The organism is Phycisphaerae bacterium, assembly GCA_018003015.1.
Classification (GTDB): Bacteria; Planctomycetota; Phycisphaerae; order UBA1845; family PWPN01; genus JAGNEZ01.
The window spans coordinates 57,672-113,355 of the sequence record JAGNEZ010000016.1; the positions used below are offsets into that span (position 1 = coordinate 57,672).

Below are 55,684 nucleotides of genomic sequence, written 5' to 3' on the forward strand. Positions count from 1 at the left end.
GTCCAGCTGAACAACTGTGCCTTCTGGGGTCCCTGTGAAGTAGCCGCCATTCTTGACGGCACAGGCACCACCAGTCTCAGCCAGTGCAACTTCCTCAATGTCGTCGACAAGCCCACCGGCGTCTACCTGATCCAGGGCATCAACGGCGATTTGACTGTCCAGGCGTGCCGATTTGGTTTCGATCGGCCGGCGATCCAACTGGGCAAGGAGGTCAGGACCGCGGTTATCGCCGGGAACCGATTTGTTAGCCGGAAGAGCATCGAGAACAACAGCACCGGTGACGTTCAGGAAGGCCTGAACGTCGTCAGAAAACGGGCCAAGTGAACACCATGCCGACGCTCCGGCCGGCGACGTCATCTCCCGAAGATATGCCCGTCACTTGCCGGCGTACCAGAAGCCCCTGCGCCAGTAGTGGGTGTGCAGTTTGCCCTCCAGTTCGTCGCTCATCCGGGGCTGATCGCTGACTCCGCAATTCAGCTCGGCCTGCCGGACGCTGCGGATACCTGGAATGACCGTGGACACGGCCGTGGGGTGGAGTGCGAACTTCAGAGCGGCGGTGGACAGGTCGGGCTCGGATGAACCGATGACCGCGCGGATTCGCTCGGTCCGGTGGACGGCCCGCTCAAGTCGGTCGCCCGCGAAGTACTTGTTGCGGAAGTCCCCCTGCTCGAACCTGGAGGCGGCGGTATGCTTGCCGGTCAGCACGCTCTCATCGAAGGGTACGCGGACGATCACACCCACACGGTTGCGGGCGGCATCGGGAAGGAACTCGGCTCGCGGTTCCTGCTCGAAGATGTTGTAGATGACCTGAACGCTGTCGAGATGACCGGCGCGCATGAGATCGATGAGCGAGTTCTGGTCATGCTCGGGTGTAGAGATGCCGATGGCGCGGAGTTTGCCCTCCTTGCGGAGCTTGTTAAGTACTTCGAGGGCTGCAGGTTCGCGGTTCCATGCGCGGGTCCAGGTATGAAGCTGGACCACATCGAGGCAGTCGGTCCTCAGATTACCAAGACTGAACTCCACCCTTTCGCGGAGATAGGCTTCCGGGAAACGATCTTCCATGCGGTCGTATGGGCTAGGCGGCCAGTCGCCTGGTTGCCGAGGTGGGATTTTGGTCGCGACGTAGATCCGCTCGCCCTTCCGGCTCTGAAGCACCTGGGCGATGACTCGCTCACTGCGCCCGTCGCCGTACGCCTGGGCAGTGTCGATGAAATTGCAGCCCAGGTCGAGGGCACGGTGAAGTGCTCTGGTGGAATCCTCGTCGCTCTGTGTGCCCCAGTGCGATCCAATGGCCCACGCGCCGAAGCCGATCTCGGAAACCTGCCAGCCGAGCCGTCCGAACGTCCGGTACCTCATGTCCGTCCTCCGTGCCCCCCGGATCGGCGGTCATTGTGCACGTTTTGCCTTGGGATGGCAACCTGACGAGAGGCGCTGGCGGAGGCTCGCGCCCAGTCGATGGGGACGCGATGCGGGGACGGTCGTACGCCGAGTCGGTGTCCTGTGTACGGACGTAGAAGCACCCTGCTCCACGCATCGCTCCCCTCCCTCAGCCTTCTGTTGGGCTTGGTCACGATGGGCGAACGCAGGGTGCATGCTTGACAAGACAGCACGTGTGCCCAGGGCAACCCTGGTTCCAGCGCTGTTCATCAGTCCCGGAAGCCAGACGACTTCACGGCCTCCGTGCTCTTGGTCGACGGAACCGGCCAAGAGCACGGGGCGCTGTTGGAATCAGGTGCCAGGCAGCGTATCGCAGCCGGGGGTAGCCGGCGTTTCACCGCTGAAGCACCACTGGTAGATGCCCAGATCGACCTGATCGACATCCTTATCGCCGTCGAAGTCGGCGATGCTGCAGGCTTCGGTAACCGGCACGGCGGGTCCGCCTGCACAAGGGAAGAACAGGGCGAAGTCGAGCCCATTCACATATCCGTCGAGGTTGAGATCCGGCCGGATCTGGCCCAGCCCGCGAATTCCCAGCCGATAGTTGAAGTCAACCTCATCCGCGGTGAGTGCCCCGTCATGGACGCGGACGACGGCCAAGCTGAGGATACCCATCTCGGCGGTCGTAAACAGGTCCATCGGATTGGCGCTCAGGTTCTGCACGGCCAGGTTGATATGGCCAGGGTGGGTCAGCATAGCGCCGCTGACCTCGGAGTTGACGCGCACGCCGTTGTCGTAGAGGACGGTCGTTCCTCCCTCGAGGGCGGGATCGTAGGTGTAGACCAAGTGATGCCACTCACCGAGGGTGGGAGAACCGCCGGCGTCGTTCCAGCCGATGTCTCCGTTGTCGCACCATCCGGCGACGGCACCCCATGTCCCATGATCACCGTAGCCGAAGGCCAGGTTGGAGCCGCACGGATTGCCGCCGCGATGGCCCCACGCGACCATGGTTTCGATGCACGTGCTGCACTCAATGAGGGGGTTGTACGCCCACACCTCGATCGAACGGCTTTGCAGCCCGAGGAGTACTGCAGGTGCCAGCGGGCCCTGGTAAGCCGAAGTACCGTTAAACGTCACGGCCTGCTCATCGGCGATGGTTTCCAGAACCGGCTGGTCAATCGCGGCGAAGTCGCCGAGGGACCCCTTATTGAGCCACACCGCCTGACCGGCGGTGGCGTCAGTCGCACTCAGATCGACGAGGAGAATGCCGGAGCCAGCCACTTTGCATCTGGCCTTTCCGGGCTCTGCGACGACGACAGTGAACTGTGCGGTGGTCAGGCCGCCGTAGGAGGCGGTCAGGATGGCCGTACCCAGGCCCACCGCAGTGATCTGCCCGTCGGCACTCACATCCACCACCCCGGCCGGCGAGACGGCGTAGGTCGTGCCGTACGAGGCGGCGCTGACGTCGCGTGTCCCGACCGGACCGAAGTCGGCCGTGACGGTGGCCTGTTGGCTCTGTCCGACCTGCATGATGTCATAGGTTGCCTTCAGATCGACTGATCCGGCGGCATACACGGTGACGTGCATCGTCGACAGCAGGCCCGTGGGACAGGCGGTGTCGGCCGAGAGGGTGAAGTCGGCCTCGCCCGCGCTGACCAGGGCGATCTCGAACGTCTGGGTGGTCTCACCGCCTGCCGAGAAGGTCAGGACGGCGGACCCGTTGCCTCCGGCCGGCTTGGCCACAGCTGGATCGCTGCTGGTGACGGTGACGGCCACAGCCTGACTCGCGTTGCAGGTCGCCGGGATGGTGACAGCAGCGGTCAGACCCGTATCCACCACTGCGGCGTTCATGGTCTGGGGCAGGATGGTCATGTGATCCGGCACGTAGGTCTGGATGCCGGCATTGTAGTTATGTACGACTTGCTCAAGAGTGAGCGTGCCCCCGTGGACGCGGACATTGGCGAGGCTGAGCATGCCCCACTCATCCATAAAGAAGTCCGACGGCGGATCAACCAGGTTCTGAGCACAGAGGTTAATCGTACCAAGGTGCGGGATCAACTGGTAGTTGGTGACCTCCGAGTTCATCCGCACACCGTTGTCATACACGGCGATGGTGCTGCTGTTGGAGGCCGCGTCGTAGCTGTAGGTATAGACCAAGTGGAGCCATTGATTGGTGGGCGGGGCCCCGGTGGGCTCGCTACCCCAGCCGATATCCGGGTCGCCCCACGCTGCCACGGCGCCCCAGTTCACATCGTTGCCGCAACCGAAGGACACGTTGGTGCCATTGGGACCGTTGCGATGGCCCCAGGTCACCATGCTCTCCATGTCGAAATCAACGGTGGGATTGTACATCCAGACCTCGACCGACCAACCCGAACCGGTTCGCAGGGCGTCTGGTGCTAGCGGCCCTTGATAGGCGTCGCCCATGACGCTGAAGGTCACTGCGGGCACACCCGCCACGACCTCGGTTTTCGGATTGCCGACAATCGCGAAATCACCGAGCAGGCCGGTGTTGTTCCAGACGGCCGTTCCGGCGGTCGGGTCGGTCGCTTTCAGGTCGACCAGCAGGATGCCCGGGCCGGCCACGGCGATCGAGGGTGCGGCTCCGACTGTGATGCTGACCGGCGAGGAGGTCACGCCGTCGTTCATCGCCGTGACTGTGGCACTACCCACGCCCACGGCCGTGATGAGCCCGTCGGCGCCGACCGTGAGCACTCCCGCGGGGTCGACGGCGTAGGTTGTCCCCTTAGCAGCCGAGGTGATATCGCGGGTGCCGACGGTGCCGAAGCTGCCGATCACTCTTGCCTGCTGGGTGCCGCCGACGGCCATGGTGTCATAGGTCACCTGAATCTCGGCGGATTCGATGGCATGAACGGTCACCGTCAAGGCGGCTCCTGGACCCGCAGGGCAAAGGCCACCCGACAGGGTGAAGTTGGCCTGGCCGGCAACGCCGCCGAACTCGATTGCGACTGGCTTGGTGGGCCCGTCCCCGACGGCGTAACTCACCACGGTCGAACCTGTGCTACCCGCCGGCTTGGCGACTGAGGGATTGTCGCTGGTGACGGTCACGTCGACGGGCTCGCTCTCGTTGCATGACGTTGGGATCACCAGACTCACGCCGATTTGAGGATCATACGGTGCCGCGTCGATCGTATCGGGATTCATCACCATGTACGAGCCGGGCGGCAGAGTGAACAGAAACTGGCTGGGAGTGAGAGCCTCGTCGCTGATGCGCACTTCATCGATATAGCCGTAGAACCGGTCCGTGTGGCCGCCGGCATACAGCCCGCGAGCAACTGACCAGGTGCCCGCCGTCCAGTCGCCGCCCGATCCGATTCCAGCGGTCAAGGCCGTGTTTGGGCTGCCGCTTGCAGTCATATCGGTCTGGGCGACCACGCTGTATCCAGCGCCGGCCGCTGCATCGTTGAGGTACAGTGTTAGGGTGCTGCCATCGCTGACCGCGGCCATGTGGTACCAGCGTCCGGCGGTGATTGCCCCGCCCGCCGAGATCGCCTCGTGCCAGACACCAGAAACGTCGGCGTACTTGATGGCGACCCCATAACCGGGGACAAGCTGGAAATACAGAGCCGCCAAGTTGCCATCATTTGACGTTGCCCCCCGGCTGTCACGCCCGACAATAGTTCTATAGGTGTCGGTGCCGGTAAGCTTGAAGGATCCCTCAATCGTGAAGGCCGCGGGAGTCATCGTCCGCATGGCCTCCGACCCGGTGAACAGACCGGGATAGTCGCCCGTATTCTGATTGCTGTAGCTATTGGTGGCTCCCGTCTGGGGGATCGTGCTCGCCGCCACGTCGGTGCGGTACGCGGAGCCGGCCCATGCCGCCGCCGTCCATGCCGACAAGGCGTTACCGTTGCCTGAGCTGTCGGCGACACCCGGGTCGAATACTCCGTCGCCCGTGGTATGGAGGACCATGGCGTCCGCCGGTCCTTCCTCGAATCGCCAGTAGGCAACCGTCGCGCCCATGGCGAGGGCCGACTGCCACACCAACACTCCAACTACCGCGCCGACGACAGACTGTCTTAGTCTTGAGATTTGCATCCCTCACCTCGTTTTCCCAAAGACAACAACTGATCCACGCGAAACCGAATCCACATGCCGACGTGCTCCCATGACCCGCGCATCCGCCTGTCCGGCGGAAGTCGACGACCGTCTTCAGACGCTGACCGAAGCCATCAGCGGTGGCAACCGCCGTCGAGAAACGAGCGTCGATGCGGGCCGTGGCCCATCCCAGAATCCGGGGTTCTCGACCCGTTCCCAGGAGCAGACACCCGCGGTTGGGCGTCACGCAGCAGGTCACTACCCGCATCGACACGTGTGTATGAGCTCTCAGAATACCGCCCGGGGTCCTCGCACCCCCCGGGCCGGCGACAGAGGCCGTTACTTCGATGCTCGCCTTCGTCCGAAAGCGAGGGCGCCGAAGAGGGCCAGAGCGATGAGCGAGCCGGGCTCTGGGGCGTACAGGAATTCGTTGACGCCCAAGGCCGAATCCGAGATGCGGACCTCGTCGATGAAGCCATAGGCCCGATCGCCGTGGCCACCGGCATACATACCGCGACCGACCGTCCAGGTGCCAGCCACCCAGTCACCGCCTGATCCCAGTCCTGCGGTTAGGGCGGTGTTGGTGCTGCCGCTGGTGGTCATGTCGGTCGAAACGAGCAGTTTGTAGCCGCCGCCGGCATCGACATCGTTCAGATAGAGGGACAGCTTCTGGCCGTCGCTGACCGCGGCCATGTGATACCAATGCCCCGCAGCGCTGTCCGGATACGCAAAGCCGGCGACCGCGCCGGCGGCCGAGATGGCTTCGTGCCAGAAGCCCTGGACGTCGCAGAACTTGACCGCGACGGCGTTATCCGGAATGATCTGGAAGTACAAGGCAGCCAAGTCACCATTGATGGTTGCCGTCCCCCGGCTGTCGCGCCCGATGATGGTGCGGTAGCCGCCGTTCTCCGGCATAAAGGATGCCTCTACGGTGAAGGCCGAAGGGGTCATGGTCCGCATCGATTCCGATCCGGTGAACATTCCGGGGTAGCCGCCGGTGTTCTGAACACTGAAGTTGTTGGCAGCGCCCGTCAGGCGGACGGTACTGGCGGCCACGTCGGTGCGATATGCCTCGCCAGCCCAGCCCTCGGCCGTCCATGCCGACAGGTCGTTGCCGTTGCCGGAGTGATCCACCACCGTCGGTTCGAAGACGCCGTTGCCGAGGGTATGGGCGACCATCGCGTCCGCCGGCCCTTCCTCAAACCGCCAATACGCGACGGTCCCTCCCACTGCCATACCTACTTGGCAGACCAGGACCGCGACCATCGCGCCCAAGATAAAGCGCCCAGTTTTTGACACTTGCATCTCTCACCTCGCACCAAAGGAAATGACTCTGAACACCTGTGGAATAGACATCCACACACGCACTTCCATGATACCGGATCGCCCCGTCCTGTCAAGTGGGAACAGAACCGGAAACACGGAGCGGGTCCTTGCCTGCCAGCCGCTCGTGTCGCGCCCCCCGGTGAATCAGAGCACGCCGATTGTCCCGCCTGCAGGGGCCGCCACGGGGCACCAGGGCGTCATCTGAGGGTCTCTGGGGCCTTTTCACGGTCGCCTGGGTTCACCGGGGCAGGACTTCAATCGCTTGTATAGTGGCCTCTGCCTTGTCTGTACCTTTGAAGTGAATATCGATTGTACCGTGAGCCGGGCGCACCTGGGGTACCGAAATCGTGTGGGCCCGGAAGGTGCCCCCGGCGGCCTTGGCCACGCTGAGCTCGTGCGTCACCTCCCGACCATTCACGGTGGCGGTCACCGTGTTCCCAAGGTTGGTGTCAGCCAGATGCAGAACCACCTCGTATTCGCCCGGCCCCACGGTCAGGTTGAGCCAGTAGTCCTTGCCGTGCAGGCCGTATCGGTAGATTTCGGGGTCGGCCGTGCCCGCGATGTGGATGCTTCGTCGGTTGACGAAGGAAGCTTTGAGGAAGGCGTCCACTCCGTGACCCGACCGAATGACATATTCCAGTCCCGGCCGCCAAGCATTCCCCTTCGAGTCCAGGTAGTCCTTGCGCCCCGTGTAGCCGAAGATCATGCGTTGCGGTCCGGTGGGTCCCTCACCCTCACCGAACGGAGCGGCGCCCTCCGCGACAGTGGACTGGATGGCGTCGATTCCCACCTCGGCGCCCTTGGATTGGGGGTTGCCCTTGCCAAGGGCAACGACATGGAGTGCATGCCGCCCACTGGTCAAGCCTCCGCGGGCGTACAACTCCTGGCGGTTCCTTGGCTCTGGGGTCCAGCAATCAACGAAGGTCAGCTGCTTGACACCATCGAGGTACACTTCGGCGAGCCCTCCTTTCGGGCCGGTCGCCCCGGTCAGGCGCACCTGATTACCCACGAAGGAGCACGTGGCGGTCGCGCCGGCGGATGTGGCGACGTGCAAGGTGGCGCTCCGGGCCTGGTCGTGTTTGACGGGCGTCCAACTGCCGTGGTATACAAGGCCATCATCTTCGAGCACTTCCTGGGCGTCATCGCCGGTGATCACGAGTTTCCTCAAGCCGTCGTGGCGGACATTCACGAGGCAGTCGCCGCTGGGCAGGGTGGTCAGAGTGTATCCGTTCTCATTGAGGTCATTCCGCTGACGGAGGATCTTGCCATCAGCCGTGATCTGGGCGGGCTTGAACGCCAGACGGAGCATATCAACGCACTTCGCGGGAGCGTCGAAAGTCGTGTAGTTGACAAGGCCCTTGTCATACACCACCGAGGTCACCACGGATCCGCAACGGACGATGTGGCTCTCCCGGGCGGGGGCAAAGATATCCGGCCGGCAAGCCATGGCCTTGAAGATCTGGCACATCGGCCAGGGATGGGCCAGGTTCAGCCACTCGGCGGCTGCAACGACGTTGCCTGTCAAGCCATCCTTAACGACACCCTCAATGGTGCTGTCGTAGGTAGCCATGAGGAGCATTCGCCGGCCGACCTCGCGCGCCCAATCATCGTCAGCCATTTCCCCATAGGCCAGGAACGTCGGGGCATAGGTGTACTGGTTATAGGACAGTGATGTTCCACAGCAGACAAACGACTCGGGAAACGCCCATGCTCCGCTGTACATGTCGCCTCGCGAGACGGGATCGGCACAGTTGCGGCTGAAGACCAGCGACAGGACGTTCCGAACATCGGTTCGCCAATTGGGGAAAGCGTCCGGATGGCTCAGGAAGTAGTCACACATCCAGACCACGCCGCCTGAGTACCAATCGCCCTCAACATCCCAGTAGTGCCGTCCCCAGGCCTCGTTATCTGTCCAGTGAGGCAGGACGTGTTCTGTGAGGAAGCGCCGGGCCGCATCACGAGCCCTGACGATCGAGCCATCCTTGCCTGTGTGCCCGCCATCAATCACAGCATCCAGGAATTCGCCGATCAGGGCCGTGCCCCCGGTGAGCTCATCCGACCAAAGCATGTGCTCGGGGCTCATGTAGCGGCTCCACGGCGGCAGATCCGGCCGGGTGAGATTGCACTTTTGGGCCAGCACATCGCCCCAGTGTCGGGCGGCCTGGAGGTAGCGTTCGTTGCCGGTCAGCTTGTATGCCCGGATCACCTCGATGCCCAGATAGGCACAGAGGTCGAGCTGATTGGGGACGTTCGGATCGGCCCTCTGGTAGCCGACGCCCTTGGTCGGCGTGCTGATCGGGAAGTGCGGCCAGGGATGGTCCGGTCCGGTCAGGCAGTGATCGAGGATGTAGTCAACGGTGAGCGGAACGTACACGAACGCCATGGGGTCACCGTTGTACTGATAGTAGGCGGTCAGCCCTTGGATAATGCTGTAGGCTCGCTGACTCAGGTCGCCGCACATCCACGGATCCGTCGGTGGAATCGAGATGGTTCCGTCTTCGGCAATGCTCCAGTGGGTGTTGTATACGATGTGCGGAGCCGCGATGACTGCCTTCCCGGCATCGGTCCAGGGATAGCGCTTGTAGATGTCGGCGGCGATCCTCAGACGTGCGTCGAGCTGGCCGTTCCGCCCTTGGTGCCAGGGGGCGATGACGCCGTTGCCGTCTTCGACGACCGAGTGAGCATAGTACTGCTTCAGCGCCTCGGCCGCCGGAGCCACAGCAGCATCCGTTAGCATCATGAATGCGCCGGCCAGCAAACCGCCCGCCGCGGCCCAGCGACTCCGCATTCGATTGTCCCGGCGCACTCTGGGCTCGAGACCCAGCACCTGCTTGCGGCGCCCCCTCGTCCTGCGACCGTCCATAGCTTCTCCTGATCGGATCGTGTTCCAGGCCAGCGAAAACGCGAATCGTGCCGCCAGCGCTCCTGCCGGCTCCAGCGCAAGGGCACCTCGACCTTGTGAATCAGCTCATACAAGGCAAGGGCCTCCTTGTCCACCCCCGCCTGCAAGACCCTTGCGACGATCGTGAGACGAGTGGCCTTGACCCGATAGCCTCTCACTCAGATCGTGTCCTTTCAAGCGTGTCGGGATGGGATCTTCCTCCACTCGCCCTGGCCGGACAGAAACAGCGTCAACTGAGCGTAGGATTTGGCTGGTCGTGCCGGGAGATTGCCGGGGACAAACTGTTAACACGATTCGTGGAGCCAGCCGGATTGACGGCCGAGGAAGGAACTCGGGCGGCGATCAGGACTGAGCCAGGCAGGGAACCTGTCACCGATCCCTTCCTCCGATCGCCACAGCTTCTGACGAGACCGGGACGGCACGCGAGGACGTCGGCAGCGTGAAGGGCAGGCGAGGGCTCGAGGACTTCAGGAAACGAACTGCCCCGGCTCGGACAGTTGATCCGGCCGGGGCAGTGTCTCATGTTTGACTGACCACCTCTCGCTTCGCGCGAATTGCGGTCATGCCATCCGTCGCTTGACCCATCCGACGAGGCCGAGACCCAGCATGCCGAGTCCGAGGGCTGCCGGAGCAGGAACGGGGGCCAGGTAGATCTGATCCTGAGCCTTGTAGGCAACGTCGCCGACATGGCTCACCCAATTGCCCTGGCTGTCCTGGGTCATTCGCCAGGTGTTGAGGACGCGCACATTGCCAATCGTCATCCAGTTCGCGGTGGTTGCCTCATTCACCCACGCCTGAGCAAGGGCCTGCTGTGTCGCGTTGAGCGTCACGTTCTGGAACGACTGCGTGAAATCAGCCCCGCCTTCTTGCTCCAGGGCCCAGATGACGCGCTGCAGCGCACCTGCAGTCTGGGCGCGATTCAGACCGTTGACCAGCGTGTTTGTGTAGGCGTATCCGTTGAGCACGCCCTTGGCGAACTGGGTGTACAGGTAGGCGGTCCGGGTATCCAGGTTGTCACCGTACAGCTTCCCACCGTTAATGGCATGTGAGCCCGAGCCTTCGGCGCCGACGACACCGGTCAACTCGTCGATGCTTGTCGTGCTCATCACGATATCCATCGGCGACTTGATGGTCTCACCGGCTTCGAGGCAGAATGACTGGAAGGACGGAGCGGTGCCCGCCTGATCCTTGACCGCGGAAGCGTAGGCACTGGTGTCGAGCGACAAGCCGGGTGCTATAGCGGCCTTACTGATGGTGAACTCACCACCGTTGCCGACGTACTTGCCGCTGACCCGGGTCCACACTGCTCGCCCGACGTAAATATCCGCCGAGGCGACTGCGGCCGCCAAACCGAATGACAAGAAGACCATTGACCATTTGAGCTTGTTCACTGCTTCTTCCTCCCCAGCGATTACTCGCTGCAAACCCGCGTATCGATGGTTTGCCGACACGCCTTGTTCACCAACCCACCCTTCCTGACGGGACAAGAGTCCCCGACGAAGGGACCTCCACACAATACGACACCCGGGCCGGATTTCCGGCCGATGCCGGATGCCATCTCATCATTGTTTTTGCTGCGTCGACCGAACGGTCTGCTACCCCCCCGGGCAGGCGACCATGAGGTGTTCCGCGTCATCTGAACGCGGTCCCCCGCGACTCAACATGTGGGATTGTACCCCCCACCGGTATCAGTTTCAAGATTCTAAAAGAAGTTTTATAAGGTCCTATACGCCATGTAGAAGTGCATTATCGGCCGGTCGCCGCGAGCCAGGCAACGAGGAGCAGCTACGTCGACCACGGCCTGGATCCTATCGGACCGAGGCCGGTCGCGCCCCATTGCTCGGTGTGGAGAAACGACCAGGTGGGCTCGGGTTATGGGCGGATAGGACCAAGGTGCCGGTTCGCGCGGGCACCGCCGGCCCCGCCGACGGGCTGGGCGATCGGGATCCCCGGAACTGCGTCAACGTGCTCTCCTGCTCGCCGAGCACGAGTTGTCGACCGGGGGGAGAACAAACGGAGCGACCGGGCGAAAAGCAACCACGGGCAGAGCACGCAGGCGGGTGGAAGAAGAACCACCCCGGCTGGCCCAGAAGACCCGCCGGGGTGGTTGTCACATCAATCGGGAAACAGCAGATTGTGGGGTTGCGACGAAGAAGTCTCCGGTCTTGGGCGGTCCGCCTTGGTTTAATCCGTCGCGGCGGGCGGCGTGTTGCCGCCTGGCCCGACGATGGTCAAGCCCGCCCGGTCGTGAACGTCGAAGACTGTTCCGACACGCCCCTCTCAGGACACTCAGGCCATCCGCCGCCTAACCCAGCCGACCAAGCCGAGGCCCAGCAGGCCGAGCGCAATCGCACCCGGAGCAGGAACGCAGACCAGCATGCTCTGGCGAAGATGCGTCCCATCCTGAGCGATCTTGTCGTAGTTGCTGCCCAGGTTGTCGACGTTGCCGTCGGCGGCGGTGTAGTAGAGGTTCATCACTTGAACCCGCGATCCGGCGTAGTCACCGCTGCCTACTGCTGCCAAGGCCGCTGCCTCCAGGGCTGCCGCCAGTCCGGACACCGAGCCGACTTCCTGCTCGATGTACCAGATAGCCGCCTGAAGAGCCTGCTCTGATGCCAGATTACCATTGGTATACGTATAAGCGCCGTAGGTCCCTGCGAGCAGACCGTTGGCGAACTGCTCATAGAGCCAAGCCGTCCGCACGTCGAGCGGGTCAGGATTCGGCCCGCCGCCGCCCAGCACCGCTTGGTTGCTCAGAGCGACTCGATAAATCCGCCCACTGCTGAAGTACTCGTTCTCTTCAAGGCAGAACGTCTTGAAGCTTGACCCGACAGGGCGCCCAAGAATCGGCGAACCCGGTTGAGCAGCCCAGCCGTTCGAGACCTGGGCGGCGAACGGTCCTTGTGATCCGTAAGGTGTAGTGACCTTGACGAACATGTCAGCCCACGCGCCCGAAGCGAGCAGGCCCACGATGGCCATGGCGGCCACAGCTTTAATCGTCGTTCTCATCGTTCTTCTCCTCTCGATTCCTCATTCTCCCTGCTATGCCCGAGGGCGACAGGGATACAGTCGTTTCTTCCGGTTTTTCTAACAGGGTGCACGACCCGCGCACCAGTGGGCCCCATTGCATCCGTACGACGGTGCTTGGGAGAGAGAAACGTTCAGGGAATCGAAGGAGGGCCACGAGGGACACAAATCGGGGCAAGATGCTGCGAAACAAAGCGACTGGGAAGTACCCAGGCGATTGGCGGCCTTGGCTGGTGATCTCGGAACGACGCAGCGACGGCGTCCATCACGAAGGCTGGTAATGCACTCCACCTGCCATCTGAGGAAACGTCAACATCGCAGCCAACCGGGGAGAGGCCGTAGCACCAGGCAGGGAAACCTCCGAACTGCAAGCCTCGAGCGGCTCGCAAGCCTCGAAGACTTGCCAGACCTGCCAAGCCCGTCAGGGCGAGGGCCGAGCTACTCGGTGGCGGCGGCAATTCAAGGACGCCGCCATCGGGGATTCCGCTGTCGCCCGGGGCATTAAGTCCCTCGGCGGTGGCTGGCGGACCCAACTCATCGGGAGAGTGCCGTCCTTCGCCAGATTGGTTTTCAGGACCAGAGCGACTCGGTGAACCGCCCGTCGAGAAGGCGTGACGCGAGATACGGGCCCACTCGGAGGGAATGAAAGGCCAACCGCGGGCGCTGGGCGCGGTCCCGTAAGCCGCCCCTCCCACCTGGAGGGTCGAGGCCGGTGAAGCGTGAGCGGTCAGAGCGAGAGCGACGACCACGTCGGCCTGGACGGCGGCAGCCCCCCACGTGAGCGCGCAAACGCAAGCGAGACAGAGTGTCCTGGCTTCTTTCACCGCACCCTCAAACATCATCCACGGGAGCTTAGGCCTGCTCCCCTCCAAAGGTGTCGCGGAAAACCTGAGTCCGGTACAGAGCTCGGGTCGTGATCCTGCAACACATTTCATTCTAGCAGACGCCGAACCGTCTGCCAAGCGCAAATTCAAGTTTCTCTGGCTTCGAGGTCGGCAAGCGATCCATTTGACCTCCAGGACTGGAGAAGACGATCTGCCGGGCCGCGGAAGACACTGCCGTCGGGGGTTGCTTCGGAAGTTATCCGGGCCCACCAGTGCAACCATGACGTCCACAACACACTGCGCCGTAAGGGGTTGCAGAAGACCCAGGATCTTACGTTCCCGATCAGTGAGGTTTTATCGGGCGCAACAGACGACCCATGCCCACGGGGCTACCCCGCAGGCACGGGTCGGATTCTAGACGGGCCGGTAATAGCGCCAGCCTACGTTGGCCTCCCAAGTCCGGAGTTCCTGAGAGCGAGCCGGTTGCTGAGTCGCCGCCCGAGTCCTGCGGCTCCCTTCAGGCTCGTCGCTCATATTCCCCGGTTCTGCATCTCCCCTCGGCACTTGGGGGGAGCATTCGTCGTGGCACCCAGGCCTACGACATGTCCTCACGCCATCCGCCGTCGGGCCCAGGCAATCAAGCCGAGGCCACACACGCCGAGGGCGATGGCGCCCGGGGCGGGCACACAGATCAGATGGCTCTGCACGTCATCAGCATACCATTTCTTCGTCTGCCAATCCTGGTGGAGCCTCCAAAGGTTGAGGACCCAAGCACAACCCGTGGAGTTGCCAGTACCGGCCGCGGCGATCGCCGCGTTCTTCAACATCGCGTTGCCGGTCACACCCTCGCCCTCGAGCTCCCAAATCGTGTCGCGGATGTCAATGTTCGTGTAAGGCGAGGAAACGGTCCCTTTGCCGATGTTGCCCTTGATGAACTCGCAATAGATCCACCCTGCGGCGGCCGACAATGGGTCACCTGAAGCCGTGGTCCCATTTGTGCCGGAGTAGGCAACACGATCGACGCTTGCATAGTATTTGTCGCCGGGATGGAAGGTCACACCTCCCTCGACACAGAACGTCTTGAATGAAGTCGTGCCCCACCCGGGCAAACTGCCATCCACTACGGTCACCGGATAGGGAGGGGTGCTTGGACCCCCACCTATCGAGACCTTGGCAACTGCCGTCAAATTGACGGTCACTCCCCCCGGTCCTGGCTGAGTCCATGTAAAGGGGATATCAGTCCAAGCGGCCACCGCCGGCGAGGCGAAGAGAGCCAAGCCGGCCAAAACGACCGCTGTCTTCAACAACCTTGTCATATGAGGTCTCCATTTGACCCTTTCGGGTCATGTGGCCCACAACTGGTCGATGTGGAGCCACCTCTTGTGACTCTGCTGCAACACTCAAATCTACGAAAAGGGGAAATCGACACGTTGCCGTGAGAGCGAAGATCCAGCCCCTGCTGAGCACGGGCCGATCCGCCCCAGAGTCAGGCTGGAGGACCGCGCGGAAGGACCGACAGGACAGCGCATTGAGACGTGATGCGACAACCGAAATTCCAAACGACTCGAACGCTTGGGCGCGCGGTCGTCAGGCATTGACTAGGTAACGCTCCCTGCAGCAGGATCCGAACGATCTGGGGTGTGTCCAGCGGACCATCCACGCTCTGCTGGAGAGACTGAACACTCAGCCATTCCGAGACGCCGCCGATGTGCCATTGCCGAGCGGAGCGGGCGACCTGCACCCCAGCCACGCCCAACAAGCCCGCGAGGGCCAGAGAGGCGCTGCCGGGAGGAGGCGGGGCTTCCCGTATGACTGAGCCCTGGCTGTCCTCCAGGCTGCCCAACTGCCCCCCCAGCCGAAGAGACTTGGCGACCTCTATAGGAGAACACGGAGAACCGCATAAGGCAGGGCTAGTCTGCAGGCGAACGAAGTCGAGGGCTCCGGCAGTGCCAAGCAGCGGCGAACTCGAGACTGAGGTTTCGTGGCGATTAGGGGCACTCGCAGGCGAAGCAGTGGCACGCTCGGAAGCGGCGCCACCTCGCGGGGCCATGTCGGCAATGGCCGTGCCAACGGCCAATGCCAAGGCAAGCGGAACCGATATGTGGATAGATCGCTTCATCGCCCGTCCACCTGGACGAAACACACCACGTCAGCCTTTTCCCCTCCTACTACCACCCCGGCCCACTGCGGATGGCCCGCGGACCGATAACTACACCTTTCCCCGTACTGCAAGATAGTTGCTGTGTATGGACTTGTCAACTGAAAAAAGCGCATCTATCGAGAAAAGGGCGCCCAAGATGCGTCCCCAGTTTCGGGAATCGAGGCTGACGTTATTCCGTCAGGCCGCACAATGTCCCACTGTCAAGACATCTGCGGGATGGATGGTCCCCTGATTCAGCGGTTCCTGATTTGGCTGCAACTTGTGCCCCTACAAAGGGTTTGGTCTCAGGAAGCTCGCTAAGAGGGCTGGTTTTGCCGGGGAGACTGCTGTCTCTGCTCCCCACAATCAACTGACTCACGAAAACAAGTACACCACCCCCACAACCGTGGTCGATAAATCGCTAGACGCGAGGGACCACGGATGGAATCCCTTTGCACATCGGGGCTTAGATGGATGGGTGGACTCATGCGTAGGTTGCAACGGTCGGCGATGTGGGTGGCGCGAAGACGGACCCCAGGGACTTGGCAGTACCTCGGGAGGGCCTGCGGTGAACTGAGCGCCTTGTCTGCCATGATCGTCTTTGGGCTGGCGTGCGTAGTGAACTCAGGCTGCCATGATGACCGGATCAGCGTCCACGAGTTCCTGGCCATGGAACAGGCACAGCCCGGCACGCAGGCCATTTCCGCTTCTGAACAGGCCATCGCTGCCAGCCAGCCGGCCAAGCCGGTGACGATACCAGGTCTGGAGCCCTGGGCCACTGGACCCTACACGGTGGGGCCGGATGACGTGTTGGCCATCACGGTGGCCGGTCTCGAGGCGGCCAGTCTCCCTCCGGCTTATCAGACCCGGGTTAACCAACAGGGCCAGATCAGGCTCCCGTCGATCGGTGCTGTCCCGGTGGCCGGTTTGACGCTTGACCAACTCGAAGCCCGCATACTGGAGAAGTACGCAGGCAAGATCCGCGACGCAGAGACGCAGATCACAGTTACGGCCGAGGTCAAGGTCTACGGCCCGATCAGCGTCACCGTATTTGGAGACCTTTACCGGGCGAGCAACGCGCAGTTCCAGCAAGTGGAGCTGCGTCATGACCGAGCCAGTGTTTTGCAGGCGATTCAGAGTGCCGGCGGCTTCCAGGAGTTTGGGGGGCGCGTCACGCTGATTCCGGCCAGGAACCCTGGTCAGCCGGTCCTGTTTGACCTCAGCAACCGAGCGGACCTGGTGCGAGCGGCGAAGCCTGGCACGATAGACCAAGCTGACCTGCTGATCGTCGACAACCGGCCGAACCAAGCGATCTACGTATACGGTCTCGTGAACATCCCGGGGCCGATCGCGATGCCGCGGGGCGCGACCATGTCCGTTCTTCAGACGATCGGTGCGGCCGGTGGTCCGCCGCTGGCGTTTGAGCCCAGGGAGGCCACGCTCATGCGCCGGAAATCTGCCGGCGAGGTCGTGCGGGTCAAGCTCAATCTCGACAAGATCAAGGAAGGCAAGGACCCGGACATCGCCTTGGCGGCGGGCGACGTTCTCGTCGTACCGCACAACGCGGCGACCCGTATCGAGGAGTACATCAACCGCGCGTTCCAGCCGAGAATTGGGGTGGGCATCGACACGACGTACAATCCGTGGACGCTGTACTATCTGAGGAAGAGCGCCGAAATCGGCGGGCAAAACGGCAACTACTTCAACTCGTTAACCAACCTGCTGCAAACCGGCGCCATCACGCCGTTGCCGACGGGAACGACGACGGCTGTGCCATAGCCCCGGGCGGTGTTGTTGCACCCGCTTAAAGGCACAATGCTCTGCCTTCAGGTGCAGATCCTGCGGAAGAGACGACCCGTCTTGGATAATGGGTGTGCTTATTCCGACGGGCCGGATCGGCGTGAGGTCCCGCTCGCGATAGCCTGACTTGCCCACTGGGGGGAGTCGTTCGCGGAGAGGTGAGGGTCCTATGATCGCGTATTCTCGATTGGGATCGGAAGACGCATGCGCACGACGTGCCGACCATATTCAGTCCCTGAGCATGAGTTAGACGCCGCACGATCTTGTCGTTCAGAACAGGGTGAGGACGACACGGGTCGCGCGCCGTCCTCAGGCGAGCTGATTCACGTCCTCTTCCAGAACCAAGTAGCTCTCATTCCCGACGCGGTGGCTGTCGTTTTCGATGGCCGATCGGTGACGTACGCGGAGTTGAACCGGAAGGCCAACCAACTAGCTCGCCATCTACGGGGACTTGGTGTCGGTCCGGAAGTGCGGGTCGGCATTTGCGTAGAGCGTTCTTTAGAAATGGTCGTCGGCCTACTGGGCATCCTCAAGGCGGGCGGAACATACGTTCCCCTCGACCCGGCCTATCCACAAGAGCGACTCCGGTTCATTCTCGAGGACACCGCAGCCCCGGTGGTCGTGACACAGAGTACCCTGGCGGAACGTCTGCCAAGTTACCGAGGTCAAGTTGTCCACCTAGACCGCGACGCGGCCACGATTGCGGCTTGTTCCTGCGATTCCTTTGCCGAGGAACGAGCAACCGCATCCAATCTCGCCTACGTCATCTACACTTCGGGTTCGACCGGTCGCCCCAAGGGGGTGGCCATCGAGCATCGCAGCACGGTCGATCTACTCCGTTGGGCGCGCACGGTTTACTCACCGGGTGAGCTGGCCGGCGTCCTCGCTTCGACTTCGGTGTGCTTTGATCTGTCCGTGTTTGAGCTGTTTGTGCCGTTGAGCTGGGGCGGGACGGTGATTCTGGCGGAGAACGCGCTGGCTGTCCCGAGCCTGCCAGAAGCCTCGCGGGTCACACTGATCAACACCGTGCCGTCGGCCATGGCGGAACTGCTTCGGCTGCAGGGCGTACCTGCCTCGGTGGGCACGGTCAATCTGGCCGGTGAGCCCCTGACCGCCCAATTGGCGGACAGCATCTACGCTCTGGGCACGGTCGGCAAGGTCTACGACCTGTACGGTCCATCGGAGGACACGACCTACAGCACGTTCGCTCTGCGGAAACCGAGCGGCAAGGCGACGATCGGCCAAGCGATCGCGAACACATCGGTCTATATCCTGGACGAGCGCGGCCACCCCGTGGCGATCGGCACGCCGGGGGAGTTGTTCATCACCGGCAACGGCCTCGCCCGCGGGTACCTCGATCGTCCGGACCTGACTGCGGAGCGGTTTGTTCCCGACCCGTTTGCGGGCAAGAGTGGAGCCCGCATGTATCGGACGGGGGATCTGGCGAGGTTTCTACCCGACGGGAACATTGAGTTTCTCGGCAGAATCGACCACCAAGTCAAGATCCGGGGTTTCCGCATCGAGTTGGGCGAGATCGAGTTCCAGCTTCGGGAGCACGAGAGCATTCTCCAGGCGGTGGTCGTGGGCCACGGCGCCGCAGGCTCTGACATGCAACTGGTAGCGTACGTCGTGCCAAAGAACGGCCTCCCGATTGATGTGGCTGAGCTTCGACGACACCTGAAGGATCGCTTGCCGGAGTATATGGTTCCAGCGTTCTTCGTTGGACTGACGGCGCTGCCGCTCTCCCCCAACGGGAAGCTGGACCGCAAGGCCTTGCCGGCTCCCGACGCCAGCCGGCCGCAAACGGGGCGTCCTTATGCACCTCCACGCAGCCCGCTGGAGGATCTCCTGGCCAGCATCTGGCAGCAAGTTTTAGGCCTGGAGCGTATCGGCATCGACGACGACTTCTTCGAACTGGGCGGGCATTCGCTGCTGGCGACCCAGGTCGTCTCCCGGGTCCGCGGGCTCTTGCAGGTCGAGCTCCCCTTGCGGGCCCTGTTCGAGTACCCCACCATTGCCAGGCTTGCGGAGAGAGTCCAGGCGGCCCAGACCCAACCTGAGCTCGCATCCTGTCCGATTGAACAGGTCCGGCGCGACCGACCTCTCGTCCTCTCGCTTGCCCAGCAGCGGCTGTGGTTCTTGAACCAGTATGAATCGGATCGGTCGGTGTACAACCTGCCCTCGGCCGTCCACTTGAAGGGTCCGCTGAGAGTCGATCTGCTGAGCCGGGCCCTGGAGCGGATCGTGGAGCGGCACGAATCCCTGCGAACCACCTTTGACGCGGTCGAGGGTGAACCCGTTCAGGTGATTCATCCGCCGCCGTGCGTGGATCTGCCGTTGGAGGACTTGTCCGGCCTGGAAGCGGAACAGCGGGCCCACGAGGCCCAGCGATGGGCTGCGGAGGAGGCCCGCCAGCCCTTTGATCTGGTGTGTGGCCCGTTGTTGCGGGCACGGCTGCTGCGGCTTTCGGCCGAGGAGCACCTTCTGCTGCTGACCATGCATCACATTGTCTCCGACGGCTGGTCGATGGGCACTCTCCTTGACGAGTTGAAGGTCTGGTATCGATCTTTGTGCCGCGGAGAGGAGGCCGGGCTTCCAGCCCTTGCGGTGCAGTATGCCGACTATGCGGTCTGGCAGCGGAAGTGGCTGCAGGGGGAGGTGCTGGAGAGACAACTCGCCTACTGGCGTGAGCGGCTGGCCGGTGCCCCGGCCCTGCTGGAGTTGCCGACGGACCGGCCACGTCCCGCATTGCAGAGCTACCGGGGCGCATGGCACCGTTTCGTCATTCCCCGAGCTCTCGCCGAAGCCCTGAAGACGCTGAGCCGGCAGGAGGGGGTAACGCTGTTCATGACCCTGCTGGCGGGGTTCCAGATCCTGCTTTACCGCTACAGTGGCCAGACCGACATCGTGGTGGGTTCGCCGATTGCGGGGCGGAACCGATCGGAGATCGAACATCTGATTGGTTTCTTCGTGAACACGCTGGTGTTACGCACCGACCTGTCGGGTCATCCGAGCGGTCGCGAGCTGCTCGGACGCGTCCGGGAGGCGGCCCTGGGAGCATACACCCATCAGGATCTGCCCTTCGAGAAACTGGTCGAAGAGCTCAATCCGCAGCGGAGTCTGAGCCACGCCCCCCTGTTCCAGGTCATGCTGGTGCTGGAGAACACGCCATCCGCGCACGAGCAGATGCCGGGCCTCGAGGTGTGGGCGGAGGACATTCACAGCGGCACCTCGAAGTTCGATCTGCTGATGTCGCTGGCCGAGACGTCCGAGGGACTGGCCGGAACCGTTGAGTACAACACGGACCTGTTCGACGTCCAGACAATCCAACGAATGTCGCAGCATTTCCTGCACATCCTCGAGGGACTGGTGGACGACCCCGCGCGGTCGATTGTGTGCCTGCCGATATTGGGGCGGACTGAACGTGATCAGATCTTGGCCAACTGGAACTCTACCGAGCAGCGGTTTCCGGACGGACAGTGCGTCCATCAGTTCTTTGAGCAGCAGGCTACAGTCACACCTGACGCGGTGGCGGTGGCCGTTGGGAATCGGTCGCTGACCTACGCGGAGTTGAATCGGCGGGCAAACGGACTAGCTCATCACCTGCAGGAGCTTGGCGCCGGCCCTGATGTTCCCATCGGCATCTGCCTGGAACGCTCGCTTGAAATGCTCATTGGTCTGCTGGCCATTCTCAAAGCGGGCAGTGCGTATGTTCCGCTGGATCCGGCGTACCCACGCGAGCGATTGACCTACATGCTCGCGGACAGCAAGATGCCTGTTCTGGTCACACAGGCAAGCCTGGCCAACACCCTGCCGACGGACGAACACCAAGTCGTCATACTCGACGAGGACTGGCAGGATAGGCTTGCCGGGTTCACGGAAAACGTTCAATCCGATGTTTCGCCTGACAACCTCGCTTATGTGATCTACACCTCGGGTTCGACGGGCATGCCCAAGGGTGTGGCCATGGCTCATCGAGCGCTCTGCAATCTCATCTCATGGCAGTCGGGCGCGATCCGACTCGTGGGAAGATGCCGCGTACTCCAATTCGCCCCGATCAGTTTCGACGTGTCCTTTCAGGAGCTGTTCTCAACCTGGGCGTCGGGCGGCACGATAGTCCTGATTCAGGACGATGCTCGATTGGACCCGACACAGCTTCTAAAAGTACTGGCCGAGCAGGACATCGCGAGGGTGTTTCTTCCTTGTGTCGCCCTCCGACAGCTGGCGGAAGCAGCCGCTCACCGCGCGGCTTTGGCGCTCCACCTGACAGAGGTGATCACCGCGGGGGAACAGCTGCAGATCACCCCGGCCATTGCGGACCTCTTCCGTCTGCTGCCGGACTGCAGGCTGCACAATCACTACGGTCCGACGGAGGCACACGTGGTGACCGCGCACACGCTTGGGCCCTCGCCGGCCGGCTGGCCGGTACTCCCTCCTATCGGCCGCCCCATATCCAACACCGCCATCTACATCCTTGATCCCAACCTGCAGCCCGTACCCATCAATGTGGTGGGAGAGCTCTACATCGGTGGTGCGGCGCTGGCCCGCGGGTACTTGAACCGTCCGGAGTTGACCGCGGAGAGGTTCATCCCCGACCCCTTTGGCAATCCTGGCTCACGGCTCTACCGGACGGGCGACCTGGCCCGCTACCTGCCGGACGGGGTCATTCACTTCCTCGGAAGAACCGACCACCAGGTCAAGATCCGCGGATTCCGCGTCGAACTGGGCGAAGTAGAAGCGATTCTCGCCACGCATACCGCGGTGCGAGCGTGCGTTGTCGTGGTGCGGGAAGATGCGTCGGGAAGCAAGCGGCTGATCGCCTATATTGTCCCGGCAGACACCCGCCAGCCGCCAGCTCTCGAGGATCTTCGTGGTTTTCTCAAGGCTCGGCTACCAGAGCACATGATTCCCTCCACCTTCGTGCTTGTGCCTGCCATGCCCTTGACGCCGAGCGGGAAGGTCAATCGCAGGGCCCTGCCGGCTCCCGACGCCGGCCGTCTGCACACCCGGCGAGAGTTCACAGCACCACGCAACCTCCCAGAGGACCTCTTAGCCAGCATCTGGCAGCAGGTTTTAGGCCTGGAGCGTGTCGGCATCGACGACGACTTCTTCGAACTGGGCGGGCATTCGCTGCTGGCGACCCAGGTCGTCTCCCGGGTCCGCGGGCTCTTGCAGGTCGAGCTCCCCTTGCGGGCTCTGTTCGAGTACCCCACCATTGCCAGGCTTGCGGAGAGAGTCCAGGCGATGCGGGTCGGTGCCGAACAGGAGCCCCACGCCGTCCAGGCGGTTCCCCGTCAGCACCCACCGCCGCTGTCCTTTGCCCAGCAGCGGCTGTGGTTCTTGAACCAGTATGAATCGGATCGGTCGGTGTACAACCTGCCCTCGGCCGTCCACTTGAAGGGTCCGCTGAGAGTCGATCTGCTGAGCCGGGCCCTGGAGCGGATCGTGGAGCGGCACGAATCCCTGCGAACCACCTTTGACGCGGTCGAGGGTGAACCCGTTCAGGTGATTCATCCGCCGCCGTGCGTGGATCTGCCGTTGGAGGACTTGTCCGGCCTGGAAGCGGAACAGCGGGCCCACGAGGCCCAGCGATGGGCTGCGGAGGAGGCCCGCCAGCCCTTTGATCTGGTGTGTGGCCCGTTGTTGCGGGCACGGCTGCTGCGGCTTTCGGCCGAGGAGCACCTTCTGCTGCTGACCATGCATCACATTGTCTCCGACGGCTGGTCGATGGGCACTCTCCTTGACGAGTTGAAGGTCTGGTATCGATCTTTGTGCCGCGGAGAGGAGGCCGGGCTTCCAGCCCTTGCGGTGCAGTATGCCGACTATGCGGTCTGGCAGCGGAAGTGGCTGCAGGGGGAGGTGCTGGAGAGACAACTCGCCTACTGGCGTGAGCGGCTGGCCGGTGCCCCGGCCCTGCTGGAGTTGCCGACGGACCGGCCACGTCCCGCATTGCAGAGCTACCGGGGCGCATGGCACCGTTTCGTCATTCCCCGAGCTCTCGCCGAAGCCCTGAAGACGCTGAGCCGGCAGGAGGGGGTAACGCTGTTCATGACCCTGCTGGCGGGGTTCCAGATCCTGCTTTACCGCTACAGTGGCCAGACCGACATCGTGGTGGGTTCGCCGATTGCGGGGCGGAACCGATCGGAGATCGAACATCTGATTGGTTTCTTCGTGAACACGCTGGTGTTACGCACCGACCTGTCGGGTCATCCGAGCGGTCGCGAGCTGCTCGGACGCGTCCGGGAGGCGGCCCTGGGAGCATACACCCATCAGGATCTGCCCTTCGAGAAACTGGTCGAAGAGCTCAATCCGCAGCGGAGTCTGAGCCACGCCCCCCTGTTCCAGGTCATGCTGGTGCTGGAGAACACGCCATCCGCGCACGAGCAGATGCCGGGCCTCGAGGTGTGGGCGGAGGACATTCACAGCGGCACCTCGAAGTTCGATCTGCTGATGTCGCTGGCCGAGACGTCCGAGGGACTGGCCGGAACCGTTGAGTACAACACGGACCTGTTCGACGCCGACACCGTAGCGAGGCTGGTTGATCACTACCTCACGCTCCTCGAGGGCATGGCTGAATCACCCGAGCGAACCGTTAGCAGTCTTTCGCTCACGACCGCTCTCGAGCGGCGGCAACTCCTGGTCGAATGGAATGACACGGCGATCGAGTACCCGACGATCTGCATCCACGAACTATTTGAGGAGCGTTCCGCCGGTATGCCCGACGCGGTGGCGGTGGTGCACGAAGACCGGTCCATGACCTACGCGGAACTGAACCGTCGGGCGAATCAGTTGGCACACTACCTCCGAGGCTTGGGCGTAGGTCCCGAGACCTTGGTCGGCATTTGCCTAGGGCGTTCGCCGGACATGGTTGTCGGCTTGCTCGGCATTCTCAAGGCTGGCGGAGTCTATGTGCCCCTGGACCCGGCCTATCCCAGAGAACGGCTCGCCCTCATGATCGAGGACAGCCATGCGTCGGTCGTGGTGACCACGTCCGCATTCCGCGCCCAACTGGAAGCCCTTGCTGACCGTCTCGTTTGTCTTGACGAGACTTGGCCGATGATCGCCAGGGAATCCGCCGAGAATCCGGTGTGCCGGGTGAGCCCGGACAACCTAGCTTACGTGATGTATACATCCGGCTCCACCGGACGTCCGAAGGGCGTCGAGATTCCCCATCGCGGGGTGGTCCGACTGGTGAAGAATGTCCATTACTGCCGGCTTGGGCCGGAGGAAACCATTCTCCAGCTGGCACCGATCTCTTTTGACGCCTCCACCCTCGAGATCTGGGGCAGCCTGCTCAATGGTGGCCGCTTGGTCCTGTATCCCGGCGAGAAGCCCTCGCTGGATGACATCGGAGCGATGATTCGTGAGCACCGGGTCACCACCCTATGGCTTACCGCCGGCCTGTTCCATTTGATGGTGGACGAGCGTCTGAACGATCTTGGCGAGCTGCGTCAGCTTCTGGCCGGTGGAGACGTACTATCACCTCGGCACGTCCAGCGCTGCGCGGCGTCTCATCCGCAGTTGACTCTGATCAACGGCTATGGCCCGACAGAGAACACGACTTTCACTTGTTGTCACAGGATCACGGACCCCCATCTGATCGGCGAGCATGTGCCGATTGGGCGGCCCATCGCCAACACCCGCGCCTACATCCTTGACCGTCACATGAATCTGGTTCCGATGGGTGTGACCGGCGAGTTGTATGCCGCCGGTGATGGTCTGGCCCGCGGGTACCTGAACCGTCCGGAGCTGACCGCGGAGAGGTTCATCCCCGACCCCTTTGGTAATCCGGGCTCACGGCTCTACCGGACGGGCGACCTGGCCCGCTACCTGTCGGACGGGGCCATCCACTTCCTCGGAAGAGCCGACCACCAGGTCAAGATCCGCGGATTCCGCGTCGAACTGGGCGAGATCGAGTCCCGGCTTAAGGAGCAGGACGGTATTGCCGACGCGGTCGTTGTGGTCCGAGCCGACGCGTGCACTGATAAGCGGTTGGTTGCGTATCTGGTGCCGAAAGATGGTTCCCATCTGGACACCGTCCAAGTCCGGCGGTTTCTACATGATTGCCTGCCGGAGCACATGATTCCGGAGAGACTCGCCATCCTGCCCGGTCTCCCGCTCACCCCCAACGGCAAGGTCGATCGCGCGGCTCTTCCCGACCTGCTGGACACGGTCGCGGCCGGTCTCGGGCAGCTAGTCCAGCCTCGCAATGAGGTTGAGAGCAAGCTCGTTCGGTTATGGGAGGAGTTGCTCAACGTTCAACCGATCGGCGTCACCGATGACTTTTTCCAATTGGGCGGGCATTCGCTCAAGCTTGCCCAGTTGGTGGCCAGAGTGGAGGACCAGTTCAAGGTCCGGCTACCGCTGCCGGTCGCGTTCCGCGCCTCGACCGTCGAGAAGATGGCGGGGGTCATCACCACCCAGACGGTCGGCGTCGTGCCACTCCTCGTAACTCTAAAAGACTCTGGAAGCCGCCGGCCCTTGTTTATCCTTCCTGGGATCGGCGGCCACCCGTATGGATTCTCCAAGCTCGCCAGGCTGATCGACGAGGACCGTCCCATCTACGGCATGATGGCCGTAGGACTGGACGGCAGCGAGTCGCCTCCTGAGCAGGTTGAGGTGATTGCGGCGCGTTATTGCCGCGAGGTGATGGCCGTTCAGCCGGCGGGACCCTGGCTGGTACTAGGCTACTCCTTCGGCGGCCTTGTGGCCTTCGAGATGGCCCGACAGATGCAGGAGATGGGCAAATCCTTCGCGTTTCTCGGCATGCTCGACGCGGCAGCCCCTGGCTACCCGAGGCCCGTGCCCCTGGCGACGAAGATCTGCCTGCACTGGCGGCTCTTTGCGAGCCTGTCGTTGCGAGGCAAGCTGGAATATCTCGTCGAACGGGTCAAGAGCCGCACGAAGAGGATACTTCCCCAGCTTGGCTTCTATCCCTCGGAGCTGCCCTCGGAACTCGCTCGTTTCAAGAAGGCAACGCTGGGCCGATGCAATCGGGCCATGATGAAGGCCTATTACGCCTATCGGCCACAACGGATCGACCACAATCTGATCGTCTTCCGGGCGGCGATCCCACCGGCTTGGGCAGCCACGCTGTTTGATGATCCCAGGATGGGCTGGGAGGCATGGACGAACGGGAAGGTCGAGGACCACGAGGTGCCCGGTGACCACCTAGGGGTTCTTCAGGAGGGTGCGAATCTCCCGGTCCTGGCAGCAACAATCAACAAGTGTCTGAGGCACCTTCCCTGAGGCTTTCGGCCCTGAGTCTATCAGGGCGTCGAATCGGCACAACGCATCACTCAGGTGCTCTTGCTGAGTTCGGAGCTGGCCGATTCAGCGGCCGTGACGCCGGGCAATTGGACAAACGGCGGGGTGCGACGTTCGCCGGGTTTGAAGGCTGCGGCGTTGGTGCCACTCGTTGTGGAGCGCACGCTGCTCGACGAGTAGGAGTAGTAGCTCTCCTTAATCGAGGTGTTGCAGACTACCGCACCCAACAGTCGAGCCTGGACCATCCCGAGCCGCTGGCAGGCGATCTTCATCGCCCGCGAGTTGGAGAAGTTCGCAAAGGTTGAGAGGATGACGCCATCCACGGCCTGCGCCCAGGCCAGGGCATCCGCGGCCCCCAGCGAGGGCGGCGAATCGACCACAACATGATCGTACTCCTTCACCGCCTCGCGGAGAAGACGATTCGCCGACCGGCTGTCAAGCACTCCTCGAGCGCTATGACCGTTGATGCCCGCCACCAGGACATCCAAGTTCGGCAATCGAGAGTGCACCACGGCCTTGGCTAGAGGCTGCTCCCGGAGCAAGACCTCTCGCAGGGTATGGGAAGTCGCCAGATTCAGTACCTGGCCGATCTGCGGAGCCTGGATGTCGCCGTCGATCAGCAGGACACGAGAGCCGCTCTCTGCAAGGCTGGCCGCGAGGCTCACGGCCAAGCTAGTCTTGCCCTCGCAGGCCTGCGCGCTGGTCACCAGCAGTGACCTCGGCGGTGACCCATCCTCGCCGAGCCCGGCCAGATTGGCGCGGACCAGGCGATAGGATTCAGCGAAGTCCTCTTCAGTGACGCGCCCGGCCTTCAGTTCATGAACGGACGGAACCGCGCCCAGCAGCCTCAGGCCGGTCCCTTCCTCGACCTCGTACGGGGTGTGGATTCGTGGATCGAGACGGTCGCGCAGGAACGCCAATGCGCACGCCAGGAACAGGGCTCCGACCACCGCGGCGGGGATAAACTTCGTGCGGTTGTCTCGGATACCCTCCTCGCGGACTTCTGCTTCTGAGATGACCGAAATTCGCCCCGGACGATCCTTCTCCGTCTCGAGCTTGGTGATCTCCTCGGTCACTTCCTGATACCGTTTCTGGACTTCGTCAAGGTTCAGCTTCTCCCGCTGGATGGCCTGGTCATTCTGGCCGACCTCGAGCTGTTGCGTGTTGGCCGTCTTCACCCTTTCCTCGAGCAAATCACGGAGCGTTTTGGCCTGAGCCAGCTTGCGCTCAAGGGCGGCGACGGCGACATCTTTCATTCTGGCGGCCATCTCCAGACGGTTCCGCTCATGGTCGCTGGATGCCCGCTCGAGCTCCTTGTCAAGTTCCTTCTTGAGATCCTCGAGTTCGGTTCTGGCCCGCGCAACCTCTCTCGCTTCATCGGTCATCACCGAGACGAGCTGGGCCAGCTTGAGAGAAGCGGATTCGATTCGTCTGCGCAGCACCTGCACCATTGGATCGCGTTCAATCGCAGCCACGCGTTCAGCTGGATTCTCCTCCGGCAGAATATCGATGAGCGATGCCGGGGCACTGGCGGGCGCGCTCGCTGAGACCTGTTTCAACTGGTTGAGTCGCAGCTGGAGTTGCTCGACATCCAAGGAAGCCCTGCTCCATTCCTGCTGGATCTGCAGACTCCCCTCCACCATACTCTTGCGAATGACTTCGAACATGGTCGGGCTGGAGGCCTGGTGCTTCTTGGCCAACTCCTGAATCAGGCTCTGCACGGCCTTGAGTTCGGACTCCAGCTCGGCTTTCCTGGAGTTCAGTCTGTCACGACGAGTCTTGCGTTGCTGGTCCTCCGCGGCGCCGGCCTTGATGCGGTACCTGTCCATGATGGCGCTGGCCAGCGTCTTCGCCGCCGCGGGATCGGACTGGGTGACGTTCAACTGCACGACGTAGGTCCTCGGAACAACGGCTGCCTGGACACCCTCGCGCAGTTCGGTCATGGGGTCATCGGCCTGGAACAGCGGCAGGGCCTTGACTTGCGGTTCGCTCAGAACCTCCCGCAAGACCCCCTCGCTGGTCATGATCTGAGCCTGGGTGTTCAGGAAGCCGTCGAACGCAGGCATCATCTCGGTCTGTTCGTCGGCATAGAGAATACGGGGAAGGCTGGGTTGGACTTGAACCTGGGCGGTGGCGGTGTACTTTGGCTTGACGAACTTCCAGATCGCCACGGCGGCCGGCCCAGCCAGCAGCGGCCAGACCAGCACGACAATCAGCCACCGGCGTTTCAAGGCGGCCAGCAAGTGCCCAACCTTGATCCCCCCGCCGGCCGGGACCGCATCCTCCGGCATCCCGAGCGGACCACCCCCGGAAGCATCGACGTACGGCTGTATGCCCTGAGACGTTTGTTCAGACACATTTGCCCCCAAGCAACACTCAAGCCAATCAGCGTCTTGAGGCCCTGCGGCAGCACCACGGCAGCCACCCCGTCAAGGGGACACGCAGCGTCCGCCCGCCGCGGACCGGCCGGACGCCTCATTCTCTCATCATCGGCCCGAACGCCCCGCAACCCGAGCACCGAGCGCGCAAAGCTCGCCTTACAATTGGTAAAACACATTATAGGTCCTAGAAGACCGCTTTTCCACACCCCCTGCGGCCGAGATTCGGGCGTCCGCCATGAAGGTCCAATGGGGCGGTCACTTCAGTTGATCGCGCAAGGCCTGGGCCTCGGTCAACTCGGCATCAGAGAGCCTCAGGTCCTTCTTGGGAGTAGCCAGAAGTTCGCGGAGCAACTGCGCGCTTCGCTCGCGATCGCTGGTGGCCAGCGTTCTCGCCAGATGGAAACGAGCCGACTGCCTCGTAGATTCGGCCAGCCCCTCCCCGAGCGCCAGGCACTTCTCCAGGGCTTGCTTCGACCCGTCCAACTTCCCGAGTCGATACTGAATCACGCCCCAGGTATCCCACAGGCTGCCTGCCACCGGGTCGCCGCTGCCCTTCTCGATGGTCTCGATCGCCTTCGCGATCCGCCGGGCCGCCTCCTCCGGCTTCTTCTGCTCCTCGCACATCAGCCAAGCGAGATCGTTGGTCAGCTGTAGATGGCCTGGATCGAGCTTCAAGCCCTGTTCGAAGGCCGCCGCGGCTTCTTGAAGCTGGCCAATCCGATAGTATCCGATCCCGAGCTGTGAGAAGGCCAAGGGGTCGTCGGGGCGTTGCCGGGTCACCATTTCGAAGAACTCGACGCCGGTTTTCGCCCAGGCGGGATCGCCTGATTCCAGCAGAGTCGCCCCGACTCTCGACATCAAGACCACATCCCCGGCATTCTTGGCCAGACACTCACGAGCCATGGCCACGAAAGACTCCCATTGGCGCTGGGAAGCCAGCCATCCCAAGCGGCCGAGATCCACTGCTGCCTGGCGGTCCTTGTTCCCAGCCACCATGGCCTCTGCCTGCTTGATCAGGGCCTCCGCCCGAACGAAGTCCTTCGCCGCACTGCTCATCTCCGCCAGAGCCAGTCGTGCGTTGAAGGCATCCCTGGCTTCGGATCGCTCCAGGAAGCCAGAGAGAGCGGCAATCGCCTCGTTCGCTCGACCGGCTCTCGCCAGGCTCGAGGCATAGAGAATTGCCGTCGCCTCGCTGCCCGGCTGTAGCTCAAGGGCGCTTCGGGCGGCGACCACGGCACGATCCGGGTTCGTTTCGAGGAGCAACTGAGCTTGCCTCACCAGCAGCCTGTGGTCTTGGGGATTGGCGATCACTCCACGATCCAGGTAGTCCAACCCCCTCGCCCGTTGCCGCTGAGCTACCGTTCGGTCCGCGCGCCTCAAGGCCTGTTCTTCTTGGACAAGGGCTGTTTGCGCCAACAAGGCGTAGGCGAAGCTTGATTTCGGATTCCTGGCCAGGATCCGGTCGCATACTCCCTCCAACTCCTGCAAGAAAGCTGTGATCTCCTCCGGCTTCCGGACTTTGAACTGAGTCTCATCAAGTGAAGTCAGCTGAAGTTCGACCCGTGTGAGTAGCAGCTCGTCCCTCAGATTCAGCAGCTGTTCATCCTTGGGACGTTCCTTGAGTCCCTGCTCCAGATCCCGGAGCAACTCGTCAAGGAGAATTCGCCCCTTCTCCTTCTCGGACTTGTCCCCTGAGCTCACCCGAGCCTCGGCCAAAGCCCCGCGGAGAAGGTACGACCTGGGCATCAGTTTCAGTCCCGCTTCCCAGCTTTCCACGGCCTGCTGAAACTGGTTCTGGCGATAGTACATCCGCCCCACTGCCAGATACCCTTCCTCCGCCCTACCCTCCAGGCTCGCAACCTGCTGGAGATCGACTGCGGCTGAGGCCAAGTCTCGCTGAGCCTCGTGAACCCGAGCGCGCAACTGGTAGGCATCCGCCGAGGGCTTCCTGGCGATTGCCTCGCCGCACAGGTCGAGTGCCTCCTTAAACTCGGAGCGATCGAGGTGGAACTCGACGCGTGCAGCGAGCACTTCGGGGGCTTCGGGCTTGATGGCGGCCGCTTCTGCCAACAGCTGCCGAGCCCGGGTGGCACCTTCGGGCGAGGTGGAGAGTGCCCGGGCCAAGTTCAGCCGTGCCGCGTAGTCCCTGCCATCCTTAACCTGTTCTTCGAGCAGAGCCACGGCTCCCCTGGCATCCCCTCGCTGAAACGCTTGCTGAACCCGGAACTGCAGCACTTCGGGACGATTCAGGGCCTCTGCAGGCAAGGCCGCGAGGACCTGATCGACCTCGCTCCACCGCCGCAACTTCGCCGCAGCTTCCAGAACCCCAACGGCAAGTTGGATGTTCTGCGAATCGAGGGCAAACGCTTTGCGGGAGACGCCGATTGCGAGCTCCCATTCCCCAGCCTTCGCGTATCGCTGGGTAAGAGCCAGAGCGGCTTCGCTGAACTCCGGGTCCTTGGCCAGACACTCGTTGAGATTGGCCTCGATCTCCCTGCGGTGGTTCTGCCAGTCGTCGCTCTGAAGCCACCCCACCGCCTGCCAGTAGCGCCAATGGAGCCCGGATTCCCCTTCGGCCTTCTTCAACTGCTCGACCAGGGCTGAGAATTTCCCGGGGTCCGGTCTCAGAGCGAGAAGCCGGTTCAGGATCGCCACGTTGCCCGGTTCTTCCTCCACGACGCGTGCGAGCACCTCGCGAGCTTCCTCCACGTGTTGCTGTCGAACCAACCACTCGGCCAGCTGGGTTCGGATGAGGGTCCGACCCGAGCCGGTTGCCTGCTCCGCGGCGGCGGTGAACGTCTTGCGAGCCATCTCCTGATCACCTTGCCGGGCGTACACCTCAGCCAACATGGCCTGAAACAGGGGAAGCTGGGTCTTGTCGGCCGAGGAGATGGCCGCGGTGCACTCCTCGATAGCCTCTCTGTGCTTGCCTGCGTCGATGAGGATTCCGACCAGGGCTGCGGTGATGGTAGCAGTCTCGCGCGACTCATCACGTGTTGATTTGAGGATCTTGACTGCTTCCTCCAGCTGTCCTCGGAAGTACGTCAGTTGGGCCAACTGGACTTTCAGGGCCACATCTTGGGGCACCGCGTCACTCCGCTCTCTGACCTCGCGGTAGAGCGTTTCGATCTTACGGGCGTCGGGTTTGGCCCCACCCGGCCGAGCAAGAAGGCTCTGCATCTGGAGGGACCTCAGGGTGGCCGACCGGGCCGCATACGGGTTGGATCGAGCCTCGGTGAACGCCTTGATCGCATCCTCCCATCGCCCCAGCTCCGAGTAGACCTGGGAGAGGGCCATCTGGCCAGCTGTGGGCGAACGTCCCACCTGGACCGCGCCACGCACGTACTCCTTGAGAGGCGAGATAGCCCTACGAGGATTGCCGCTGGCGACGTAGGCGCGTCCGAGCCACAGATAGGCACCGACCAGTCGCGGGTTCGCACCCGCCAGTTTCAGGGCCTCTTCGAGCTTGGGCATGGCGTCGGCCACGTTGCCGTCGGCGAACGCCACCACGCCTTCCAGGTAACGGAGCACTTCCGCCGGGGTGTCTGGTTTCCTGGCCTCATCCAGCCGGGCACGAGCATCCTTCGGCCGGTTCGCCATCGCGTACAGTTCGACTGCGGGAGCGAGCAGGTCATATCGCCTGTCACCCAGCGGCAGCTTGAATGCCCGATCCAACACGGCCGCGCCACCTTCGGCCTCGTTCAGGTCGATGGCCAGCGCACAGCGAACCAGATAGACGTCGACCTCCGTAGGGGCCAGTGCCTCCGCCCGGTCGAACTGGGCGTTGGCTTCGTTTCGCCGACCGATATCCACGAATAGTTGGGCGATCTGGACCGCATCTTCCCAGTTCGTCGACTCCAGTCGGACGGCCTCGGCAAGATCCTCCAGAACGCGCTCCCGGTTCTCCTGGGCGCGTTGCGATTCTCCAGCGGCAGCGAAGATCCTGGCGATTCTGTAGGTATGCGAAGCCCGGACAATTCGGGCAGCGGCAACCTTGGGATTGCGGGCCACGGCTTCATCGAGCACCTCGATGCATCGATCCCAGGTGGCGACGAGTTGGTCGGCCGACGCCAACGGGGTCGAGGTCGAAACAGAGGGAACCTGGTCGGCCGGAGCCGTCCCGGTGGCCGGGGCGCTCTCCGGGCCTGGGATCTGGCCAGCCAGAATGAACGAGACAGACAGGCTTGCTGCCTCATAGTCCTCCGGGTGGGCCTTGATCAATCGGTCGAGTGTCTCAGCCGCTTTCGCCCGCTTGTCGTTAGCCCAGTAGGCACGAGCCAGGAGCCTCTGCGCGGCCAGGCTATCCGGGGCAACCCTGTGCCAGGCCTCGGCCGCATGCTCAGCCTCGGCCGGCGCCCCCATCCCCAAGAACAGGGTAACAAGCCGGTCAGCCGCCTCCGCATGTGCCGGCTGCAGCCGAAGAATCGTGTCCAGAGCGGCGACGGCCTGTGTGACGGCTCCTCGACTCTGGGGTCGGCGTTTCAGTTGGGCGTTGGCGTACTTCAGGAGCATGGGAACATCTTGGTTGTTCGCGGCCACATAGCGACCCAGCTCAGTGGCCGCGTTCGTGTAGTCCCGGGCCTCGTACGCCGCCTCTCCCGCAGCCAGGGCCTTCCTCACCGCTACTCTCTTGCGGTATTTGCGCAGCTCAAACAAGCCTGCACCGACCACCGCGACAGCGAGAAGCACAATGATCAGCTTAAAGATCCGGCTCGAACTCGCAGTGCCCATCACAGAGCCCTCATCTCTTGAACTCAGCGTTCGAGACGCTGCGGCTGACCCATCGGGGTCATTATCGCCTGCCAGCCTTGCCGTAACCGACGCAAAAGGCACCCCTCCCCTCGCCGCCAGGCGACCGAGCGTACAACCGGAACCATAACCGACGCGTACGGCTCCTGGCAAGTCGCAACGGAATTGTTTTCCCGATCACTAAACCTCTCCGATTCGGGTACTCACCCATAGCAGGGTAGGAATCGAGCTTGCGTGCGGCTAGTCTGGCGACACGGCAGATCAGGGGCTACCTCCGTCATGGGGCGAAGACCCTGATCAATTCTACAATCGGCAGCGCGTGCTTTTTCCTAAAGCTGTGGGGCGGCACCCGTGGGCAACGGCCTCAAGCTTCGGGAGCATCTCACGCTGAAAAGACCCCACAGGAGAATCCTCTTTGGCGTATTCCCGGGAACTGGCGTTTAAGAATTGAAGACGGCTTGCCGACAACCTAGGTATGGCTCGGTCTTTTTCCAGGGATCGCTCCGGCATCTGCGGACAATACCGGGGCCCCTGCGCCACGCGATCCACATGAAAGGCTAAACGGTGCATTCATGGTGACTTCCGGCCCATCATTGTCACGACTGGCGGCGGCGGTCGGACCTTTGACCTTCGGTATCGAGCGAAGGGCTCATCCCAGGGTGGGCTTCGACTGTCCGGTTCGATGGGGCATGGAAGGCGCTGGCCGGATCGGCTGGGCCCGGGATGCCAGTGAGAGCGGCGCGGGGTTCATTGTGAGGTCATCCGAGGCACCAGAAGTTGGCCAGATGCTGGAACTGGTTTTCAAGCTCGACAACTACTGCGAATGGATGGTCGACCGCAAGGCCGAGGTCTGCTGGAGCCAGATGGTTGAGCCCGGGGTCTACCACATCGGCGTGAGGCTACATGGATCCCAGTTCGGCAGGAGCCGTTTTCCTCGAGTCTGACGTTTCCCCGCGGGCCGGCAGGCTGCGGCGCTCTCTGCAGAAAGGATGATAGCCGAGCCAGCCAAGGGGCTCGGGTATCTTCGCTTAAGGAACAACTTGACCCGCTTGCTGCGGTGCGCTGGGTGTCGTCACCGGCCAACGGCCAAGCCTGATGGCCGCAGCCCGCTGTCCGGCCGTGTTTCCGGCAAGCCTGGGAAAGAAGGTCAGCACTCCAGCCGGCTGATGTGACGGATGCCGACAAGCATGGCCACGGCAGCGGCGAACACGTTGAGGCCAACGACACCGGCAAGCCATGCTGCGACGGAATGAGGCAGTCCATCGCTGGAGGCAGCCCAGTCAACCCGGATACTCATTACCCCCATGGCCGCCAGCGACGCCACGACCAGTCCGATCGACAGCAACAGGCTGACTGTCCCGCCGAAGCCGCCCGCAATCCGAGCGGGGTTGCGTTCGTGGAAGACGGGCATTCGGGCCCCCATTCCAATACTCACGCCGCATAAGCCGACACAGACGGCGGCGCTGGCAAGCAAGTGAGCGACTGCCAGGATGGGGGGCAGATCGAGACGATACACCGAGACGCCCATCACCGTCATGGCCACAACGAGCGTGATCGTCACGGCGAACAGGAACTTGGCCACGATCATGCCGCTCCGTCGCAAAGGCAGGAGGCCCAACAACCACAGTTGCTGGGTTTCGAGGGATACGATGGGGAACACGAACCGGCTGGTGAAAGTGGCCAGGATGAGACAGACGGCGGTGAGATTCAGGAACGCGATGAGGACTTGCAGCCGGGGCTCGGTCAAGTCGGTCCAGAGATGCTGCACATTCGAAACGTACAATCCAAGCAGGCCGATGAGAATCGCCATCTGTGTCCACTGAAGGGGATCACGGGCGAAGCTCTTGAGATCCTTGGCCGCCAGAAGCCTCTGCCGCCAGGGAAGGTAGGCGAAGATGACGTCCGCGATCAGGGAGATGACTCGACCTGAGCGTCGGACGCTGCGGGCGCCAGAGATCTGGGCACGTGCGAATGCCGCGGGCAGGCCTTTTGAGACCAGGACCACCGCGATGAGACTGACGAAGAGGGCATTGGCAGCGGTGACGTACAGGTAGAATGTCGCGGGCGCCGGCTGACCCTGCATGGCATGATTGATGCCCTTGGAGACCCAATTGTGGGGCAGCATCGCGTTCTGAATAAGGCCGATTCGATCGTAGAAATGCTGCAGCCAGTCAGTCACCGAGATCGGAGACTGCAGAATGTCGCGGAAAGACCAGACCCCGAGAAGACAGAGCAGGGCCGCGACAAGGACCATCGTGCGCCGAGGCGTCTTTGGGCATACCAGTGCGAGCAGCCAGGCAATCAGCAGGCCAAAGGCCCCAGGGATGGGCAGGAAGGCGAGAAACAAGCCCAGGAACAGCGGATAGAAGGCCAGTGATTCTTCCCGCCGCACGGTGGCGATCGCCATCATCAGTGGTATTCCCAAAAGGATGAGCGACCAACTGGCTAGAACCAGGCTCTCCAGAAAGCGAAGGATCACCACGTCGCAGGTGGAGATCGGAGTGGTCATCAAGAAAGTGCTCTCGGGCCGCCGGAACAAGCCCCCGTAGGATAGGATCGCGTTCGAGAAAACCAGCATGGCACTCAGGGCGAGGAAGAAGAACGTGAAGATCAGGGGCGTGGCCACGATCCCCTCAAGAACCTGGCGCTTGACCTGTGCGAGGGTCCAGACCAGCATCACGTAGAGCCCCGCCCAGATGAGCAGAATCGAGAATGCGGATCCCAGAAGCCGCAAGGGCCGTTCACGGGCGGCCTGCCAGGCTGAGTTGCGGAGCACCATCCACCGCAACCAGATCAGCAGAAGGAGCCCGTTTCGCGGCGGTCGTCCTACGGGAGCGATCGGATCAGCTAACGTGGGAGGCTGGGTCATGGTTTCGCTACAGGAGTCAAGACACGGCGCGAAGGTCGGGGCCGCTCTCCTCGGTGGTCAATCTCAGGAAAACGCTCTCCAGGGTCTCGCTGCGACCTCCCAGCGGGCGCAGCTCGGACAAGGTACCCATGGCGACGACGCGGCCATGGTGGATAATCCCGATCCGATCCGCCACCGCCTCGGCCACCTCCAGCGTGTGGGTACTCATGAAGACCGTCCGCCCGGCCTGGGTCATCTCTCGCATCAGGTCCTTGACGGTTCGCACCGTCTTGGGATCAAGTCCTACCAGCGGCTCGTCGATCACCAGCACGCGAGGCTGATGCAGCAGGGCCGCGGCAATCACCGTTCGCTGCTTCATGCCGTGCGAGTAGCTCTCCGTGAGCTGATCGAGGAAATCAGCCATCTCCAATCGTTCGATCAACTCGCCCGAACGTTGGGTGTACGTCTCGCGGCTCAGACCATACATCCGGCCCACGAAATCCAGGAACTCACGGCCTGTCAGTTTCTCGTAAAGGAACGGTTGGTCGGGCACATAGGCGAGCTGAGCCTTGGCCAGGCGGCCATCGCGACCCATTGGATACCCGCAGACGAACACGCTGCCCGACGTCGGAGTAAGCAGACCGGCGATCAGCTTGATTGTCGTCGTCTTGCCAGCCCCGTTTGGCCCGAGGAAGGCGAACAACTCGCCTGCCTGAACCTCCAAGGTCAGGTTCTCGAGAGCAGTGAACTCACCGAAGCATTTGCGAACGCTCTCCAGGCGAATCGTGGCGTCAGTTGCGGCACACTCAGTCTTACCGGTCATTGTCGCTCCTGGCTGGAACGTCTCTGATCGCCTTCAATCGAAGGTTCTCCCGATACTCTTCCTCGCAGATTCGCACCACTCCAAGGCCGGGCAGTTCCACTTCCTGCTTGCGAACGCACCCGAGTTTGTCAACCCAGGCTTTGGTCTTGTCCGGAGACGTCTCGACGACGAAGCACTCGATCTCTCCATCCTGTACGCTGATGATTTCGGTTCCCGTCACCCGGGCGATGATCGACTTGAACTGGGTCTTACCCCTCAAGGCTGCAGCCAGGGGGTCAAGAATCTGCATGCGCCAGGACTGGCCGACGGAAAGTGACGGCAAATAAGCCACCGGACGAAGGGAATCGCCGATGAGCCGACTGGCTGAGACGTCCAGGTTCGCCTCTTTGTGAATTGCGCCGAAGTGCAGCTCGCAGGGGAAGTAGATCCCGAGGCGCTCGCCGTGAACCCAGATCTGCATGCCTGGCCCTCTCCGCACGCCTGGCAGCCGGACGCCGTAGACCCAGAGGTTGAATGCTTCGAGCGTTCCGCTGCTGTCGAACTTGCTGTTGGTCTCGATCCGGATGCCGTTGACCAATGGCCGGCATTCGATGAACACCGTTCCCTGCACGGTTGTCGTGGTCGCGCTCGCCTCGACCTTGCCCCATGCCGTGCCAATCCGCGTACCGTCGCCTAGGAAAATGCCGTATTGCTGCTCCTGCAGACCGAGTGGGGCGATCAGGTCTGGGCGGAGGGGAGGGGCGTTCTGGGCGGTCCAGGAAGGCAGGACATCGCGAACGAATAGGGCGGCCATCGCGCTGAGCCAAAGCACGAAAACGGCGGCGGTGAACAGGCGGTGCATCGAGGCTCTCGGGGCCAGGAACCAGGGCCGGCCATCACCTGTGGACCGACCTTCACGCTTGGTCCATTCTACCCTATGCCCCGGTGGCCGACAATCGTGGTCCCCGCATCGACGCCGTGAGCCCGTGGAGACGGCGGAAGCCGCCTGCCCGTCGTTCAGCCCTGCCGGTCCTCCCGAGGGTCACTGATACCGGCTCCGCGTCGAACGTGCTTCCTGGTGTGTAGGACGGGCACGCGGCATGAGTGCAGAAACCGAACGTCCCGGAAGTCCATGCATGATCGGGTCTTAGCTTGCCCTGCCCTGTTCCTGCTGACGTTCGACTCCGCTTAGGTTAATCTTCGCATCATGACGCTGCTTTACGCTGCCACGCTATTCACCAGTGCCGCCCTGCTTTTCTCGCTGGAGCCGATGGTTGGCAAGATGGTTCTGCCCGCGTTGGGTGGAACGCCGGCCGTATGGAACACCTGCATGGTGTTCTTCCAAACCGCCCTACTGGCTGGCTACGCCTACGCGCATGGAATCGGCGGCCGGTTTGGACTCCGAGGACAGGCGAGCGTTCACGTCGGTCTGCTCCTGCTTGGGCTGGTGGCCCTGCCGATCACCCTTGCCGCCGGAAACACGCCGGTCGATCAGGAAAACCCGGTATTCTGGCTCCTGGGTCGGCTCGCATTATCCGTCGGGCTGCCGTTCCTCGCGATTGCGGGCACGGCCCCGCTTCTCCAGAAGTGGTTCGCGCAAGCGCAGGGTGTTGAGGGTATTGGGAGACAGGATCCCTACTTCCTCTACGCGGCCAGCAACGCGGGCAGCCTGGCCGCCCTGCTGGCCTATCCCCTGCTTGTGGAGCGGCTCCTCGATCTCGATACCCAGGCTCGCGTCTGGGCCTGTGGCTACGTGGGTCTGATCATCCTGATTGTGGTCTGCGGAGGGGCCGTGTGGATAACGAGAGGCCTCGAGAGGCGAGGGCCCACGAACCCAGAGGGGGAGGGAGAGCCTCGGCACGGCGGTCGACGGTCAAGGCGGCGAGCCGGCGGAAGCGTGGTTACCCCGCCGTCGAGGCAGTACAAGAGCACGACAAACCGGGAACTCGAGCCGGTCTCAGGCCAGGCACTCACGGCGGTCGTTGACGCCAGACGGCGGGTTTGGTGGGTGGTGCTGGCCGCCGTGCCATCCAGCCTCATGCTTGGGGTAACGACCCACATCACCACGAACGTAGCGGCCATGCCCCTGCTGTGGGTCCTGCCTTTGGCAGCCTACTTGCTGACCTTCATCCTCTGCTTTGCGCGCCGGGAGAGGATCTCGGTTGAGATGGCGTCCAAGTGGTTCCCGTTCATCGCCCTGCTGGTTGCCCCACTCTACTTTCTGCCCGTGCCGTTCCCGGAGATGGAATGGCAGTTCATGGGTGCTCACCTGATCATGTTCTTCCTGGGAGGGGTTATCTGCCACGGGCGTCTGGCCCGCAATCGCCCGGATCCGCGCCACCTCACCGAGTACTACCTTTGGATCAGCCTTGGTGGCGCACTTGGCGGGGTGTTCAACTCACTGCTTGCTCCGTTGATCTTCACACGGGTCGTCGAGTACCCCGTGGTGGTCTGCCTGGTCTGCCTTCTCCGGCCCAAACCGGCCACATCCACTCCCCGGGAGCGATGGCTCGACTTTCTGCTACCCTGTGCGGTCGCTGTTCTGGCCGGTGGGGCCGCCCTCGCGGTGGACAAAACGGACGCCCGGAGTTCCGTTCTGGGACTTCTCATCGTATTCGCCGTGACCATGCTGTGCGGAGTGATCTTCCATCGGCGATCACTGAGGTTCTGCCTCACTTACGCGGCATCGCTTATGGCCATGGGGCTCTATGCACGCCAGCAGGAGGGCGATCTGCTGCACGTCGAGCGTAACTTCTTCGGTGTGAAGCGGGTGCTGACCACCAGGATCGAGGTTCCGGTCGGCACGACCGCCGCCGGTGCCATGAACGCGCTTTACCACGGCACCACACTCCATGGAGTCCAGTTCCGTGACACCGACTTTGACGCCGAGCCTTTGGCCTACTACCACCGGGGTGGTCCGATCGCCGACCTGTTCAGCGGGATCGTCGGATCCGAACCGGGCAGGCGCATCGGAGCGGTCGGACTCGGTGCCGGCGCAGTGGCGGCCTACACGCGCGCGGGGCAACGCATCGATTTCTACGAGATCGACCCCGGCGTTGCCAGGATCGCGAGCAACCCGAAGTATTTCGCGTACTTGTCTGCCTGCCGTGGTGATCTCCACGTCATCCTCGGCGACGGGCGGCTCAAGCTCGCCGGTGTGGCCGACGGCACCTATGCCCTGCTCCTGCTGGACGCCTATAGCTCGGACGCGATTCCCACCCACATGCTTTCCCGCGAGGCCTTGCGTGTCTACCTCGCGAAACTGGATCCGCACGGAGCCATCGCCTTTCACATCACCAACCGGTTCATGAACCTGGCGCCCTTGTTGGCGAATCTTGCGAAAGACGCCGGACTGGTCTGCCGTGTGCGTTCTGAACAATGGACGCTGACCCAGATTGAGGAGGGCCAGAAACGCGGCTACTTCCCAGCCGACGTGGCGGTGATGGCCCGGCGAGAGGAAGACCTCGGCGTTCTGGCGGCAGACAAGCGCTGGCAACCCGCGAAAGAGGATCCGAAGCTGCCGATCTGGACCGACCGGTACTCGGATGTCGTGGGACTCGTCCTGCGAGGCCAGCGGATACCGTAGCAGGACCGCAGCGGCGTATCGCCAGGCCCAAGTTCAGCGCCTTTCTCCTGAAGCAGCGTCCAGCCCTCTCGGCGACTTCACCCCCGCAGTCGATCCCGCAGCCGAGCGAAGGCCTGCGGGGTCAGAAGAACCTCCCCGAAGACACTGGCGACATTGTCCGCGGTCATTCGTTCAAAGTCAGCTGGACGAGGGAGAATCAGGACTCCGGCCAGGTCGGCGGCGCCAGGGCTGATCAGGCACTGCTCGGGACCATGGCCGAAGCAGGACGGCCGGTGAGCTCGACGAGGATAGAACCAGACCAACCATCGCCCTTCGATGAACGCGGCGAACAGATTGAGCATCGGTTCCGGTCCGGCCGGATGAACCTCGCCGAGGACCTCGATGGCGTGTCTGACGGCCGCCCGAACGGACGCTTCGTCCTGCCCCATCAGGAAGACCGCAGGGCGGCGACCGGCACGACTGACGCCCAGGCGTACCGGGGAACTCCGCAGCCACTCGATCCAACTCTGGCCGCTGTCGTTCCCCTTTCGATTCAGTTCCTCGGCCAGTTCGGCCTCAAATGGGGACGCGCCGAAGGGTGAGGCTTGGACGTGCAAGTGATCAGGTGCAGACGCACCACACAGCGGCCCGTTGTAGAAGACGGTGAACCGCCCCCCGGTATCATGAGACAGGCCGAGCATCGTTGGTAGCGCGGGGATGATCCGCTGGGGAACGTGGTTCTCGGCCACGACGGTAAAATGCGGGTCGAAGATCGGCATGGGGTTGCAGAGAACCACCCAGCCATCGCGATAGGGAACCGACTCCTGCTCAGCCGGTCGGTTGTTGCCACAGAGGAAACAAGGACGTGCGGCCAGGGAAGCCGCGTCGACCTTGGCCCCGGCGCTCTTGACCCGGGCAGGGTTGCACTGGCCCAGGACCCGAGAACCGTTGATGTCAAACCACCGGGAAGATGATTGCCTGAGGCCATCGAGGCCGGCCTTCATCATCGGCCACCGGGCGGACTGTTGTCGCCAGAGCGCGTCCATCTGCTGGGCAAGGCTGCCCGCCGAGACACCGCCACCGCTGCAACTCACGGCTTCAACCTGCCTTTGGCCACGAACTGCTGGCGAGCCAGGATTTCCATCGTGCGGATACGGTCCTTGTAGGTATCGTGGCGATTCTTGGTTGCCAGTGGCAGATTGGCGTCAGTGTTTCCTTCCCAGCGGCGACAGAGGTAGACGGACTCGAAGATTCGCCCGATGTCGTATTCGCGGGAAATCCTCAGGCCGGCGGCATAGTCCTCGCCATAACTGACGTTGGGGAAAGGGCAGCGCCGGGCGACGCTGGTATCGAAGGCCCGAGGAGCACCCAATCCGTTGACGCGGAGCAAGTTGTTCCGACCGTTGTCGCGGGTCCATTCCCGGTGATCGATCAGCCCGGGCGGGATTTCCTGAAGTTGGAAGTTCACCAACTGATACGAGGCGACGACCATCGCGTAGGGTCCCTCGCGCAGCTTGTCCACCACGATCTGCAACGTTCCCGGGCTCGAGTACAGGTCGTCGGAATCGAGCTGGACCGCATAGCGACCGCACCGGGCTGCCTGGATGGCCAGATTCCAGCAGCCGCCGATCTGCAGATCCGTTGTCTGAGGCACGAGGTGCACGAGGCGAGGATCCGAAGCCGCCAGCTCGTCCAAGATTCGGGTGGTACCGTCCGTCGAGTGGTTGTCGACCACGATAACGTTGAAGGGGAAGTGGGTCGCCTGGCTCAGCGCCGACCGGGCCGCGTCGGCCACCGTCTTCTCACGGTTGCGGACCGGGATGACTACGCTGGCCAGGACGGGATAGTCATCCCTGCAGGCGGGAACGGGGTCGAACTGCGGTTCGAGCCAGGCGCCGATTCTCTTGAGATGGTCGGTTACGATCCGCTCCATCTGCTCCTGGGCCTCGCGGTTGCGAGGATCGACGTAGTCGAACTGCTGTTGGCCTGTAGGCCGGTGTTCCAGGCGGCGACAGGTGTAGAGGCACTCGGGAACACGAAGGGGCAGGGCCGCGACGGATAGACGGAGCCGCAGATCGTAGAGTGCTCCGCAGTTCGAGTCGCTCAAGGGACCGAAACGCTGCTCGGCCAGCCGGATCGCATCCAGGCTGAGGGCGATCATGGGGCCGAAATCGAAGCCATCGCGTACGCTGCCGAGCTGGTAGTCGATGGTGGTGTGCTCGACTATGCCTTCGGCGGCATCCTCGAGGTAGTGGCAGTAGACGAACGGTGAGCCGGTCTCCACCAGGACGTTCGCCAGCCGGTGGAGGCCCGATTCACCGATAGCCACACCGGCGTCGCCGTTGACACAAAACAGGACCTCACCGGCCGCCTCGAGGAGGACCTCGCGCCAGACCTCTCCGCTGAAGGGTTGCCCAGTCGTGATCCGGACCCAGCGAACGCCATCTTCCGGCAAGCGGTCGTGGCCGGCGGGCCCGACCAGAATAGCCCGGCTGACTCCCGCCTGCCGCCAGGCGGCCGAAGAGGTCTTAAGCCACTCGACCGGCGTGCGGCCGGTGTACGGAATCACAAGCGTGCTCGCAGCCAAAGGACTCAGCCTTTCCGGGATTCTCACCCCGTCGGGACCGATCCTACGGGACAGACCGGCCAGACACACCACTCACACAAGTCGCTCGGCATCCAGGCGGAATCGCCTGCCGTTCGCGCGCGGAACGGCTCAGGATGCATCATGATAACCGAGGGCGGCCGGTGGTCCAACAGGGCTTTTCTCCCCAGGGAATGCTTGTTGGCGGATTCGTTTTCGACTAGTCTAGGTGATTCGTACCCCCGTTGGTATCCTGGTGGATTGCCAGCCGGGGGTGCCCGCGTGGGAGAGGACATCATGGACGTGCCTCGATTGACCACTGAACGGACTCATCGGCGGAGCAGACTGGCCCGAAGTTCGTGGGCGGCAGCAGGCATGCTGCTGGCGGGGCTGGCTACAAGCGGCTGCCTGGAGAGCCAGGACATCGGCAAGCCGAGCCGGCGTCTCAGCCCGCAGAGCAGGACCTACTTAGCGGGGATCCCTCTTCCGGCCGGATTCAAGCTGGTGGACAAGCTCTCCGATGACCAGGCGTCCGGCGGCATGCGGATGGCCCGGCACACGTACGCCGGCTCCGCTGAGGCTCGGGCGGTGAGCGATTTCTACGTCGAGCAGATGCCACTTCACGGCTGGACGCTCGTGAGTCGCATGACCGTCAAAGGACCGATGAACCTCCGGTTTGAGAACAAGGACGAGTCCGCGACGATTGACATCCGGCCCGGCTCGTTCGGCCGGGTTTCGGTTCAAGTGTATGTGATGCCCTTTAGTCGGAGTTCAACGGAGCAGCCAAGCAGGCGACCGGTACCATGAAGAAAGCACGACGACAGGAACTCAGAACCAACGAGCTCAGCATCTACCTGCAGCAGATCTACGATGCCGCGGCCCGCCACGCCAACTACGTGATCGGCGGAGCGGTGGCGGTCGTCGCCATTCTGATCATTGGTTTCCTGATTCAGAGTAACAGGCAGGCGGCTCGCCAGAGCGCCTGGAGCGACTACTACAGTTTGCGGGACAAGAGCCAGCAGTACCTGGGCGACAAGCCCGACCAGCAAGACAGCTTCATCAACGAAGTCCGCACGCTGGCGGAGCGGCACAAGTCTGACCGCGAGCTCGGGCCGCGCGTGATGGAGCTGGAAGTCGACGTCGCCTACATCCAGGCCATGAATACCAGCCCCATTACCGAACGACCCAAGCGGCTGACGCTGCTCAAGCAGGCCAAAACCGCCGCCACGCAGATCCTGGACCGCTATGCTTCGCAACCCGAGGTTGCCCACCGGAGCCGAATGACCCTCGCCGCGATCGAGGAGTCTCTTCTCCTGATGGGTGAAGGCAGCCTGGAGACGACCCGGAAGCTGTACCAATCCGTGTTGGACGCAGGTCCGAATGTGTTCGTGCCTGAAGCCAAGAAGCAGCTTGAGAGCCTCACCGACCGGACGGCGCGACTCGAGCTGGTGGCTACTCGCCCCGCGGAGCCGCCAGCTCCGCAACCGGCCTCGGTACCCTCGCTGCCCGAGCCGTCCCCAGCGGCTCCTGGCACACCGGCTTCTGCGCCAGCGGCCACCCCTGCTACCGTGCCCGCGCAGTAGCCTGTACGGTCGGTCTTCGCAGAGACAACCACGGAGCGGGATGCAAGGGTCAGCAGATACCATGAAGACGATCGGCCTGATTGGCGGCATGAGTTGGGAATCCTCGGTCGAGTACTACCGCATTGTGAATCAAGCGGTGAGACGGCGTCTGGGCGGTCTGCATTCGGCCCAGTGCGTCATGTTCTCCTTTGACTTCACCGAGATCGTCGCTCTGCAGCGCAAGGCGGCATGGGACGAGGCCGCGAGCCGGATGATAGAAGCGGGCAACGCGGTCAAGAAAGCCGGAGCGGACTTCATCGTGATCTGCACGAACACGATGCACAAGCTGGCCCCGGCCTTGGAGGCGGCCGTAGCCATTCCCCTGCTGCACATCGCGGATCCGACGGCCAGGGAGGCCAAGGCCAGAGGGATTCGAAAGATCGGCTTGCTGGCCACGAAGTTCACGATGGAGGAGGAGTTCTACGTCGAGCGACTGTCGCGCCTGCATGGTCTGGAAGTCCTCGTCCCCGAGAGCAGTGATCGACAGCGCGTACACGGCATCATTTTTGATGAACTTTGCCAAGGGCGGGTGCTGAACGACTCGCGGACGAAGATGCAGGCCATCATCCAGAGTTTGGCCGACAAAGGAGCCCAGGGCATCATGCTCGGCTGTACGGAGTTGGGCCTGTTGATCAAGGACAAGGACTGCCCGTTACCCCTGTTCGACACCACTGTTCTGCACGCCGAGGCGGCGGCGGAAATGGCCATGGCGTGAAGCGATTCTCAGCCCGGACTGGCGATTGGCCCGCTGCGTCTGTCTCTGCTCAGGTTTGCCCGGCCTTCCTGCGAAACTCCCCCTCGTCGATGATGTCGACGCCCAGTTGGCGAGCCTTCTCGATCTTTGAGCCCGGGTCCGCGCCGGCCACGACGAATGTGGTCTTCGAACTCACCGAGCCGGCCGCCTTGCCACCCAACGAGGCGATCAGGTCCTGGATCTCCTTACGGCTGTAGCTTTCCATCGTGCCGGTCACGACGATGGTCATGCCCGCGAACGGCTGAGGGTCGCGGACCAGCTTCTTCGGCTGAGTCATCTTGACACCGGCCGATCGCAGGCTTTCGATCGTGTCCCGACCGGATTTCGAGTGCAGGAAGCCGTAGATGCTGCCGGCCATCTCCGGGCCGATGCCCTCGATCTTCTGCAGGTCGTCCTCGGTGGCAGCCAGCAGCGTGTCCATGGAACCGAAGTGGTTGGCCAGCAAGGCGGCGGTGCTCACGCCGACCTGGGGGATGTTCAGTCCGGCCAGCAGCCGGGCGAGGGGGTGGGTCTTGCTCTTCTCGATGGCCTCCAGGAGATTCTCAGCGCTCTTGCGGCCCATGCGCTCCAGGCCGATCAACTCGTCCTTGCGGTCCTTGAGCGTGTACAGGTCGGCGAATCGATGCACCAGACCGCTGTCCACGAGTTGCTCGGCCAGAACCGTCCCGACGCCCTCGATGTCCATCTGGTCGCGGCCGCAGAAGTAGCGGAGCCGCTCCTTGATCTGGGCGGGACAGGCGGGGTTGCTGCAACGAAGGAAGACGCCGCCTTCGTTGCGAATGGTCGGCCCGTCGCATTCCGGGCACTTGCCCGGCGGCTTGATGGGCCTGGCATCGGCCGGTCGGGCCCTCACATCCACCTCGACGACCTGGGGGATGATTTCCCCGGCCTTCTCGACGTAGACCAGATCGCCGATCTTGACGCCGAGGCGCTCGATCTGGTCGAAGTTGTGCAGCGAGGCGCTCTTGACTGTCGTCCCGGCGAGTTGAACGGGGTCGAGGTTGGCGACGGGTGTAATTGTGCCCAACTTTCCGACCTGGAAACGGACGGACTGGAGCCTGGTTCGTACCCGTTCGGCGGCGAACTTGTAGGCGATGCACCAGCGCGGCGAACGGGTCGTCGAGCCCAGGGTGTCCCGCTGGTCCAATCGATCGACTTTGATCACGAGCCCATCGGTGGCATACTCCAGGTCGTGCCGCTTCTGGTCCCACTCGTGGACCATGGCGACGAGTTCCTCGATCGACGAGACCCGCCGCATGTACGGGCTGACTGGAATACCCCAGGTCTTGAACTGCTGGAACAGGTCAAAGTGGGTCTGAGCGGCCGGTGGTTCCACGCGTCCGAAACCGTGGGCGACAAAAGCGAGCTTGCGTTCACGAACGATCTTCGGGTCAAGCTGCTTGAGTGTGCCGGCGGTGGCGTTCCGCGGGTTGGCGAAGGGTTCCTCGCCGGCGGTCTCGCGGCGCGCGTTGTAGGCCTTGAACGCGTTGGTTGGCCAGTAAACCTCGCCGCGGACTTCGAGCAGTCTGGGCGGGCGGCCCAAGAGCGAGCCGGACTCGGTTCGCAGACGCAGTGGTATGGAGCGGATGGTGCGGACGTTCTGGGTAATGTCGTCGCCCGTACGGCCGTCGCCGCGCGTGGCCGCCTCGACCAGCCGGCCATCTTCGTACCGGAGGGCGACGGCCACGCCGTCCACCTTGGGATCGACCAGGTACTCGTAGCGATCACCGCCGAGGCCCTTGGCCACGCGGGTGTCGAACTCGCGCAGTTCGCCCTCGTTGTAGGTGTTATCCACGGAGAGCATCGGCACGGCGTGTGTAACCTGGGCAAAGCCTTCGAGGGGTTGTCCGCCAACCCGCTGCGTCGGCGAATCCGACGAAGCCAGTTGGGGATACCTGGCTTCGAGCGACTTCAATTCATCGAACAGTCGATCGTATTCGCGGTCGGAGATGGCCGGCCTGGCCAGCACGTAATAGGCATAGTCATGCCGGGCAATCTCGTCGCGCAGCCGGGCAACGCGTTGAGTAGCTTGGGAGAGGTCCATGATACCTGATCAGGGTACCAGAGCAGGACAGGGTTGAGAATAGGGGAAGGGTCTGCCTCGCGGGCCCGGAAGCTAACGGGGGAAAGCGGAGAATAGAAGACCCCCTGATTCTCAGGCGAGGCTGCCTGTCTGACGCAACCGGGACTGTAGACGACGTTCAACCGCCGGTCATCGCTTGCCGTTTCAGAGGCCTGTTGTCTCTCCTTTGTCGGCGTTTGGCGTTCCGACTTTCGGCTTTTCGTCCTCCAATTCCCCCGGCTGTACCTTGTTCAGGCGTCGCAGGGCCGCGTCGTAGACGAAGTCGTTGACTGCCTCGATCTGTCGCGAGCCGTCGTCGATCAGGCTCTTGTCGCGGAGGAGCGACCGAACCCGATCCCGCTGATCAGGCGGGTAAGCGGCGAACGCGCTCGTGGCTCCCACGCCGAACAGCGCCGGCATCTTGGTGCCTGGCTGAATGCGTCCCGGAGCCTGCATCCAGGCGATGCTCCAGTCGCGACGGAGACGGAACGGGGTGAGGTCCAGGTTTGGGGCTGTCGGCTTGACATTGGCCCCGGCCGCCGACGGATCGCCAAAAACGTGGCATTTGAGGCACTTCAGTTCGAAGAAGATGGTCTCACCGTCGGCCAGACGGTCCGGGGAGGATGTCGCCGAGACGGGTGACTCCGCGAACGGATAGCTCACGTTGTTGAGCCGGCCCAGGAAAACCGCGTCCGCAAGAACTTCGCCCAGGGCGGCCGCATGAACTGCGGGCGCAACCTGGCGCGGATCCAGCAGGTGGGCTGGCAGCCATCGGTTGCGGGCGGCGAAACGACGAAGCGGCTCGCTGATCCCGGTCGCTGTCTGACGGTCGAGCCAGCGCGATTCCTGACGACTGAGGCCGGCGAAATACGCGGCCAGCTGCGTGGCCTCTCCGTCGGACAGATAGAACTGCGGCATGCGGGCTCTGAGCCACGGCCTCATGGTCACGACTTGCCGGAGATAGCTTTGCGGCCACCCGGGCAGCACCTTGGCCCCTTCGCCGTGCAGCGTAGGCGGAGCGTTCTCCTCGTCGAACACCACGTTGGGGCCTTCGATCGCCTTGGAGTACTGGTCCAGCAATGCCCGATTGCCGTCGATGCGGTGACAACCGACGCAATTCAGCTCGCGAACCAAGTTACGGCCGTCGGCCACCCACCCGGCCGGCCGGTCGTCATAAGCGACCTTGAGAGACTCGCCCGCTCGCGAGGGCTTGCGTGACAAGAGCCACGTGACCAACGATTCCGCTTGCCGATCGACGAGGAAAAAGTTGGGCATGCGAAGCTTGTCATACGGTCCGCGGGTGCGATCGCGATCCCAGAGGCGCGGGTTACGCATCTTGTGCCAGGCGAAGGACTCGCGGGAGTATTCGACCCGCAGCTCCGGGTTGGACAGAAGGAGGCGAAGCAGACTCTCCCGATCCGGCGGATACAGGAGTCTGAATCGCTCACCGACCGGTCGGTCGCGGTTTACGATGGGATCGAGACGGCCAAAGTCGAGCCGGCTCAGCGGCACCTCGCCCCATTCGGTGAACTCTGGTCCGATCCGCGGTGTGTTCTCGAATCCCGGGATGCGATGGCAGCCGAAACAACCGTAGTGACCGATCAGGCGTTCACCCAAGGCAACCCATCGCTGATGCTCGAGATCAGCCCCCGAGCAAGGAGCTTGAGGATCGATCGAACCCCCCAGCCTGCGAAGCAACTCATCGCGGGTGGCCGCGAGCTGAGGAGCGTCCTCGGCACGGGCGTCAAACGGCTCGGAACCAGACCCTAAGTCAGCCGGCAAGGTAGCCAGATAGATCGAGATATCCAGGGCTTCATCGGCATCGACGTGGCTCTTCGTCTTGCGGCCCGTGCGCCGGTCGATCATCGGCTTCAGCCCGCGTGCGAGCCGCAAGATGGGCATGACCGTGTCGGGCGAATATCGGCGAGGATCGGTCAGCCAATCGTAGAGCCATTCGACCGCCGGACGATAGCCGGTGAACTTGGCTCGGAGTCCGGACAGTTCGGGGCCGCGTCGGGCAAGCACCGGCTCGCCAGCGGCGTGAGGCCGGAAGATCGCGTCCACTTCTGTCGCCAGACGAGCCGTCATGAACGCCGCCTGCCGGGTGACGTTCATGGCCTCGGCATCTCGGTAGACGCCATCCTCATCGGCGTCAGCGGGGCGAGTAGTGGCCAGCCGTTCCGCGACCCAGGTCACCCCCAGCGGGTCACCTGGGACACCGAGGTCGTTGTCCGGGCGGTGTTGGAATGCGGCATGACATGCCAGGCAACCGACCGCTCCGAACAGGCGGCGCCCCCGGTCCGCGGCGGCGGCCACCGCTTGACTCTGTTCGTCTTGAAGAGCGTTCCAGAGATCGTGGGGAAGGGGTTGACGCCGGGAAGCCTGGCCGGTGTCGAGCAGGTACTCAGCCATCGCCACCGCTTCAGCCCGGGTGCGAAGGACGGGATCGACATCTCCTCCGCTCCGACCCGAAAGGGCGTCGTTGTTCTCTTGCTGGAACGTGTGGGGCATGTTCGACGAGGGGCGCTGTTCGCGCGGCTGCCAGATCCACTGATGGAGCCATCCGCGAGACACCTTGTCACCGACGTGACTCAGGTCGATGGCGACCCTGCGGGCATCGGCCAGCCCCTCCACGAGATGACAGTTCACACAGCCCAGGGTGGTGAACAGGTACCGGCCTTCGTTGATCCGGACGGCCGCTGGCTCCCCGTCGCGGACGGCGATATCGGCCACCCTGGCGTGGCATTGGGCGCAGTTCGCCTCGGTATGCTCGGTCTTCAGTATCGGTCGTTCCCATCTCGCCGCTGCCGAGTCGAAGGTGTGCTCCGGAACGAGCCCCGCTCGGCGAACGTAGTACTTGCGCTCCCATTCGCGCCGCTGTACCTCGGATCGAGGCCGGTGGCCGGCCAACACGAAATCGGTCTCCTCGCCGTTCCCCTCATGACAGATCGTGCAACCCATTCGGGCCATCGGATGGGGAGAGTCGGCGACGGCGTAGAGATCCAGATCCGGGTGAGCGAGCAGCGGCTGGGCGACATCCACGGATGATCGGTGAGTCGAGTCCTGTTCCGCAAAGTGTCGATCTGCGACAGCGACATGGCAGGTCATGCAGCGGTCGGTTTGTTTTGCCCGAACGAAATGCAGGTTCTGGTAGACTTCGGGCAGGATGACCTGTCTGACCTCGCACTTGCCGGGCGTTCCCCGGGGAGCGAGGAAATCGAGGAACGGCGCGTTCAGAACACCGCCGCCATCCCGTTCCAGCCAAATGCGAGCCCGCAGGAAAGCATCTTCACGGTCCCTGGTGAGGCGCTTGACGCGACGTTGAGCCTCGGCCAGGTCAAACGCGGCCGCCGGATCAGAAGCTGGTCGCGTTTGGGCCAGCCTGACCGCCTGCTCTGCCTCGGAGAGGGCTTTCCGGACCTTGTCGCTCTGCGCAGCCTGGACGTCCGAGCGGGCCAGTGCCGCCTGGGTCGCGATGTGCTGTCGCTGCCATCCGCGCCAAGGTCGGTCATAGTCCACCTTGACCATCCAGATCAAACAAGCCAGCAGACTCACTGCCGCCAAGGCAAATACCCAGCTCACCCGGTGGCGGCTGTAGACAGGGTCGGGAGGAGCAAGCATGGCTCAAATGTAGCGGCAAAGGGGGCAACAGGGAATATGAACCGGGACCATGTACGGTGAGCCGTGGTCCGTTATAATCCGGGGCATGCAAGCCTTCATGAGTGGGAAGGGGCCGGCGTTTCGCGTTCCGAGGACTTAAGGCTATGACCCATGGCAAGCTGCTGATCAAGGGTGGGCGGATCATCGATCCGGCCAACAGGCGAGATGAGATCGGCGACGTGCTGCTGGAGGGCGGGAAGGTCGCCAGAGTGGGTGGCACAATGACCGAGGCGGCGGCCAGGACGATTGACGCCAGAGGGCTGATTGTCTGCCCGGGGCTAATCGACATCCACGTTCACTTCCGGGAACCCGGCGATGAGAATGCCGAGACCATTGCCAGCGGTAGCGCCGCGGCGGTGGCCGGCGGCTTCACCTCCGTCGCGTGCATGCCCAATACGACGCCCGCCATCGACGACGAGGCCGGGGTCGAGTTCGTTCGTCATCAAGCCAAGGTCGCCGGCCTGTGCAATGTCTACCCCATCGGGGCCGTCACCGAGGGTCGCCAGGGGGAGATGCTGGCCGAGATGGGCCAGATGGTGCGGGCCGGCGCGGTCGGATTCTCCGACGACGGCAAGGGCGTGGCCTCAACCAACGTCATGTTCCGAGCCCTGCAGTATGTCCTGATGTTCGACAAGCCGATCCTACAGCACTGCGAGGACCCGGACATGGCCCGGGGGGGCGTGATGAATGGCGGAGCGACGGCCACGCGACTCGGCCTTCCCGGGATCAACACCATCGCCGAGGAGCTGATGATTCAGCGAGACCTGACCCTGGTGTTTCAGACCAGGGCTCGATACCACGTCTGCCACGTCTCAACCGCCCGGTCTGTCGAACTGATCCGCGAAGCCAAGGCGGCCGGCTTGCCGGTCACGGCTGAAGTGTGCCCTCACCATCTGCTTCTGACCGAGGAGGCCTGCGCGACCTACAACACGAACACCAAGATGAATCCGCCGCTGCGAACGCGAGATGACGTCAAGGCCTGCCTGCAGGGTGTGGCCGACGGCACCATCGACTGCCTGGTCACCGATCACGCTCCGCATGGAACTCAGCAGAAGGAACTTGAGTTTCTGGATGCCCCGTTTGGGATTATCGGTCTGGAGTGCGCTCTGCCGCTGTATATCAAGGCCCTGGTCCACCCCGGCATCATCGACTGGCCCAAGCTGATCGACCGGCTCACCGCAGGTCCAGCCAAAGTGCTCTCTCTGGACAGGGGAACCCTGTCCGTCGGCGCCGAGGCGGATGTCACACTGATCGACCCAGGCGCGGATTGGACCATCGACGTCACCCGGTTCGAATCCAAGAGCCGCAACTGCCCGTTTCAGGGCTGGCAGGTCAGCGGACGGGCGGTGACTACCATCGTCAAGGGCGACATCAAGTTCCAACTACAGGCAGAAGGATGAGTTCAGCGGAGTGCCCCATCGGGACGACCCGCGCGCGGGCCCCGTCACGCTTCGGTCGCATCCTGCTCTTGATACTGTTGGGGGCAGAGGGCGACCTGATGGCATCATCGCCGGCACCGGTGGCACAGGGCGACGTCGCTGCCGACCGTCGGATCTGCGCGGTCGTGGTCAGCGCAGACACCTGTGACCGTCAGGAGTGGCGAGCGGTCGTGGATGCCCTGGTCGCCAAGCACCACGCCGAGGTCATCCGATACGAAACTGACGTGAACGAGGCGGTCTGGGCACTCTCCGCCTGGATGCCGGACCGCATCTGCTTCGTGGCTCGTCCGGAGGAAGCCGGCCGGGAATACGTGGTCCGGATTCATCGCTTGACACGACAACTCGACGCCGACCCCTACACCGATGCGATCTGGGGCATCGTCACGGGTTACGACGCGGGTGACGCCCTGCGAATCGCAAGACGGAGCGAGCCGCTGGTCATTCGGCGAGGTGCATCCGGGGCCGGTGTGGGACACATTGAATCGCTGCCAGACGGCTTCGCGTCCTCGGAGAGCAGCAAGAACGACTTCTGGATACTGACGGACGGCAAGACCACCCGATCAAGGGTCGAACCGGACGCAAGCAGAGCCCTTGCTGAGGGCTTCAACACCATGGCCCCGGAGATCTTCTTCACCAGTGGGCATGCCACCGAGCGAGACTGGGAGGTGGGCTACAACTTCAGGGGAGGTCGGTTCTTATGTGAGAAGGGCCGGCTCTATGCCCGTACCAGCAACGGGGAGCGGGTTGACATCCACAGCCCTAACGTCAAAGTCTACTTGCCGATGGGCAACTGCCTCATCGGGCGGATCCCGCAACCGGACTGTATGGCCACCGCCTGGATGCACTGCGGGGGCGTTCATCAGATGTTCGGCTATACCGTGGTCACCTGGTTTGGATTCGTCGGCTGGGGTACCGGCCAGTACTTCTCGGGAGGACGAAACAACCTGGCCGAGTCGTTCTTCTTCACGGAGCAGGCTCTCCTACACAAGCTCCATACCGAGTATCCTCGCTGGTCGAACACCGAACTCTATCGCTTCGAGCCCGACGCGATCAACGAGTTGTTCACCCGGCACGGGCTACTCAAGGAGGAAGGCGGGCGAATCGTGCCTGAGCAGACGGCCGCAGGCCTGCTCTGGGACCGCGACACGGTCGCCTTTTACGGAGACCCCGGCTGGGACGCGCGGATGTCGAGGTTGGAGCCTGCCTGGCAGCAGGCCTTCACCGAAGGCGATGGCCGCACGACCTTCAGAATCACGGCGACGCGTGAGGGGAGTTGGCCCGAGAAACCGGTAATCGCGTGGCTGCCATCGCGACTTGCCCACGTCAGGCTGACCGAGCCCCCCCATCCCAAAGCGGTCGTCACCGACAACTTCCTGCTGTTGCCGGAGTCCGGCGCGTTTGGGAAGGGCGATACCATCGAGGTCTCTTTCTCGGGCACGCCCATGGTACGCCCTGACCGGCAGTCTCTGGGCCAGCTGCAGCTCGCCGCGACGCAGGTTCGTTCCTTGCCTGGACCATCCAGGTCCGGCGTCATCGCGGCTTTGGGCAGGGCAGGGAATCACCGCGGGGCGCTGCTGGCGGCATTGCGGGCCACCCAAGGCGACCGCCGCGAAGGGATGGCCTTCCTCCTGGCAAACATGCCCGACAACGATCTGCGAGCGATCGACCCCGGCGTGTTGAAGGAGAATGTTGAACTCGCCTATGAAGCCCGAGAGAAAGCCCCGTGGGCACACGAGGTGCCCGCTGAGCTCTTCCTGAATGATATCCTACCCTACGCCAGCCTGGACGAGAGCCGCGATCTCTGGCGGAAGGAGTTCCGCGATCGTTTCGCCGGCAAGGCCTGGGAGTTCAAGACCATCGCGGAAGCCGTGCGATTCCTTAACCGAGAGGTGTTCAGGGTCTACGGCATTCAATACGACGCGGCCAAGCGCCCGCGACCCAACACCTCTCCAGCCGGGACGATCAAGGCGGGCTGTGCTTCCTGTACCGGCCTGTCCATCATGCTCGTTGATGTCTGCCGGGCGTGCGGCATCCCGGCGCGCATCGCCAGCATTCCGGCCTGGAAGGACGGCAAGGGTGACGCCACCGGCCGCCACGCAGGCAACCACACCTGGGTGGAAGTCTGGGCCGGGCGGTGGCACCACGTCGGCGGTGCCGAGGACACCGAACTGGACAAGGGATGGTTCACCGAAAAAACGCGGGGCAATGCGGTGGACCCGCGATTGTGGCCGCACCGCATCTACGCGTCCTCGTTCAAGAGGACCGGCCTGTCGTTTCCGCTGGTGTGGTCACCGGAGACTACCTGGGTCCCGGCAGTTGACGTCACCGAGGCCTACCAGAAGCCAGAAGCCGCCTCGCAACCTGTCGGTCGCTAGCCCAAGTTACTGAACAACTGCGATTTTGAAAAGATCTTCGGGTTGGCATCCGCGTTCTCCGGGCGATCAGCGGGGTTGGATGGCGTTTTCGGCGATGTAGTGGAAACCTACCCTCTTGAAG

The 55,684-nt window shown here is 63.0% G+C and carries 26 protein-coding genes (1 of these 26 running past the window's edge); 10 read left to right on the forward strand and 16 right to left on the reverse strand.

What is annotated here, in order from left to right:
- Nucleotides 1–324 carry the 3' end of a hypothetical protein gene (locus tag KA354_09505; GenBank protein MBP7934866.1) on the forward strand. The gene continues 957 nt to the left of window position 1, outside the view, so 324 of the gene's 1,281 nt are visible here — the last part of the coding sequence; its start codon lies beyond the left edge, outside the window; its stop codon occupies nt 322–324.
- Between the two features lie 51 nt (nt 325–375).
- On the opposite strand, the gene KA354_09510 is transcribed toward KA354_09505, so the two are convergent.
- From KA354_09510 to KA354_09540, 7 genes are all read right to left on the reverse strand, one after another.
- Entirely contained in the window at nt 376–1,356 is a 981-nt protein-coding gene (locus KA354_09510; GenBank protein ID MBP7934867.1) for an aldo/keto reductase, read from the reverse strand.
- A gap of 372 nt (nt 1,357–1,728) precedes the next feature.
- The gene (locus KA354_09515; GenBank protein MBP7934868.1) at nt 1,729–5,436 is read right to left on the reverse strand and encodes a hypothetical protein; all 3,708 of its coding nucleotides are present in this window, start codon (nt 5,434–5,436) and stop codon (nt 1,729–1,731) included.
- A gap of 339 nt (nt 5,437–5,775) precedes the next feature.
- Nucleotides 5,776–6,672 carry a hypothetical protein gene (locus KA354_09520; protein ID MBP7934869.1) on the reverse strand — a complete coding sequence of 299 codons (897 nt, stop codon included), beginning with the start codon at nt 6,670–6,672 and terminating at the stop codon, nt 5,776–5,778.
- A gap of 328 nt (nt 6,673–7,000) precedes the next feature.
- Nucleotides 7,001–9,625, reverse strand: a complete 2,625-nt coding sequence (locus tag KA354_09525) for a hypothetical protein (GenBank protein MBP7934870.1) — start codon at nt 9,623–9,625, stop codon at nt 7,001–7,003.
- A 599-nt stretch (nt 9,626–10,224) separates the two neighbouring features.
- Nucleotides 10,225–11,055 (reverse strand): hypothetical protein, encoded by an 831-nt coding sequence (locus KA354_09530; protein MBP7934871.1) that lies wholly within the window; start codon nt 11,053–11,055, stop codon nt 10,225–10,227.
- An 898-nt stretch (nt 11,056–11,953) separates the two neighbouring features.
- A complete protein-coding gene (locus tag KA354_09535) occupies nt 11,954–12,673 on the reverse strand; it encodes a hypothetical protein (protein MBP7934872.1) in 720 nt (239 codons plus the stop codon).
- Between the two features lie 1,450 nt (nt 12,674–14,123).
- On the reverse strand, nt 14,124–14,831 hold the full coding sequence (locus KA354_09540; protein ID MBP7934873.1) for a hypothetical protein: 708 nt from the start codon (nt 14,829–14,831) through the stop codon (nt 14,124–14,126).
- A 1,310-nt stretch (nt 14,832–16,141) separates the two neighbouring features.
- Here KA354_09540 and KA354_09545 point away from each other — a divergent pair.
- Nucleotides 16,142–17,434 carry a polysaccharide biosynthesis/export family protein gene (locus KA354_09545; protein ID MBP7934874.1) on the forward strand — a complete coding sequence of 431 codons (1,293 nt, stop codon included), beginning with the start codon at nt 16,142–16,144 and terminating at the stop codon, nt 17,432–17,434.
- A 225-nt stretch (nt 17,435–17,659) separates the two neighbouring features.
- Nucleotides 17,660–26,704 carry an amino acid adenylation domain-containing protein gene (locus KA354_09550; protein ID MBP7934875.1) on the forward strand — a complete coding sequence of 3,015 codons (9,045 nt, stop codon included), beginning with the start codon at nt 17,660–17,662 and terminating at the stop codon, nt 26,702–26,704.
- A gap of 50 nt (nt 26,705–26,754) precedes the next feature.
- Here KA354_09550 and KA354_09555 read toward each other — a convergent pair whose 3' ends face one another.
- Together KA354_09555 and KA354_09560 are read right to left on the reverse strand one after the other, a co-directional pair.
- Nucleotides 26,755–29,013 (reverse strand): AAA family ATPase, encoded by a 2,259-nt coding sequence (locus KA354_09555; GenBank protein MBP7934876.1) that lies wholly within the window; start codon nt 29,011–29,013, stop codon nt 26,755–26,757.
- A gap of 345 nt (nt 29,014–29,358) precedes the next feature.
- Entirely contained in the window at nt 29,359–33,834 is a 4,476-nt protein-coding gene (locus tag KA354_09560) for a tetratricopeptide repeat protein (protein ID MBP7934877.1), read from the reverse strand.
- Between the two features lie 590 nt (nt 33,835–34,424).
- Here KA354_09560 and KA354_09565 point away from each other — a divergent pair.
- A complete protein-coding gene (locus tag KA354_09565) occupies nt 34,425–34,796 on the forward strand; it encodes a PilZ domain-containing protein (protein MBP7934878.1) in 372 nt (123 codons plus the stop codon).
- Nucleotides 34,797–34,999: 203 nt separating this feature from the next.
- Here the strand turns inward: KA354_09565 and KA354_09570 are convergent, their stop codons facing one another.
- Genes KA354_09570 through KA354_09580 form a run of 3 tightly spaced genes read right to left on the reverse strand, consistent with a single transcriptional unit; the run spans nt 35,000 to nt 38,364 of the window.
- Entirely contained in the window at nt 35,000–36,721 is a 1,722-nt protein-coding gene (locus KA354_09570; protein ID MBP7934879.1) for a hypothetical protein, read from the reverse strand.
- Nucleotides 36,722–36,737: 16 nt separating this feature from the next.
- A complete protein-coding gene (locus tag KA354_09575; GenBank protein ID MBP7934880.1) occupies nt 36,738–37,523 on the reverse strand; it encodes an ABC transporter ATP-binding protein in 786 nt (261 codons plus the stop codon).
- Nucleotides 37,513–38,364 (reverse strand): hypothetical protein, encoded by an 852-nt coding sequence (locus KA354_09580; GenBank protein ID MBP7934881.1) that lies wholly within the window; start codon nt 38,362–38,364, stop codon nt 37,513–37,515. Before KA354_09580 ends, KA354_09575 begins: the two co-directional genes overlap by 11 nt.
- Before the next feature lie 345 nt (nt 38,365–38,709).
- Between KA354_09580 and KA354_09585 the strand changes: the two genes are divergently transcribed.
- Complete coding sequence (locus tag KA354_09585; protein MBP7934882.1) at nt 38,710–41,088, forward strand: hypothetical protein; 2,379 nt, start codon at nt 38,710–38,712, stop codon at nt 41,086–41,088.
- A gap of 77 nt (nt 41,089–41,165) precedes the next feature.
- On the opposite strand, the gene KA354_09590 is transcribed toward KA354_09585, so the two are convergent.
- Nucleotides 41,166–42,161 carry a DUF4922 domain-containing protein gene (locus tag KA354_09590; protein ID MBP7934883.1) on the reverse strand — a complete coding sequence of 332 codons (996 nt, stop codon included), beginning with the start codon at nt 42,159–42,161 and terminating at the stop codon, nt 41,166–41,168.
- Nucleotides 42,158–43,654 (reverse strand): glycosyltransferase family 2 protein, encoded by a 1,497-nt coding sequence (locus tag KA354_09595; protein ID MBP7934884.1) that lies wholly within the window; start codon nt 43,652–43,654, stop codon nt 42,158–42,160. Before KA354_09595 ends, KA354_09590 begins: the two co-directional genes overlap by 4 nt.
- Nucleotides 43,655–43,948: 294 nt before the next feature.
- On the opposite strand from KA354_09595, the gene KA354_09600 reads away from it, so the two are divergent.
- From KA354_09600 to KA354_09610, 3 genes are all read left to right on the forward strand, one after another.
- Nucleotides 43,949–44,458 (forward strand): hypothetical protein, encoded by a 510-nt coding sequence (locus tag KA354_09600; protein ID MBP7934885.1) that lies wholly within the window; start codon nt 43,949–43,951, stop codon nt 44,456–44,458.
- The gene (locus KA354_09605) at nt 44,455–45,234 is read left to right on the forward strand and encodes a hypothetical protein (GenBank protein ID MBP7934886.1); all 780 of its coding nucleotides are present in this window, start codon (nt 44,455–44,457) and stop codon (nt 45,232–45,234) included. The genes KA354_09600 and KA354_09605 overlap by 4 nt, the downstream gene beginning before the upstream one ends.
- A gap of 61 nt (nt 45,235–45,295) precedes the next feature.
- Nucleotides 45,296–45,988 carry an aspartate/glutamate racemase family protein gene (locus tag KA354_09610; protein MBP7934887.1) on the forward strand — a complete coding sequence of 231 codons (693 nt, stop codon included), beginning with the start codon at nt 45,296–45,298 and terminating at the stop codon, nt 45,986–45,988.
- 49 nt (nt 45,989–46,037) lie between these two features.
- On the opposite strand, the gene ligA is transcribed toward KA354_09610, so the two are convergent.
- Nucleotides 46,038–48,071, reverse strand: coding sequence for an NAD-dependent DNA ligase LigA (ligA, locus tag KA354_09615; protein MBP7934888.1), 2,034 nt, complete (start codon nt 48,069–48,071; stop codon nt 46,038–46,040).
- 183 nt (nt 48,072–48,254) lie between these two features.
- Entirely contained in the window at nt 48,255–51,710 is a 3,456-nt protein-coding gene (locus tag KA354_09620; GenBank protein MBP7934889.1) for a hypothetical protein, read from the reverse strand.
- A gap of 143 nt (nt 51,711–51,853) precedes the next feature.
- Here KA354_09620 and KA354_09625 point away from each other — a divergent pair, with 143 nt between their 5' ends.
- Nucleotides 51,854–53,149 carry a dihydroorotase gene (locus tag KA354_09625; GenBank protein MBP7934890.1) on the forward strand — a complete coding sequence of 432 codons (1,296 nt, stop codon included), beginning with the start codon at nt 51,854–51,856 and terminating at the stop codon, nt 53,147–53,149.
- Nucleotides 53,150–53,247: 98 nt separating this feature from the next.
- Nucleotides 53,248–55,563 carry a transglutaminase domain-containing protein gene (locus KA354_09630; GenBank protein MBP7934891.1) on the forward strand — a complete coding sequence of 772 codons (2,316 nt, stop codon included), beginning with the start codon at nt 53,248–53,250 and terminating at the stop codon, nt 55,561–55,563.
- Nucleotides 55,564–55,684: the final 121 nt, after the last annotated feature.

Coding starts and splice junctions, on each gene's coding strand:
- KA354_09600 (MBP7934885.1), top strand. CDS start 43,949: ATGGACGTGCCTCGATTGACCACTGAACGGACTCATCGGCGGAGCAGA.
- KA354_09515 (MBP7934868.1), bottom strand. CDS start 5,436: ATGCAAATCTCAAGACTAAGACAGTCTGTCGTCGGCGCGGTAGTTGGA.
- KA354_09570 (MBP7934879.1), bottom strand. CDS start 36,721: ATGACCCAGCCTCCCACGTTAGCTGATCCGATCGCTCCCGTAGGACGA.
- KA354_09625 (MBP7934890.1), top strand. CDS start 51,854: ATGACCCATGGCAAGCTGCTGATCAAGGGTGGGCGGATCATCGATCCG.
- KA354_09630 (MBP7934891.1), top strand. CDS start 53,248: ATGGCATCATCGCCGGCACCGGTGGCACAGGGCGACGTCGCTGCCGAC.
- KA354_09540 (MBP7934873.1), bottom strand. CDS start 14,831: ATGACAAGGTTGTTGAAGACAGCGGTCGTTTTGGCCGGCTTGGCTCTC.
- KA354_09605 (MBP7934886.1), top strand. CDS start 44,455: ATGAAGAAAGCACGACGACAGGAACTCAGAACCAACGAGCTCAGCATC.
- KA354_09520 (MBP7934869.1), bottom strand. CDS start 6,672: ATGGCAGTGGGAGGGACCGTCGCGTATTGGCGGTTTGAGGAAGGGCCG.
- KA354_09585 (MBP7934882.1), top strand. CDS start 38,710: ATGACGCTGCTTTACGCTGCCACGCTATTCACCAGTGCCGCCCTGCTT.
- KA354_09620 (MBP7934889.1), bottom strand. CDS start 51,710: ATGCTTGCTCCTCCCGACCCTGTCTACAGCCGCCACCGGGTGAGCTGG.
- KA354_09510 (MBP7934867.1), bottom strand. CDS start 1,356: ATGAGGTACCGGACGTTCGGACGGCTCGGCTGGCAGGTTTCCGAGATC.
- KA354_09575 (MBP7934880.1), bottom strand. CDS start 37,523: ATGACCGGTAAGACTGAGTGTGCCGCAACTGACGCCACGATTCGCCTG.
- KA354_09550 (MBP7934875.1), top strand. CDS start 17,660: ATGCGCACGACGTGCCGACCATATTCAGTCCCTGAGCATGAGTTAGAC.
- KA354_09610 (MBP7934887.1), top strand. CDS start 45,296: ATGAAGACGATCGGCCTGATTGGCGGCATGAGTTGGGAATCCTCGGTC.
- KA354_09555 (MBP7934876.1), bottom strand. CDS start 29,013: ATGCCGGAGGATGCGGTCCCGGCCGGCGGGGGGATCAAGGTTGGGCAC.
- ligA (MBP7934888.1), bottom strand. CDS start 48,071: ATGGACCTCTCCCAAGCTACTCAACGCGTTGCCCGGCTGCGCGACGAG.
- KA354_09560 (MBP7934877.1), bottom strand. CDS start 33,834: ATGGGCACTGCGAGTTCGAGCCGGATCTTTAAGCTGATCATTGTGCTT.
- KA354_09525 (MBP7934870.1), bottom strand. CDS start 9,625: ATGGACGGTCGCAGGACGAGGGGGCGCCGCAAGCAGGTGCTGGGTCTC.
- KA354_09565 (MBP7934878.1), top strand. CDS start 34,425: ATGGTGACTTCCGGCCCATCATTGTCACGACTGGCGGCGGCGGTCGGA.
- KA354_09580 (MBP7934881.1), bottom strand. CDS start 38,364: ATGCACCGCCTGTTCACCGCCGCCGTTTTCGTGCTTTGGCTCAGCGCG.
- KA354_09535 (MBP7934872.1), bottom strand. CDS start 12,673: ATGAGAACGACGATTAAAGCTGTGGCCGCCATGGCCATCGTGGGCCTG.
- KA354_09545 (MBP7934874.1), top strand. CDS start 16,142: ATGCGTAGGTTGCAACGGTCGGCGATGTGGGTGGCGCGAAGACGGACC.